Genomic DNA, 57406 nt, shown 5'->3' with positions numbered 1-57406 from the left:
CGTCGCGGGGCTCGACCCCCTCGAGGCGCTGCGCGAGATCGCGACCGCCACGTTCGACCATCACGTCGGCGACCCGGAGTTCATCCGGCTCGTGATGATCGAGAACGTGCACGGCGCGCACTTCCTGAAGCGCATCGACTCCCTCCGCGAACTCGGCCAGCCGGCCGTCGATCTGCTCGATGTGATCCTGCGCCGCGGGCGGGAGATGGGCGAGATCCGCGAGGGCTTCGACGCCCTGGACGTGCATATGCTCATCAGCGCATACTGCGTATTCCAGGTGGCGAATCAGCACACGTTCGGCCACCTGTTCGGCCGCGACCCGCTCGCGCCGGAATCGCTCGAGCGCACCCGTGCCATGCTCCCCGACATCGTCGAGGCCTGGGTCAGCGCGCGCTGAGGCCGCCCCAACCCTTCATTTCTGGCACATCTCCGGTGGCTGCCACCACAGGAGATGTGCCAGAAATGAAGAGTTACGGCGTGGGGGTCGCGAGCTGGCGCTGTGCGCTGAGGCGCACGGGCGCGTTGGGGGCGCCGTAGCCGTCGTAGTTGCCGCGGCGCTCGACGATCTCGAGGAACACCCCGCCGATCGTCGGGGTGTAGAAATGCACGAACTCGCCGTCGGCGTCGCGGTCGTAGAGCAGGTCGAGCTCGCGCAGCGTGCCGAGGGTGTCCGCGTCGAGAGAGAAGCGGGCGGCGACGTCGTCGTAGTAGTTCGCGGGCACGGGCAGGAAGCGCAGGCCCCGCGCCCTGGCCGCGCGGGCGACCGCGACGGCGTCGTCGACGCGCACCGCCGCATGCCGGTCGGGCACCGGAGCCGTCGGCGGCGCGAGGTTCATGGGCAGCCGGATGACGGCATCCGGCGTCGTCATCACCTGGCTGCGGACGAGGCCGCGTGGGCCGGGAACGTCGGCGGCCGACTCGGCCTCGAGGCCGACGACGCTCGACATGAACAGCACGGCCTCGTCGAACTCTTCCCATGGGTACGAGACGTTGACGTGATCGATCGCACCGGAGAGCGATGCCTCGTGCGCTCCCCCGATGAACTCGCGCACCCACGAGTCCTCCGCGGGCCGATCGTTCCAGTACACCTCAGTGCCGTCGGGCGACGCGACGGCGCGCAGCTCGACCTCGCCGCGGTACGTGCGGCGGTACACGGGGGCGGCGCCGAGCTGTGCGGCGCGCTCCGCGGCGGCTGCCGCGTCGCCGACCGCGACGCCGATGCCCGTCAGGCGCGGAGACTCGTGCCGCAGCTGTTCGTTGAGGATCACGCGGGCACTGCCCGCCGTCCACAGCCGCACGGGCTTGGACCGATGGCCGCCGCGGAACGCGAAGCCGAGCTGACCGAGCATCTGGTCGAACTCGTGCAGGTTGGCGCCGGCGATCTCGACGAAGTCGACCTCGCGCGCCGGCTGCGGCGCGATGATCCGATCGGCGTCCCAGCCGTTCTCCGCGGCGGTGCGGTCGGCCAGCCAGGTCAGGGAGCGCCGTGCGTGCGCCGCCGTGCGCACGACGTCGGTCTGCCGGAAGGTGTCGTTGAAGACCTCGAGCGAGAGCGGTCCCGCGTACCCGGCGCGCAGCACGTGGCCGAGGAACCCCGTCAGGTCGAAGTCCCCCTCGCCGGGGAACAGACGGTGGTGGCGGCTCCACTGCAGCACGTCCATCTCGAGCGCGGGGGCGTCGGCGAGCTGCAGGAAGAAGATCTTCTCGCCGGGGATGCGCTCGATCGCCTCCGGGTCGAAGCCGCGGCTGAGGATGTGGAAGCTGTCGAGGCAGACGCCGAGATTGTCGCGGTCGGCGAGCTCGACGAGCCTCCAGGCCTCGCGGTAGTCGTCGACGTACGCGCCCCACGCCAGCGCTTCGTACGCGATCCGGATGCCGCGCTCCGCCGCCAGGTCGGCGATCGCCCGCAGGTGGGCGACGAGGGTGTCGTCGTCGCCCGTCGTCGCGGTCGCCACGTTGCTGCACAGCAGCATGAGGTCGGTGCCGAGGCGCTCCATGACGTCGAACTTCGCCGCCGCGCGGCGGAGGTTGGCCGCGAGTGCGGCCTCGTCGACGCCCTCGAAGTCGCGGAACGGCTGGAACATGTCGATGCGCAGGCCGAGGCGGGCGCACAGCGCGCGGATCTCCTCGGGCGACTCGGGAGCGGCGACGAGGTCGGCGTCCATGATCTCCACGCCGTCGAAGCCGGCGGCGGCGCACGCGTGGAGCTTCTCGACCAGGCCGCCGGACAGACACACTGTCGCCACTGAAGTGCTCATGCGGTCAATGTACCAAAAGGTACATTACTTGCACACCCCACCACCCGCACGGCGGCCGCATAACGAATCGGACATCGTGAGCGTGGTCTGCGTGTTGCCTATGTGGCGGATGTGAAGCTGGACCCTGCGCACTCCCCGGCGCGCCGGCCCGGCGCGCTCACGGCAAGTCAAAGACGACAGAAAGGCACGATCATGGGCCCCGTCATCCTGATGCTCATCGGCCTCGCGATCTTCGCGTTCGGCTATCTGATCTACTCCAAGTACCTCGGCAAGCGCGTGCTCAAGCTGGACCCGGCGTTCGTGACGCCCGCGCACGAGAAGCACGACGGCGTCGACCACGTGCCGACCAACAAGTTCGTGCTCTGGGGTCACCACTTCACGTCCGTCGCCGGCGCCGCGCCCATCGTCGGGCCCGCCGTCGCCGTGATCTGGGGCTGGCTGCCCGCGTTCCTCTGGGTCACGATCGGCACCGTCTTCTTCGCCGGCATGCACGACCTCGGCGCGCTCTGGGCGTCCGAGCGCAACAAGGGCCGCTCGATCGGCGCGCTCGCGGCGCGCTATATCGGCCGCCGCGGCTCGTACGTCTTCCTGCTGGTGATCGGCCTGCTCCTGCTGATGGTGATCGCGGCCTTCGCCGTCGTCATCAAGGATCTGCTGATCGGGAGCCCGTCGGCCGTGATCCCGGCCTGGGGCGCGATCCCCGTGGCGATCCTCATCGGCCTCGCGGTGTACAAGCTGAAGTGGAACCTCACGGCGGTCACCATCGTCGGCGTCGTCGTGCTCTACGGGCTGATCTGGGTCGGCGACCAGTTCCCCGTCGTGCTCCCCGACCCGATTCTGGGCATGAGCCCGGCCACGTTCTGGATCATCGCGCTGTTCGTCTACGCCGGCATCGCCTCACTCCTGCCCGTGTGGCTGCTCCTGCAGCCGCGCGACTACATCAACGGCGTGCAGCTCTTCGTCGGCCTCGCGATCCTGTTCGTCGGCATGCTCGTCGCGGGCCTGTTCTTCGGCAAGGACTTCGTCGCACCGGCGATCAACACCGCCGTCCCCGACGGGACGCCGGCGATCTGGCCGCTGCTGTTCGTCACGATCGCGTGCGGCGCGATCAGCGGCTTCCACGGGGCGGTCGCCTCTGGCACGACGTCGAAGCAGCTCGACAAGGAGACGGACGCCCGCTTCGTCGGCTACTTCGGCGCCGTCGGCGAGGGCCTGCTCGCGCTGGGCGCGATCCTCGCAACCACGGCGGGCATCCAGACCGTCGCCCGGTGGGAGGAGGTCTACAGCGCCTTCAACCAGGGCGGCGTCAGCGCATTCGTCGAGGGCGGCGGCAACATCATCGAGATGGGCCTCGGCCTGCCGCAGTCCCTGTCGGCGACCGTGCTGGCGACCATGGCGGTTCTGTTCGCGGCCACCACGATGGACACCGGCGTGCGCCTGCTGCGCTTCGTGTTCCAGGAGGCCGCGGAGGTCGTCGGGTTCCGGATCCACAACGTGGTCGCCACGATCATCGTGCTCGTGGTCTGCATCGCGCTCGTGTTCAGCCAGGGCGTCGACGGCTCGGGCGGCCTGACGATCTGGCCGCTGTTCGGTACGACGAACCAGCTGCTCGCCTCGCTGACGCTGATCATCGTGGCGATCATGCTCATCCGGAAGCGCAGCAACCCCTACGTCGCGATCCTGCCGCTGCTGTTCGTGTTCGTCGCGGCGTTCTGGGCAGCGATCGTGCAGGTGGGGACGTTCTGGAACGGCGGCACCGACACCAACTGGCTGCTGCTCATCCTGGACCTCATCATCATCGTGGCGACCATCTGGGTCGGGGTCGAGGGCATCGCGGCCATGCGCCGCGCGGCCCGCGACGAGCCGGAGGGCCCGGATGCCGACCTGGTCGACCACGTCACCATCACCGTGAAGACGGTGAAGTAGCCGGATGACCTCGTCGCGCTGGGCCCGACTGCGGAGCCGGTGGCGGGCGTTCACGCGGGGGCTCGAGGAGTTCTACGCGGGCCCCTACCGGAAGACGTTCGCCGTGGCCCGGCGCGACGAGGACGACCACTTCATGCTCGTCGTGCTCGCCGAATCGCTCGGCGTGCCCGACCCCGCCGCCTACTACACGGCCGAGCTGCTGCCGGCGGTCTACGACGACTTCCACGAGTGGCACACCCGCGCCGGCATGGAGCGCTCACCCCTGGACCACATCTCGTGCTGCTGAGCCGTGCGGGGCGGGCGGCCCCGCGCGGCTCAGCGCGCGATGAACCCGTCGGCGCCGAACGGAGAACCGGATGCTGCTGAACGACATCGCAGGCCTGCGGGCCGTCTTCGTGGGCGGCAAGGGCGGCGTCGGCAAGACGTCGATCGCGTCATCGCTCGCCCTCGCGAGGGCGCGCGAGGGCGCCCGCGTGCTGGTCGTCTCGACGGACCCCGCCCACAACCTCGGCCACCTGTGGGAGGCGCCGGTGGGCGACGACCCCGTCGAGCTGTGGCGGGCGACGGGCGGCGCCGGCGGCCAGGAAGCGACCGGCCGCGTCGACGGCATCGAGATCGACCCCGCCGGAACCGTCGACGCGCACCTGCGCGCCGTGCGGGGCACGATGGAGCGGCTGCTCCCCGACCGACTGCACAGGGCCGCCCGCGAGCACCTCGAGTCGGCGCGCGAGGCGCCGGGCACGCACGAGTCGGCCGTGCTCGAGCGCGTCGCCGAGACACTCGAGACCGGGCTGGACCGCTACGACCTCGTCGTGTTCGACACCGCCCCATCCGGGCACACGCTGCACCTGTTGGCGATGCCGGAGCGGATGACCGGATGGACGGAGAAGCTGCTCGCGAACCGCGACCGCTCCGAGCGCTACTCGGCGGCGTACGGCGCGCTGGGCGGCACGAAGGACACCTCCGACCGCGATGCCGAGCTGCGCCGCGTGCTGCTGAAGCGCCGGGCGCGGTTCTCGCTCATGCGCGACGCGCTCGTCGACCCGGCGCGCGTCGGGTTCGTGCTCGTCACGGTCGCCGAGCCCATGCCGATCGCCGAGAGCCGCGAGGTCGCCGCCCAGCTCGAGCACCTCGGAGTCGGGCTCGTCGGCGTCGTCGCGAACCGCCTCTCCCCCGCCGACGCGCTCCCGGCGCGCCGCGAGAGGGAGGAAGCCGAGCTCGACGGGCTCGACCTCGGCGCCCCCGTTACCCGCATCCCGCAGGTCGACGCCCTCATCGGACTGCCAGCGCTCACGGAGCTCGCCGACGCGCTCACCGCGTCTCGCTGAGCGGGCCGCGTGGGCGGCCGACCGGCGGCGCCGACACAATGCAGGAGACGCTCGCGGGGCAGCGCCGGTGCCGCGGATTCCTGGGGGTGGCCGGAGGCGGGTGGGCGGGATCGACTGCGTAGTGTTCGGCGGCGCGGTGAATGTTCCGGGCCGGGCTTTGCTCCGAGAACACTGCCTGCTAAACTTGAGCTTGCTAGACTCAAGTTTGAATCCGGGTGGTGAGCATCCGGATCGTCGACACGGCCGCGGGAGGGGCAATGGCAGATCAGCAGGAGCAGAAGAGCGCGCTCGAGGAGTTCGGGATCAACCTGACCGAGCAGGCGCGCAGCGGCAGGCTCGACCCGGTGATCGGGCGCGACAGCGAGATCCGACGCGTCAGCCAGGTGCTCACCCGCCGCACGAAGAACAACCCCGTGCTGATCGGCGAGCCGGGCGTCGGCAAGACCGCCGTCGCCGAGGGGCTCGCGCAGCGCATCGTCGCGGGCGACGTCGCCGAGTCGCTGAAGGGGCGCGAGCTGATCGCGCTCGACATCTCGGCCCTCGTGGCCGGCGCGATGTATCGAGGCCAGTTCGAGGAGCGCCTGAAGAGCGTGCTCAAGGAGATCACCGACTCCGACGGGCGCATCATCACGTTCATCGACGAGCTGCACGTGCTCATGGGAGCGGGCGGCGGCGAGGGCTCCGTCGCGGCGGCGAACATGCTCAAGCCGATGCTCGCCAGGGGCGAGCTCCGGATGATCGGCGCGACGACGCTCAACGAGTACCGCGAGTTCATCGAGAAGGATGCGGCGCTCGAGCGCCGCTTCCAGCAGGTGTACGTCGGCGAGCCGAGCGTGGAGGACACGATCGCGATCCTGCGCGGCCTGAAGGAGCGCTACGAGGCGCACCACAAGGTCACGATCTCCGACGGCGCCCTCGTCGCCGCGGCATCGCTCTCGCACCGCTACATCCCGTCGCGCCAGCTGCCCGACAAGGCGATCGATCTGATCGACGAGGCGGCCTCCCGGCTCCGGATGGAGATCGATTCGGCCCCCGTCGAGATCGACGAGCTGCGCCGCCACGTCGACCGGCTGAAGCTCGAGGAGCTCGCGCTGAAGAAGGAGAAGGACGACGCCTCGAAGGCGCGCCTCGCCGATCTGCGGGCGACGCTCGCCGACCAGGAGGCCGAGCTCACGGCGCTGCAGGAGCGCTGGGAGGCCGAGCGCGGTTCGCTGAACCGCGTCGGCGACCTCAAGACGCGCCTCGACGCGACCCGCGTGGAGGCGGAGCGCGCCCAGCGCGAGGGAAAGCTCGAGCGCGCGTCGCGCCTGCTCTACGGCGAGATCCCCGACCTCGAGCGCCAGGTCGCCGAGGCGGAGAGGGCCGAGCAGTCGGATGAGCGAATGGTGGGCGACCAGGTCACGGACGAGGCCATCGCCGAGGTGATCGCGGCGTGGACGGGCATCCCCGTCGGCCGCCTCATGCAGGGCGAGACGGAGAAGCTCCTCAACCTCGAGACCGAGCTCGGCCGTCGGCTGATCGGCCAGAAGGAGGCGGTGACGGCCGTCAGCGACGCCGTGCGCCGCTCGCGGGCCGGCATCAGCGACCCCGACCGACCGACGGGCTCGTTCCTGTTCCTCGGACCGACGGGCGTCGGAAAGACCGAGCTCGCCAAGGCGCTCGCGGAGTTCCTCTTCGACGACGAACAGGCCATGATCCGGATCGACATGTCGGAGTACGGCGAGAAGCACTCCGTGTCGCGGCTCGTCGGCGCCCCTCCCGGCTACGTCGGCTACGACCAGGGCGGCCAGCTCACCGAGGCCGTGCGCCGGCGCCCGTACTCGGTCGTGCTGCTCGACGAGGTCGAGAAGGCGCATCCGGAGGTCTTCGACGTGCTGCTGCAGGTCATGGACGACGGCCGCCTGACCGACGGCCAGGGCCGCACGGTCGACTTCAAGAACGTCATCCTGATCCTGACGAGCAACATCGGCTCGCCCATCCTGATCGACCCCGCCATCGGGGAGGCCGACAAGCGCGAGCAGGTCATGCGGCTCGTGCAGGCGTCGTTCAAGCCGGAGTTCGTGAACCGGCTCGACGACATCGTGATGTTCCGGGCCCTCGGGACCGACGAGCTCGCCCAGATCGTCGAGCTGCAGGTCGACCAGCTGCAGCGCCGCCTCGCGGACCGCCGCCTGACGCTGGCCGTCACCCCGGATGCCAGGGCCTGGCTCGCCGACGCCGGCTACGACCCGGTGTACGGCGCGCGCCCGCTGCGGCGCCTCATCCAGAAGGAGGTGCAGGACCGCCTCGCGAAGGCGATCCTCGCGGGCGGCGTGCGCGACGGCGACACGGTGCGCGTCGACGTCGCGCCGAACGGCGAGGAGCTCTCGCTCGCGGCGGAGCGCGTCGCCTGACCCCGCTCGGCGGCGCAGAAATGCCGCTTACTGCTCCCCCGACCCGGGGTTTCGAGCAGTAAGCGGCATTTCTGCGTCGGAGTTACTTCTTCAGCGCCTCGCCGAGCTTCACGCGCGCGCCCATCTTGAGCAGCGAGTTCTCGTAGATGCGGGCGCCGAGGGCGATCACCGCGACGCAGGTGACGACCATGATCCCGAGCGATGCGAGCGGCTCCCACCACGCCGCCTCGTCGAAGAAGAGCCTGACGGGCATCGCGACGGGCGCCGAGAACGGCACGTACGACATGATCGTCATCACGAGCGGGTTGTCGCCGAGCACGATCACGAGGAAGTACGGCAGCATCACGAGGTACATCACCGGCATCACGGTCGGCGAGATGTCCTCCTGGCGCGAGACCATCGAGCCGGCCGCGGCGAACATCGCCGACAGGAGCAGGAACCCGAGCGCGAAGAAGAGCGCGAACCACGCGACCGGGGCGCCGAAGTCGGTGACGACGTCGCTCTGGCCCGTGAACGCCAGCGCCGCGATCGATGCCGCAGCGAGCACGAGGATCTGGCCCAGGGCGAGGATCAGGTTGCCGATGACCTTGCCGGCCAGCAGGGCGCGGGCCGAGACGGTCGAGATGAGGATCTCGACGACGCGGGTCTGCTTCTCCTCGACGACGGCCGTCGAGATCGGCATCGCGAACGTCAGCGTGATGCCCATGAACAGCACACCGAACACGATGCCGAGCATGTACCGGAGGAAGAACGGGACGGCGGCGTCGTCGAGGAGCGTGACCTGGGGCTGCACGGCGAGCATCGTGACCAGACCCTCCGGCGCCTCCTCGAGCGCGACGACCTCGACGCCCGTCGGAGAGTCGGCGCTGGGCAGAACGAGGGCGTCGACGTCGCCGTCGCGCACCAGCTGCTCCCCCGCCGCTCGGTCGGTGACCTCGGTGACCTCGAGCTCCTCGGTGTCCGGCAGCATCTGCGCGGATTCCGGTGTGGCGGCGACGGGCGTCGCCGAGGTCATGTTCCCCGCGATCCCCATCCAGATGATGCCGCCGACTGCGATCAGCACCAGGATGAGGGTCGAGATGAGGAAGGCCTTGCTGCGCAGGCGCGAGACGATGTCGCGCTCGGCGACGAGCCAGGCGGCTTGCGGCGTCGAGACGGAGCTCGGGGCGTTCATCGGATGACCTCCTTGAAGATCTGGGCGAGCGAGGGCTGCTGGGGGCTGAAGCTGGCGACGTCGCCCGCGGCGACGGCCCGCTGGAGGACGCGCTGGGCAGCCGCGTCGTCTGCGGCGTCGAAGAGCGCGTAGCCGCCGTCGAAGTCGACGACCTCGATGCCGGTCTCCGCCCGGAGCCAGCCGATGTCGGCGCCCGTGAGGATCTCGAAGCGGCGCGTCGAGTGCTGTTGGCGCAGCTGCTCGCGGGGGCCGGACGCCCGCACGGTGCCTCCCGCGATGATGACGAGGTCGTCGCACAGGCGCTCGACGACGTCGAGCTGATGGGAGGAGAAGAGCACCGATGCGCCCGCGGCGGCGCGGTCCTGGAGAACGCCGGCGACCACCTCGACCGCGAGCGGGTCGAGGCCGCTGAACGGCTCGTCGAGGATGAGGACATCCGGATCGTGCACGAGGGCCGCCGCGATCTGGGCGCGCTGCTGGTTGCCCAGCGAGAGCGCCTCGATGTTGTCGCGGAGCCTCTCGCCGAGGCCGAGCTGTTCGAGGATGGCGGTGGCGCGCTCCGTCGCGTCGGCGCGGGTGAAGCCGTGCAGCCGGGCGAGGTACACGATGTGGTCGAGCACCTTCATCTTCGGGTACAGCCCGCGCTCCTCCGGCATGTATCCGAAGCGGCGCCGGTCGGCGACGGTGACGGGCCGCCCGCCGAGCGTCACGCTGCCGCCCTCGTACTCGAGCAGGCCCAGCACGATGCGCATCGTCGTGGTCTTTCCGGCGCCGTTGCCGCCGACGAAGCCCGTCAGCCTCCCCGGCGCGACGTCGAAGCCCACGCCGTCGAGCACACGGCGCTCGCCGTAGTTCTTGGTGATTCCGCTCAGCGTCAGCATCGCGGCCCCCTTTCGCTGTGTCGTGCTCCCACGGTATTGAGGCGGGCGCCGGCGGGGCCTCCCCCGCCAGGCGGAGATCTGCGGCGTCCTCCGGAAGGGGGAGCCGTCGGGGCAAGGCATCGGGCCGCAGGCGCGGGTCATTCGGAGGAGCGCTGCCGGCGGCGCGCACAGTCCGTGATCATATGCACGGGAATAGGATCGTGTCCGCGGGTGCTCCACCTGCGCGTACCGCCGGCGACGCCCGGCCCCGGATCAGAAGGAGATCATCCGTGACCAAGATCGGCTACATCGTCGGCAGCATCTCGAGCACCTCGCTCAACCGCACCCTCGCGGAGGCCCTCGCGAAGCTCGCGCCGGAGGGCGTCGAGTTCGAGGAGATCGCGATCAAGGACCTGCCGTTCTACTCGGCCGACTACGACGCCGAGTTCCCGCAGGTCGGCACGGACTTCAAGAACCACATCGAGTCGGTCGACGGCATCGTGATCGTCACGCCCGAGTACAACCGCTCGATCCCCGGTGTGCTCAAGAACGCGATCGAGTGGGCGAGCCGCCCGTACGGCTCGTTCTCGTTCGGGGGCAAGCCCGTCGCCGTGCTCGGCGGCTCGCCCGGTGCGATCGGCACTGCGGCGGCGCAGCAGCACCTCAAGGCCGTGCTGAGCCACGTCAACGCGATCGTGATGGGCCAGCCGGAGGGCTTCGTGCAGGTCGCGCCCGGCCTCATCACCGATGACCGCGAGATCACCAACGAGGGCACGAAGGCGTTCCTGCAGTCGTACCTCGACGCGTTCCTGGGGCTCGTCGCCCGGGTCGAGAAGGCCAACGCGTAAGCGCATACCTCTAGCGGCATACGCCCGCCCCGCCGCGCGCGGGGCGGGCGTTCTGCGTCGTGCGGGGTTCCTCTGCACGGGGTCGACGTTCGGCGCTGGCAAGTCACGAACGGCTTCGACGCGGTGACAAACGACGCTCTATGAATCGCGTCTGCCGCGCGGAATCTGCGACGGCGCGAGTTGGGGGCGGCCGGTCCCTCTACGGTGGTCGATCTGCGCTGCGCGGCGCCGGGTATCTGAGTTGCGGAGCCGACGGTTCAACTGGGCCCAGGTCACGAGCGACTTCGCCGCGGTGACAAACGACGCTCCGTGAATCGCGTTTGCAGCGTGGAGTTTGCGACCGCGGCGAAGTGGAGGTGGTGCGTCAGCGTGGGCCGGGGCCGCTGAGAGCGCCGCGCGAGGGCGATCCGCGTCAGGCGAAACCGTTGCGGTGGGCCCAGACGACCGCGGCGACGCGGTCGCGGGCGCCGAGCTTCAGCAGCACGTTTGAGACGTGGGTCTTCACGGTCGCGTCGCCGATGAACAGCTCCGCAGCGATCTCGGCGTTGCTCATCGCGCGGGCGAGGAGGCGCAGGACCTCCGCCTCCCGCTCCGTGAACGAGATCGCGGCGTGTGCCGTCGCGTTCACGGGGTCCGCCATCGGCCGGCCGTCCGCTGGTGATCCGGCCCCGGGCGGGGCTCCCGTGGTAGGGGGCGCGCCGGTCGCGGGACCGGGCGCGGCGGGCCCGCTCCCGCGCCCCCGCGCAGCCGTGCCCGTCCCGCCGTGCTGCGTGCCGTCGTGCGCCCCGGTTCCGCCGGTCGCGAAGCGCTCGATCACGCGACGCGTGACCTCGGGAGCAAGCAGCGCGTCCCCGGATGCCGCGGAGCGCGCGGCCTGAACGAGCTCCTCTGGGCCCGCGTTCTTCAGCAGGAAACCGCTCGCGCCCGCCTCCAGCGCCGAGAACAGGTAGTCGTCGCGATCGAAGGTCGTCACGATCACGATGCTCGGCCCGTCGTCGCCGAGCTCCGCCCGGATGAGCCTGGTCGCCTCGATGCCGTCGAGGTCGGGCATCTGGACGTCCATGAAGACCACGTCCGGACGCATGCCGCGCACGGCATGCAGCGCCTCGCGACCCGTCGCCGCCTCGCCGGAGACCGCGATGCCGCTGGCCTCGAGGATCATCCGGAACCCCATCCGCATGGTGCTGTGGTCGTCGACGAGCAGCACGCTGATCGGCGCGGTCATCGCCGCCCCTCCCCCGTCGGCTGTCCGTTCTCCCCGAGCGGGACGCTGACACGGACGAGGTAGCCGGATCGCTCCACCGCGCCCTCCCCTGCCGGTTCCCTACGGCCGAAATGGAGGACGCCGCCCATCGCCGTCGCGCGCTCGCGCATGCCGAGCTGGCCGATGCCGGGGCGGGCGCCCGCCCGCACGCGGCCGGTGTTGGTGACCTCGAGCTCGACGGCGTCCGACGCCCAGCGCAGGCGCACATCGGCGGCGGCGTGGGGGCCGCCGTGGCGCCTGGCGTTCGTCAGCGCCTCCTGGGCGATCCGGTACAGGTTCGTTTCGATCAGCGGGGTGAGCGGCACGGTGTCGCCGATCACGGCGAACGTCGTGCGCATCCCGGCCGCGTTCGCCTGCCGCGCGAGCTCCGCGATATCGGCCACGTGGAGGGCCGACGGCGTCGCGCCGCCGGAGGAGGGGTCACGGAGGGTGTCGAGCAGGTGGTGCAGCTCATCGATCGCGGTGCGGGCGTTCGACTCGACGCCCTTGAGGACTTCCTCCGCGGCATCCGGATCCGTCGCCATCACGGTACGGGCCGCGCCCGCCTGCACGCCCATGGCCGACACGTGGTGGCCGACGACGTCGTGGAGCTCCCTGGCGATGCGCACGCGGTCGAGCGCGACGGCCTGCTCGGCGGCGAGCTCGCGCTCCTCCTCGAGTTCGCGCGTCAGGCGCTGCAGCGACTGCCTGTTCAGGGCGGCGCGGAAGGCGTGGTCCCCCATGAAGTACGCCCCGGCGAAGTACGCGCCGTTGATGAGCCAGTTCAGCAGCATGAAGGCGACGAGCGGCGACATCGCGCCGGCTACGACCTCGGCGTCGTCAGCCGCGTCGCCGATGGACATGTACGTCGAGACGAGCAGCCAGACGGCCATGCCGACGATGATGATCGCACGGGCGGCGGCAGCGCGGCGTCGGTCGTTCGTCCACGCCCCGACGGTGTAGATCGCGATGAACATCGCAATGTTGCCCGCGAACATCTCGGGGATGTAGAAGGAGACCCCGAGGAAGTACGACGCGCAGACCACGAATGCGACCGTGATCGGGTATTTCTTGCGAACGGCGAGCGGGAGGCAGGTGCCGACGCTGAGCGGGATGACCCAGACCAGATCGGCCGTCTGCTCACCGTACGCCTCGCTGATGGACGACAGCGCGCCGCTGACGAGCGCGGCGATGAACATCCCGGCGGCCAGGGCGTAGTCCTGGCGGAGCTCGCGGCTCGTCGGCGCGGAGCGGGCGGGGGAGGAGGGCGTCGGCTCGGTGCGGGCGCTGTCGCCTGCTGGGGCGTCGGCGACGCCCGTCGCGGCGGGCTCGTCGGCGCTGGCGGCCGGCGGCGGGGCCGCGGGTGATCCGGCGTCGGCGCGGTCGATCTGCGGTGCCATGAGTTCACCGTAGGCCGTGGCGGGGGTCGTGCGCCTCCCCCTGGCGGCGGATGAGCCGAGGCGGCGTCTGCGGACGGGCGGCTCGTCGGTGTCGGTGCTCACCCGAAGATCATCGGAACGTCGAGGTCGTCGTCCTCGCCGCCCAGATCGAGATCGACCACGACCGGCACGTGGTCGCTCGGCTGCTCGCCCTTGCGCTCGTCGCGCTCGATCGACGCACCCGTGACGGCTTCGGCGAAGGCGGGGGAGCCGAGCACGAAGTCGATCCGGATGCCCTGGTCCTTCGGGAACTTCACCCGCTGGTAGTCCCAGTAGGTGTAGCCCGTCGGGATCAGGGGCCGCACGGTGTCGGTCAGCCCCGCGTCGAGCAGCGCCTGGAACGACTGGCGCTCGGCGGGGGACACGTGCGTCGAGACGCCCTCGACGATGTCGGGGTCGCCGTTGTCGGCATCCGTGGGGATGATGTTGAAGTCGCCGACGAGCGCGAGCGGCAGGTCGGGCCGCGCCGCGAGGGCGTCGGCGGTGTGCTGCCGCAGGGCCTCGAGCCAGCGCAGCTTATAGGCGTAGTGCGGGTCCTCGAGCGAGCGGCCGTTGGGCACGTACAGGCTCCAGACCTTCACCCCGCCCACGGTTGCGCCGAGTGCGCGGGCCTCCAGGGGGGCGTCGTCGCCCTCATACCCCTTCTTGAACCCCGGCATGCCGGTGAAGGCATATTCGATGTCCTCGATCGGTTCGCGGCTCGCGATCGCGACGCCGTTCCACTGGTTCAGACCGTGGGCTTCGACCTGGTAGCCGGCGGCCTCGAACTGCTCGTACGGGAACTGCTCCGGCTTGCACTTGATCTCCTGCATCGCCAGGACGTCGATGTCGGCGCGCTCGGCGAAGCCGACGATCCGATCCACGCGCGCCCGAACGGAGTTCACATTCCACGTCGCCAACCGCATGCGTCCCAGCCTAAGCGCGCGAGGGTGCCGTTCGCCGAACGCCGGTCCGGATCCGAAGCCGTCGGAGCGGGGCTCCGGCGTTCATCCGGAACACCCGCGGTTTCAGGTGCCGTCACATGCGGGTGAAACGACCGGCCTCAGACTCGCAAACGGCCGCACCTGAGCGGCGAAGCTTCCGAGGGGGCGTTGCCCTACTTTCGGGGGTCCGAGCCCCACTTGAGATTGTCGAAGAGGTTCGCGACCTGGGCGCGGTCGTACGCCTCGGCGCGGGGCGCCGTCGGGAAGTCGAGGTTCAGCAGCAGATCGGCGAACTGACGGTTCGCTCGCAGGCGGTCGGCGATCTTGTCGAGCACGTCGTCGACGTCCGCGCGCCGATACCCGTCCTTGAACATCCCGGGCTTCTTCAACGGGTGCGACGCGAGCCATTCCTCGAGGGGCTTGTCTGCCATGGCCCCAGCCTATGGGCGGAAGCTATGCGCGTGCGCCCGCGGTCTGCGTGCGTTCGTCTGCGGTGCGCCCCTACTGGCACGGGTGCGGGGTCATGGCCGCCTTGAGCGTGGCAGGGGAGGGGCGGGCTCTCGTAAGCTGGTGCGCATGGCCACCGCATCCACGCCGGCGCTCGAAGCCGACCGCCAGAACCTCATCGAGCTGATCAGGGCCGAGGCGGTGTTCCACGGCGACTTCACCCTTTCGAGCGGCAAGAAGGCGACGTACTACGTCGACATGCGCAAGCTCACCCTCGACCACCGCGCGGCTCCGGCGATCGGCCGCATCATGGGCGACCTGATCGCCGACATCGACGGCGTCGTGGCCGTCGGCGGCCTGACGCTCGGCGCCGACCCGATCGCGAACGCCGTCATGCACGCCTCCGCGGGCGGGGACCGTCCTCTCGACGCCTTCGTCGTGCGCAAGGAGCCGAAGGATCACGGCCGCGGCCGCCAGGTCGAGGGCGCCGAGGTCGCCGGTAAGCGCGTCGTCGTGCTCGAGGACACCTCGACGACGGGCCAGTCGGCGCTCAAGGCCGTCGAAGCCCTGCGCCGCGAGGGCGCGGAGATCGTCGCGGTCGCCGTGATCGTCGACCGGAAGACGGGTGCGCAGGCCGCCGTCGAGGCCGAGGGCCTCGAGTGGCGCGCCGCGATCGACCTCGACGACCTCGGCCTCGCGCCCCAGTAAGCCGTGGCACACGAAACGGTCGATGGCGGTCGCCCTGCGGCCGCGATGTTCTGCGACGCGGGCACGTCAAGGTGTGCGCCGTGACCGCATACGCACTCGCCCTCGACCTGGGCGGAACCAAGCTCGAGGGCGCCCTGGTCGACGCTGGGGGAGCGGCCCTCGCGACCAGCCGCAACCGCGTCGCGACCGGCCCCGATTCCACGCCGGAGTCGCTGACGGAGGCGTTCGAGGCCGTCGTGCGTCGCGCGATGGAGCACCTTCCGGATGGCGCCGACTTCGTCGGCACGGGCATCGGGAGCGCAGGCCCTGTCGATCTCGGTGCCGGCACGATCCATCCGGTCAATATGGTCCGAGCGCGCGGGTTCGACATCGTCTCGGCCGCGCGCGTGGCAGTGGGCGGCCAGGCCGATGTGCGCCTGCGCCTCGACGGCACGTGCTTCGCCCTCGCCGAGGCCCGCTGGGGCGCGGCGCAGCGCGCGCGCTCATCGATGGGCGTCGTCGTCTCGACGGGCGTCGGCGGCGGCATCGTGCTCGACGGACGCGCCGTCACCGGCGGCTCCGGCAACGCCGGCCACATCGGGCAGACGCACGTCGACCTGCGCGACCTGCCGGGCGGCCCGGCCGAACCCGCGACGGTCGAGACCCTCGCATCCGGCCCCAACATCGTGCGCTGGGCGCGCTCGCAGGGTTGGGTCGGTGAGACGGGGGAGGACCTCGCCCGCACGGCCGCGGCGGGGAACGCCGTGGCCAGGACCGCGATCGAGCGGTCGGCAGCCGTCGTCGGGCGAGCCTTCGCCGACGCAGCGATTCTCCTCGACCTCGAGACGATCGTCATCGGCGGCGGCTTCTCACACGTGTCACCCGACTACGTCGAGCTCGTGGGGGAGGCGCTGCGTGCCAGCGCCCCGCTCGACTACGCCCGCCGCGCCGCGGTCGTGCCCAGCGCCCTCGGCGGCGACGGCCCCCTGCTCGGCGCCGCGGCCCTGGTGCTGTAGCGGCCGCGTTCCGCTGGGTGCGGTCGCGGCCGTCCGATGCTCGCGGCGCATCGCGCCACCACCCACCGACCTGACCCAAACCTTCATCTCTGGCACATCTCCGGTGCGAACTGCGCCCGGAGATGTGCCAGAGATGAAGAGTTACCGGTCGCGGTCGCGCCCCATCCACCAGTGCCGGATGAACAGCACGAGCGACGTCGTGATGCTCAGGATCGCGATCGCGAAGATCCAGTCGCGCGGCTCCATCCGCTGCTCCTATTCCGCTGACTCGTCGTCGAGCAGCTCGGCGACCGACGGGAGGATCTCGTTCGGGCGGAACGGGAAGGGCACGATCGACTCCTCGTCGGAGATGCCCGTCAGCACCAGGACCGTGTGCAGGCCGGCCTCGATTCCCGCGACGATGTCGGTGTCCATCCGGTCGCCGATCATGCCCGTGACCTCGCTGTGCGCCCCGATGCGGTTCAGCGCCGAACGGAACATCATCGGGTTGGGCTTGCCGACGACGTAGGGCTCCTTGCCCGTGGCCTTCGTGATGAGCGCGTTGATGGCGCCCGTCGCGGGCAGGACGCCGTGCGTGCTCGGGCCCGTGGCGTCGGGATTGGTCGAGATGAATCGCGCGCCGTCGTTGATCAGCCGCACGGCCTTCGTGAGCGCCTCGAACGAGTAGTTGCGCGTCTCGCCGACGACAACGAACTCGGGGTCGTTCTCGGTCAGGATGAACCCGGCCTCGTGCAGCGCCGTGAGGATGCCGGCCTCGCCGATGACGAACGCCGTGCCGCCGGGGCTCTGCTGCTGCAGGAACGCTGCGGTCGCCATCGCCGACGTCCAGATGTTCTCCTCGGGGACCTCGATCCCGGATGTCCTGAGCCGAGCCGACAGGTCGCGCGGCGTGAAGATCGAGTTGTTCGTGAGCACGAGGTACGGCGTTCCGGTGGCGCGCCACTGCTCGAGCAGTTCGGCCGCGCCGGGGATCGCGGTCTCCTCATGGACGAGCACCCCGTCCATGTCGGTCAACCAGCACTCGATCTCGTCGCGTCGCCTCATGCGCCCAGCCTATGGGGAGTAGGTGTCGCGGGGGAGGCGCGGGTGTTTCGGGGGAGTGCGCGTTGTCGAAGCCCGGGGCATCCGGATTTGTGCCGTTGTCAACGTTCCACGCGTGACACCTCGACGACGGCACAAATCCATCGCGGTACGAGCACCCCGAACATCCGGTTTCGCCGGGTGCGCCGAGCCTGCGGGATGCCGGTCGCCCGCGGGGCTATGGTCGAGCCGTGAACCCCCGCCCGCGACAGCCGTGGGACCCGTCGAGCCTTCCCGATCTGACGGGCCGCACGTATCTCGTGACGGGTGCGAACGCCGGCCTCGGCTACTTCGCGAGCGAGCAGCTCGCCAGGGCGGGCGCGCACGTCGTGCTGAGCGGCCGCCACCCCAACCGCCTGCACGCCGCGCACGACGCGATCGAGGCGCGTGTACCGGGCGCGTCGGTCGAGACCCTGATCATCGACGTGGCGAACCCCGGGTCGGTTCGGTCGGCCGCCGCATCGCTCAAGGGCGGCCCGTTCTCGCGCAACCGGCTCGACGGGGTGCTGCTGAACGCCGGCATCGTGCACACGCCCAAGCATCGCCGCACGACGCGCGACGGGCGTGAGCTGGTGCTCGCGACGAACGCGCTCGGCCACTTCGTGCTGGCGGGCGAGCTCCTGACGACGCTCGCGAAGGGAGCTTCGCATCATCGACGGGGGCGCATGGTGTGGCTCGGCAGCATGTCGACCCGGATGGGCGCGCACGAACCCAAGGACATCCAGCTCGAGAAGAACTACGGCGCGTGGCGCGCCTACGTGCAGTCGAAGGTCGTCGTGCAGGCGCTCGCGCTCGAGGCCGATGCGCGGCTGCGCGACGCCGACGTGCCCGTCGACAGCGTCCTCGCGCACCCCGGATACTCGATCGGCGGCCGCACGCCGGAGGTCGCGGGCGTGAACCAGCCCAGCGCATGGAAGAGGTTCCGCGACGGGCTCCAGTCGCCCGTCGCCCAGGGCAAGCAGCACGGCGCGTGGGCTCCCGTGCGGGCGCTCGTCGACCCGGATGTCACCGGCGGCGACTACATCGGCCCGCGGTTCCTGACGCGCGGCGCCCCCGTCGTCGTGACGCCGTCGTCTACGTCCCGCGACCCCGAGGTGCGCGAGAAGGTGTGGGCCCGCTGCGAGGAGCTCACGGGCGTGCGCTGGCCGTTCGCGAAAGCCGCGCGGCGCTGAGCGGAGCCGGCCCGGGCAAGGCGATCGCCGTCGCCGGGCGCGTCGTCGAGTCGTCGGACGCGCGGAACGGCCGCCGCGGTCGCAGATGTCGTGCAGCGTGAGGGATCGATGCCGCGGACGTTGTCACGGCGGCGGTCGGGCACGTGTCGCGGGCGGGCGGCCGCGAGGGTGCGACACCGTCGTGCGGGGCGTGCAGATGCGCGTGTGCCGCGGCGACCCGGAGGTCACCGCGGCACACGCGCATCTGCGGAGCGGATCAGCGCAGGCCGACCACCGCATCCGGGGCGTTCAGCACCACGATCGGCGTGACGGTCGGGTGACCGGCGGCGCGCACCTTGGCGAGGTCCACGCGCACGAGGGGCGTGCCCTCGTCGACGACGTCGCCGGCGGAGACGAGGGCCTCGAAGCCGTCGCCGCCCATCTCGACCGTGTCGAGGCCGATGTGGATGAGCACCTCGGTGCCGTCGTCGAGCACGAGCCCCACGGCGTGGCCCGTCGGGAAGATCGTCTCGACCCTGCCGGCGCCCGGCGCCACGACGGTGTCGCCCGTCGGCTCGACGGCGACGCCAGGGCCGAGCGTCGCCTGGGCGAACGCCTCATCCGGAACCTCGCTCAGCGGCACGATCGTGCCGGCGATCGGCTGGCGCAGCACGACGGCGCGCGGCGGGGCGGCCACGGCGACCGCGCCACCGGCCGGAGCGGCGGGGGCCGCCGGGGCGGTGGTCGGCACCTCGGCGCCGGCCATGACCTGTTCCATGGCGTCCTTGACGAACTGCACGTTCAGGCCGTAGACGACCTGCACCGATTGGCCGCCGGCCTTCATCGTGCCCGTCGCGCCGGCGCGCTTGAGCGCCTGCTCGTCGACCTTCGTGGTGTCGCCGATCTCCATGCGCAGCCGGGTCGCGCAGTTGTCGAGCTCGAGGATGTTCTCCTTGCCGCCGAGCGCCTCGATGAACGCGGCGCCCGTGGCGAGGTAGCCGGCGTCGGAGGTGTCGACGGCCTCGTCCTGGACGTCCTCGTCGTCTTCGCGACCGGGCGTCTTGAGCCGGAACCGCAGGATGAGCCAGCGGAAGACGAGGAAGTAGATCACGAACCAGATGGCGCCCAGGACGAAGATCATCCAGGGGTTCTCGGCCATCGGGTTCACCCAGCCGAGCACGAGGTCGATGAAGCCGCCCGAGAACCCGAAGCCCATCCGGACGGGCAGGATCGTCGCGATGGCCATCGAGATGCCGGTGAACAGCGCGTGGACGACGTAGAGCCACGGAGCGAGGAACATGAACGAGAACTCGAGCGGCTCGGTCACGCCGACGAAGAACGACGACACCGCCGCCGAGAGCAGGATGCCCGCCGCGATCTTCTTGCGCTTGGTCTTCGCCGTCACGTACATCGCGAGCGCCGCGCCGGGCAGGCCGAGCATCATGATCGGGAAGAAGCCCGTCATGTACTGGCCCGTGACGCCGTAGGTGCCCTCGCCCGCCAGGAAGTTGTTCAGGTCGTTGATGCCGGCGACGTCGAACCAGAACACCGAGTTCAGCGCGTGGTGCAGGCCGAACGGGATGAGAAGGCGGTTCAGGAAGCCGTAGATGCCGGTGCCGAATGCGCCGAGCGTGACGATCCACTCGCCGAAGCCGACGAGCCCGCCGTAGACGAACGGCCACACGAAGTAGAGAACGAGGGCCAGGATGAGCGAGGCGGCGGCGGTGACGATCGCGACCGAGCGCTTGCCCGAGAAGAACGACAGCCAGTCGGGCAGCTTCACGTCCTTGAAGCGGTTGTAGCACGCGGCGCCGATGAGGCCCGCGATGATGCCCGTGAAGGCGTTCTCGATGTTGGCGAACGCCGGGTTGACGTCGTCGACCTCGATGCCCTGGAACACGGCGACGGCGTCGGGGTTGAGCATCGTCGTGATGACGAGCCATGACACGAGGCCCGCGAGCGCCGATGTGCCGTCGGTCTTGCGCGCCATGCCGATCGAGACACCGATCGCGAACAGGAGGGCGAGGTTGTCGAGCAGGGCGCCGCCCGCCGTGCTGAAGATCGCCGAGACGAGGTTCGCCTCGCCGACCGCGTTCTCGATCCAGTAGCCGATGCCCGAGAGGATCGCGGCGACCGGGAGGACCGCGACCGGCAGCATCAGCGACCTGCCGAGGCGTTGGAAGAACTTCATAGTGAACATCTCCGTCGATGGGGAAGAGGGCCGAGCAGGAGTGTACGCGGAAAAGTCGCTCTGGTCTAGACCGGACATGCGCGACGGTATCGAGGGTGCGGTTTATGCCCGGTCAGGAGATAGTTCCGGATGCGTGGCCAGATGTGCTCCCGATGCAGGGGCCGCGTGCGGATGCACCGCGCGGTGTGCGTGCGGGCGACATCGGGTCGGCGCCGTGAGCGGCGCGAAGCCGGCTTCCGCTCGGGTGGCACCGGGCCCGTGTCCCCGTGTCGACGCCACCGGCGAGCGGTTCGCCGGCCAGTGGTCGATCGTGGCGGGTCGGCGTCGGATGGCGACCTCGGGCCGCGGTCAGGCCGCCGTGACCTCCGTGAGCCGAAAGGAGAGCTCGTACTGGTCGGCGGGGAACGTCACGGTGGCGTACTCGAGCGGCTGCCCCTGCGCGAACGCCGATCGCGTGAGGCGGAGCACGGGCATCGCGGGCGACAGCGCCAGCGCCTCGATCTCATCGTCGTCGGGGAGCGCGGCGGTGACGAGCTCGAGCCCGTCCGTCGGCGCGAGGCCGAGCCCCGCATACAGCTGATAAAGGCTGCCCGCCGCCTGCTCCTCGTCGAGGTCGGGCAGCAGCGTGGGCGAGAGCCACGTCTCCTCGAGCGCCAGCGGCCGCCCGTCGCCCAGGCGGATGCGGCGGAGGTGCGTGACCGGCACGTCGTCGTCGACGCCGAGGTGCGCACCCGCCTCCGGCGGCCTGTCGGTGTCGCGGGCGAGGTGCAGCATCCGGGAGGTCGGTGCCATGCCGTGCTCGCGCACCGTCTCGGCGAAGGAGCGGAGCCCGACGCGAAGCCCGACGGCGGATGGCAGCCGTTCGGTGCCGACGCCGGGGCGCGTGCGGAGGAGGCCCTCGCGAGTGAGCGCGTCGATCGCGCTGCGCACCGTCATCCGGGCGACGCCGAGCTGCTCGGCCAGGGCGCGCTCCGGGGGGAGCAGGTCGCCGGGTGCGACCCGCATCGCGATCTGCCTGAGCCGCTCGGTCGTCGACCCTCGTCGCTGCTTCGTCATCGGCTACGAGTCTACGGAGCCGCGCGCGGCGCTCCGCGGGAACACTCCGCACCGCAGCCCCGCGGTCTAGACCGAAGGCAGGCCGGCTCGCCCCCGGTCCGACCCCGCGTATGACCTGCGGCGGCGGCCCGACAGGAGCACCGCCCCGGTCGCAGATGACGCGCTCCGAGGGCGACCCGAAGCGCGGATGTTGTCACTTCGGCGGAGGTGCGCGGCGGGCGACGGGCCCTGCGTGCGGCCGCGGGCGCGGCGGCGGCGCGGTTCAGCCCGCGAGGCCGGCCTCGTACGCCAGGATCACGAGGTGCACGCGGTCGCGCGCGCCGAGCTTGTGCAGCAGGCGGCCGATGTGGGTCTTCACGGTCGACGGCGAGAGGAAGAAGCGCTCGGCGAGCTCATCGTTCGACAGGCCCTCCGCTACGGCGGCGAGGATCTCGCGCTCGCGCGGCGTGAGCGCGTCGAGGGCGTGGCCGGCCCCCGATGCGTTCGCCGCAGGGCCCGGTGCGGCCGCGGTTCCGCCGCGGTCGGCGGGCGCCGCGCCGGGAGAAACCGAACTGCGGGCTTCGCCCTGCACGCCCCCGCCCGGCGCCGCGGCGAACTGCTGCATCAGCTTGCGCGTCACGCTCGGGGCGAGCACGGCGTCGCCGGAGTGCACGGCACGGATGGCCGCGAGCAGGTCGTCGGGCCGGGCGTCCTTGAGCAGGAATCCGCTGGCCCCCGCGCGTATGGCCGCGAAGGCATACTCGTCGAGGTCGAAGGTCGTCAGGACGAGCACCCGGGGCGCGCCGCCCGCCGCGACGATCCGCTCGGTCGCCGCGATCCCGTCGAGCTCGGGCATGCGGACGTCCATCAGCACGACGTCGATAGCACCGGGGTCGAGCTCGGTCGCCTCACGGCCGTTCGTCGCCTCGGCCACGACCTCGATGTCGGGCTGGACCTCGAGCACCATGCGCAGGCCCATTCGGATGAGCTCCTGGTCGTCGGCGATCGCGACCCGGATGGGCGGTGCGGTCTCGGTCATATCGTCTCCTGTTCGGCGCGCGCGTGGTCTGAAGTATGTGCGGAGAAGCCGGGTGTCGGCGAGATGCTCAGATCGGCGTGAAAGCGGACGTGCTCCCGACCGCTCATCGTTCTCCCTTCGGGAGCACGGCGTGCAGCCGCCAGCCCCCGGTCGGCGTCGGTCCCGCGTCGGCCGAGCCGCCATGGAGGCCGGCGCGCTCGCGCACGCCGATCAGGCCCCGCCCCGCGCCCACGATGCGCTCCCGCGCCCCCGTCGGCGGCTGCGGTGACGAGGCCGGTCCGCTCCGCGGGGGCGTGGTCGGCGCTGTCGGCCCCGCCTCGCGGCTCTCGGGGCCGCCCGCGGCGCGCCCGTTCTCGATCGTGATCGTCACGGCATCCGGGGCGTTGTCGAGCTCGACCTCGACGCGCGAGGCACCCGGGGCGTGCCGGAGGACGTTGGTGAGGCCCTCCTGGATGATCCGGTATGCCGTGAGCGGAATGTCTGCGCGCATATCGTCGGCCCCGTCGAGCGGAGGGCCGGAGTGCGTCCATCGCACGGGCACCCCGGCCTCGCGGAACCCCTCGACGAGCGCGTCGAGGTCGGCGGCGGATGGCTGGGGAGCCAGCTCGGCGGGGGCGTCCGGGTCGCGGAGCAGGCCCAACAGGCGGCGCATGTCGGCGAGGGCGTCGCGGCCGGCCGATGCGACGGTGCGCATCGCGTCGGGTGCGCCGGGTGCACCCGATTCTGCGCGCGCTGCCGCGCCCTCGGAGAGCGTGATCATGACGGTGAGGCCGTGCGAAACGATGTCGTGCATCTCGCGCGCGACGCGGGCCCGCTCCTCCGTCACGGCGAGCCGTGCGCGCTGGTCGCGCTCGCGGGCGAGGTCCTCGGCCCTCGCGATGATCGCGGCGATGTAGCGCCTCCGGTTGCCGACCGAGAGGCCGATCAGCGTGGGCACCAGATAGAAGATCACGATCGGCGTGCCTATCGCCGCGGGCAGCGCGTCGTCGCCGTCGACCGCGGCGCTGAGGAAGGCCGCGGCGACCGAGGCGACGGCCACGAAGCCGAAGCCCAGCCACATCCGGCGCGTGGTCGTGTGCACGCCGAGTGAGTAGAGCAGCACGAAGGTGTCGGCCCAGCCGCCCGTGACCATGTCCGTGGGGAGGAACGCCGCTGCGATCGGCAGCAGGCCGACCGCGATCGCGCCCGCGAGCGGGAAGCGGCGGCGCAGGATGAGGGCGACGAAGCCCACGACGCAGACGACGAGGACCCAGACCACGTCGATCGGCCCCGCCGTGCCCGTGGCCGGGAGCACGAGCCCGATCACGAGCAGCGGTGCCTGGCAGAGGACAGCGAGCGTCCAGTCGACGGTCTTCGGGTGGCGTTCGAGCCAGCGCTGGAGGGCGCCGGGCGGGCGCGGCAGCGCGAGATCGGCCGCAGGGCCGTCCGCTGCCGGTGTGCGCTTCGCCATGGTGTTGACCTTACGGGTTCGGGGGTGGCGGGCGCGGCTGGATCACAGCGCAGTCGAATCCGGGTGCTTCGGCCGTGGCACCCGCGTTGTTCTGCTGCTCGCGGTGGACGCGCAGCGGATTCTGACTGCGTTCTGCCCGCAGACCGGCGGCCCCGCCGGGGAAGGCGGGGCCGCCGGTGGCCCGTACGGGGCGGATGCCCCGAGCGGCAGGATTACGCGTCGCGGGAGCGCTCGACGGCCATGGCGATGCCGAGTGTCGCGGCGGGCCAGGCGATCGTGAGACCGATGTCGGTCCAGAGCTCGCCGTTCAGGCCGGTGAAGGGCACCACGAGCTGCTCGCCCGAGGTGGACAGCAGGTAGTCCGCCACCGTCGGGGCCCAGTCGAACGGCAGCATCATCAGCACCGTCGGCAGCATCAGCAGGTACACGAGCGCGATCAGGATCGCCCAGGTCTCGCTGCGCAGCAGCACGCCGATGCCCAGGGCGAAGACGGCGCACGCCGCGACGTAGAAGGAGGCGCCGATCGCCGGCAGCACGACGTCCGTTGCGAACGACTCGATGCCGAGGGGGTTGCCGAAGATGCCGAGCACGATCGCGACGCCCGTCGCCGACAGCGCCATCGCGATGAGGGCCGCGGCGAACGACGCGGCGCCGATGACGACGGCCTTCGCACCGATCTGGCCGACGCGGCGGGGCGCCGCGGCGAGCAGCGTGCGGTGGGCGCCCGTGGAGCGCTCCTTCGCATAGAACGACACGGCGGTCAGAACCGCGACGATCATCGCGATCGAGTAGGTGTTGACGCTGAGCGACGTGTAGTCGGGGAGCATGGTCTGCCCGCCCGAGCCCTCGTAGCTGATCGAGATCATCAGGGCGAACAGGGTCGACAGGCCGGCCGTCGCGAGAACGCCCAGCACGAGCGCGACGATGTTGCCGCGCAGCGTGGACAGGGTGATCCACTGCGAACGGACCAGTCGCCCGAAGGTGAGGCGCGCGCCGTCGTGCGTCGCGCGGCGGGCGGGGGCGGGTGCAGTTGTTGCGGTAGTCATTGTTCTCTCCGTAGCGGGGCGGCCGTCAGGCGGCGATCGCGGCTTCGTTGCTGTGGTACTCGGTGGCGTCGCCCGTGAGAGCGAGGTAGGCGTCTTCGAGCGACACCGTGAGCGGCGTGAGCTCGTGCAGCTCGAGCCCCGCGGCGATCGCCGAGTGGGCGATGCGGGCCGCGGGCACGCCCGTGACCTCGACGACATCCGGTGCCGTGGTCGTCACCGTGACGCCCTCGGAGGACAGCAGCGGGGCGAGGCGGCCCGCGTCGGAGACTCGGACGCGGGTGCGCTCGGCCCCGCCGCCGATGAAGTCGCCGACGGGGGCATCCGCGAGCACGCGGCCCTTGCCGAGCACGATGATGTGGTCGGCCGTCTGCGCCATCTCGCTCATCAGATGCGACGACAGGAACACGGTGCGGCCCTCGGCGGCGAGCGACCGGACGAAGCGGCGCACCCAGTGCACGCCCTCGGGGTCGAGGCCGTTGACCGGCTCGTCGAAGATCAGGGTGTGCGGGTCGCCCAGCATGGTCGCGGCGATGCCGAGGCGCTGGTGCATGCCGAGTGAGAAGCCGCCCACGCGCTTCCCCGCGACGTCGGCCATGCCCGTCATGTCGAGGACCTCGCGCACGCGCTTCGCATCGATGCCGTGCGTCGCCGCGAGCATCCTGAGGTGGCTCTCGGCCGTGCGGCCGGGGTGGAGCGCCTTCGCGTCGAGGAGCGCCCCGACCTCGGTCAGGGGTGCGGGGGACTGGACGAACGGGCGGCCGGCGACCGTGACGCTGCCCGAGTCCGGGGTGTCGAGCCCGACCACCATGCGCATTGTCGTCGACTTGCCGGCGCCGTTCGGGCCGAGGAAGCCGGTGACCTGGCCGGGGCGGGCGGTGAACGTTGCGCCGTCGACGGCGGTCTTGCTGCCGAAGCGCTTGGTGAGGTTCTCTGCTGTGATCATGTCTTCGACGCTACGGAGCGCCGGAGACGAGCACATCAGCCCCCGCTCCGATCTTGGCGGCAGGCGGTGTCATCCCGGGGTACTACTCCGGATGGGCGATGCGACTGGGCGGCGCGGGTGGGACTCGATGCCATTCGACGCCCGGCGGCGCTTTCCACGGACGGAGGCGTCGCCGGCAGACGCACCGAAGTCTCACGGACGGCCCGCGTGATCGCGCCGCGAAGGGGCCGAAGTTGCGACTGCGACACTCACGGGCGCGTCGAGGTGGCAAGTGCGGCCCCCAACGCGCCCACGAGGGGCGACGACTGCGACCGCGACGTGAGCGTGGGGCTATGCGGACAGCCAGATCGCGTGCTCCGCGCCGGGCGGTACGGGGTCGCCGGCGCGGTGCGTCGCGCCGACCGCGAGCCCCGCGGCCTCGATCGCCCGGAGCAATTCGGGGTCGCGGTCGCTCACCCGCAGAACGCGGCCCGCGTGGCCCTCGGTGGCCTCGGCGAGCAGGACGAAGGGCTCGCGCGCGACGTGCCCCGCGGCATCCGGGATCGCGTCGCCGTGCGGGTCGAACCGCGGTCGGCCCAGGCGGTCGTCGATCTTCTCGAGCAGCCGGTCACTGATCGCGTGCTCGAGGATCTCGGCCTCGTCGTGCACCTCGTCCCACGCGTAGTCGAACTCGCGCACGAGCCAGGTCTCGATGAGTCGGTGGCGGCGCGTCATCTCGAGCGCGCGCTTCTCGCCCGCCTCGCTCAGCCGCACGGCCCGGTACGGCTCGTGCACCACCAGGCCCTGCTTCGCGAGCTTCTTCACCATCTCGGTCACGCTCGACGGGGCGACGCCGAGGCTCGCCGCGAGCACCGAAGGCGTGATCGGGTCATCCTGCCACTCGGTGTGCGCGTAGATCGTCTTCAGATAGTCGTCGATCGCAGGCGAGGCCACCCGACCAGGCTACGCGGTCGGTGTTCGGGGTTTCCGGATGGCGCGGCTCGCGCCGAGCGCCGGCGCCATGTGCTCCGGATCCGACCGGGGCATCCGCGCGTCGGAGCCCGGATCCCGGTGGCGGGCTTCGGGATGCGACGGCCTTCGCCGCGTGCGCCGGGCGCAACGACAGCGCCTCCGCAGTGCCCACCGCGCCCGGTGCGACAGTCATTCGGGATGCGAGCGGCGGGAGCGCTCGTGCCGCGCGGTTCCGTCAGAGAGCGATCGCGACCGCGAGGCCGAGCATCATGACGGCGACGCCGGCGTCGAGGATGCGCCAGGAACGAGGGGAGCGCAGCCAGCGGGCGGCGAAGCGGGCCGCGAAGGTGATGAACGCGAACCACACGGCGCTGCCGAGGATCGCGCCGATCGCGAACGGCGCGGCCGCGTACGAGGTCGAGATCGAACCGAGCATCAGCACGGTGTCGAGGTAGGTGTGCGGGTTCAGCCAGGTGATCGCGAGGCACGTCAGCACGGCGGGGAGGAGCAGGCCCGCCCGGCGGGGGCGCTCGAGCGTGGCGGTCGCCGCCGTTCCCGGGTGCGCGGGGGCGGTTCCGGGCACCGCGGTGCCCGTGGCGTGCGAGCCATCGGCCTCGAGTGCGAGTTCCTCATCGCGGGCGTCGCCCGGCGCCCGGCCGCCCCGGGCATCCGGAGCATCCGCGGTGCCCGTCGCATCGATCGCCTCTCCCGTGCCGCGGATCGCGCGCCACGCGGCGAACAGGCCGTAGCCCGCGAGGAAGACCACGCCCGCCCAACGGGCGGCGTCGAACAGCCAGGGCACGGCCTCGACCGCGGCGCCGAAGCCCGCGACGCCCGCGGAGATGAGTACGACGTCGCTCGCCAGGCACACGAGCGCCAGCACGATCGCGTGGCGGCGGCCGCCGGAGGCGTGCCGGATGCCCTCGCGCAGGAGGAACACGTTCTGCGCCCCCGGCGCGGCGATGAGCGAAAGCGAGAGGCCGAGGCCGGCGAGAGGAGAGGTGAGCACCCGACCATGCTTCGCCCGTTCGTGCCAGAATCAAAAGCAGATGCGGATCATCGAAAGCCTGTGAAGGAGTGCTTCATGTGGATCGCGCCCGAGCTCGCCGCGACCGTGGCGGCGATCGTCGACGAGCGCTCGTTCGAGGCCGCCGCGCGGCGGCTGCGGATCTCACCATCGGCGGTCAGCCAGCGGCTGCGCGCGCTGGAGTCGCAGCTCGGGACGGTGCTGATCATCCGGTCGCGCCCGGTGCGGGCCACGACTGCCGGTGCGACGATCGTGCGGCTGGCGCGGCAGTACGCGGTGATCGCGCACGAGGCGACGGTCGAGCTCGGGCTCGAGAGGCGCGATCGGATGCACGTGCCCATCGCCGTGAACGCCGACTCGCTGTCGCTGTGGCTGCTGCCGGCGCTCGAGGCGGTCACGCACGAGCACGATGTCACGTTCGAGCTGCTCCGCGAAGACGAGAGCCATACGGCTGCCCTGCTGGAGTCGGGCGCCGCGCTCGCCGCGATCACGTCGCAGGAGCGACCGATCGCCGGATGCGACGTGACGCCCCTCGGGGCGACGGAGTACGTCGCGGTCGCGACGCCGGGGTTCGTCGCGCGCTGGTTCTCGGGTGGGGTCGCGGCGGACGCGCTCGCCGCGGCGCCGGTGATCGAGTTCGACCGCTCCGACGACATCCAGTCGGAGTGGCTCCGCGCGAACGGTGTCGACCCGGATGCGCCCCCGCGGCACTACGTGCCGGCGTCTGAGGACTACGCGGCCGCGGTGCGTCTCGGCATGGGCTGGGGCATGCTCCCGCCCGCACACGCCGAGGATGCGCTGACCCGCGGCGCGCTCGTCGCGATCGGCCCGCCCGACCTCGCCGAACCCTTGTTCTGGCAGCAGTGGAACCTGTCGTCGCCGGCGCTGGAGGCCATCCGGGGCTCGGTGGTGCGGCACGCGCGGGCGGCGCTGGCGCAGGGGTGACGGTAGCGCGGACCCGGACGTCGACGCCCCGGTGCTGCGCACAATGCAGTCGATCTGGGCGGTTAGCACCCGCGTCGCGGTGAACCGCGACCTGTTGCTGCGAATCGACTGCGTTGTGCGCCGGGCTGAGTCGTCGCGTGCGGCGTCAGCGGAAGGCGACGGTCGAGCCCCGGATGACGGTGCTGACGGGGAGGCGGTGCACGCCGGGGGCCGCATCGCGGTCGTCGAGCGCGTCGAAGATGAACTGCGCCGCGGCGCGGCCGAGGGTCTGCAGGCCCGCATCGACGCTGCTGAGCTCGGGCCTGGCGTTCTCCGCGAGCAGCGACCAGTTGTCGTAGCCCATCACCGCGACGTCCTCCGGCACCCGGCGCCCGACGTCGCGGGCGGTGTCGAGCACGCCCCGCGCGACCTGGTCGGAGCCGCAGAAGACGGCGTCGACTTCCGGATGGCGCTCGAACAGGAGGGCGGCGGCCGAGCGGCCCCAGCGCTCGCTCCATTCCGAGAGCATGGGCGGCGCCACGAGCTCGAGGCCGGCGGCCGCGAGGGCCTGCTCGGCGCCGACGATGCGATCGCGCGTCGCGGCGTAGCTCGGGTCGCCGCCGATGTGCGCGATGCGGGTCCGGCCGCACGCGAGGAGATGCTCGATCGCCTGCCGCCCTCCCGCGACGTTGTCGGGGGTGAGCGAGAGGTCGCGGGCGTCGTCGGACGGCGCGTACGCGTAGACGACGGGCACGGGAAGCTCGTGGCCGAGGCTCGTGCGCGGATTCGTCGTGTCGCCGACGACGATGATGCCGTCGACCCGGCGGCTGAGCAGCGCGCGCAGGTGGTGTTGCTCCCGCACGCTGTCGCCGCGCGCGTCGCAGAGGAACACGTCGATCTTGCCGGCGCCGAGGGCGTCCTCCGCGCCCATCAGGATCGGGATCATGAAGCGGCCGTCGAGGTCGCTCGTGAGCAGCCCGACGGTGCCCGTCCGGCCCGCTGTCAGGCCTCGCGCCACGGCGTTGGGCGTGAAGCCGACCTCCTCGGCCGCCTGGAGCACGCGCTCCCTCGTGCGGGCCGCGACGTCGCTGCGGCCGTTGAGCGCCTTCGAGGCTGTCGCCAGCGAGACCCCGGCCCGCTCCGACACGTCGCTGAGCGTCGCCGCCCGTTTCGAAGATTTCGCCGTCATGACTCCAGGGTGCCATGGCAACGATTCGAAAACGGTATCTGGCGCCGATTGATTCGAAGACTTGACGCCCTGATGTATCAGCTCTAGCCTGATCGAAAGGCATTTCGAAAACGTCCCCGCCTTTGTGAGCAGCACAGCAACCAGGCGCTGGGCTGTCGACTCGATGAGGAGCCAGCACATGAAGACCACACCTGCCCGATCGGCGCTCCGCAGAGCCGCCGCCATCACAGCCGTCGGCGCCGTCGCGCTCGGCCTCGCCGCCTGCTCGGGCGGCGGGGCCGGCGGCGCCGTCGACGCCGAGGAGATCCCCGTCGAGGGGGTCGACGACGGCTCGACGCTGACGCTGTGGACCCGCGCGCCCATCGAGGCACAGGCCCACCTGCTCGTCGATGCGTACAACGAGACCCACGAGAACCAGGTCGAGCTCACGGTCGTCCCCAACGACGACTACGTCGCGAAGGTCGGGGCAGCGGCGGGTTCGGGGGAGCTGCCCGACCTGTTCGCGGCCGACGTCGTCTATGTGCCGAACTGGGCCGACCAGGGACTGTTCGCCGACATGGCACCGCTGATAGACGGCCTCGACTACGCCGACCAGATCAACGAGGGACACATGCGGGCCGGAACGATCGACGACGCTGAGTACACGCTGCCGTTCGTGCTCGACCTCTCGGTGATGATGTGGAACAAGGACCTCGTCGAGCAGGCCGGTTTCGACCCAGAGCAGGCCCCGGAGACCCTCGCCGACTTCGCCGAGATCGCACGGGCCGTCGACGGGCTCGGGCTCGACGGCGTCTCCGGCACGGCGACGGGGCTGAACTGCGGCGGATGCCTCGTCTTCACCTGGTTCCCGTCCGTCTGGGCATCCGGTGAAGAGGTGCTCAGCGAGGACGGCACGGAGTCGCTGCTCGACGCCGAGGTCCCCGCCGAGATCTACGACACCTGGCGCGGTCTCGCGGAGGACGGCGTCCTCGCCCCCGGTTCGGAGGACGAGACGGGCGCGACCTGGGTCGCCGCGTTCCAGGAGGGCAAGGTCGGCATCATGCCGTACCCGGCCACGCTCCTGCCGGCGCTCGAGTTCGACGCCGGCGTCGCGGGGATCCCCGGCGTCGACGGCGGGGCGTCGACCTTCGTCGGCGGCGACAGCATCGGCATCTCGAAGGACTCCGAGCTCGCCCCGCAGGCATGGAACTTCCTGTCGTGGCTGATGTCGGAGGACGCACAGGTCGACGTGCTCGCGGCCGGTGGGAACGCCGTCTCCCGCGCCGACCTGACCGACAACGAATACGCGTCGGAGGACCCGCGCCTCGTCGCGATCAATGAGGTCGCGACGCAGGGCTCGACGCCCGTCGCCCGCAATTTCCAGCAGGCTTTCAACGCCGTCGGGAGCCCGTGGGTGACGCTCGTCCGCAACGCCGTGCTCGGCGATGGCGGCACGCTCGAGGACGACAACGCCCTCATCGACGAGATCCTCGCCCAGTAGTTCCGACCAGGGTGCCCCGGCGGCCCGCGGCCGCCGGGGCACCCCCATCCTCCCCGCGCAAAGGACACCTATGACCACCGATGCCCCGTCGCCGCGGATCCGCAGGATCCGGCGCAGAGAGGCGCTCCAGGGCTGGCTGTACGCCGCCCCCACGGCGCTCTTCGTCGGCGTCCTGTTCGTCATCCCCCTCATCCTCGTCGCCGTGATGTCGTTCGCCGACTGGCCGCTGTTCGCCGGTTTCCGCGGCTGGAACGTGCCCGAGAACTACGTCACGGCGGTGAACAACCGCCTGTTCTGGCAGGCCGTCCGGTTCACGATCCTCTACACCGTCGTCGCGACGGTGCTGCTCATCGGTCTCGGCCTGGGGCTGGCGCTCCTCGTGCAGGAGTCGTCGCGCTGGCGTTCGTTCCTGCGCACGGCGTTCCTCATCCCGAGCGCCCTGGGGCTCGCATCGGCGTCGCTGCTGTTCTACGTGCTGTATTCGCCGCTGGCCGGCCCGTTCGCCGACTGGATGCAGGCGGCCGACTTCACGATCCTCGGCACCCCGGCAAGCGCGCTGTGGGCGACCGTGTTCCTCATCGTGTGGCGCTTCACCGGCTTCTACATGCTGCTCCTCCTCGTCGGGCTGCAAGCCATCCCCGGCGACGTGTACGAGGCGGCCCGGATCGACGGTTCCAGCCGCTGGCAGACCTTCATCCACATCACGGTCCCTCTGCTTCGCTCGACGTTCGCGCTGACGATCGTGATGTGCGTGACCGGTTCGCTGCTCGCGTTCGAGCAGTTCTACATCCTGACCAAGGGCGGCCCCGACAACAGCACGATGACGGTCGTGCAGTTGATGTACTCGATGGCCTTCCAAGGGCAGAACGACCTCGGCGTCTCCGGCGCCCTGTCCGTGATCGTGCTCCTCGCGCTGGTCGCGATCAACATCTTCCAGCTGCGGGTGCTCCGCGGCCGAGAGGGGAGCTGAGCCATGTCGACGACCACCCGATTCACCACGACCCGCGTCATCACGACGGGCGGCAGCGGCGGTCGCGAGCGGTTCAGCTGGCCGCGCGCCCTGCGCGCCCTGCCGTTCGTGATCGTCACGGCGGCGCTCGCCGCGGTCTTCCTGTACCCGATCATCTGGGCGGTCGTCTCGTCGTTCGCCCCACGCGCCGGGACGAGCCAGACCGACGGCTGGGGCGTCGGTAACTACGCCACGCTTGCCGAGTTCCAGGCGGGCATCTGGGTCTACCTGTGGAACTCGTTCGTCGTCTCCGGCCTGACCGTCGTGCTCACGCTGCTGATCTCGTTCCTCGGCGGCTACGCGTTCGCCCGATTCCGGTTCCCCGGCAAGAACGCGCTGTTCCTGACGACGCTCGCCGTGCTGATGGTGCCGTACGCGACGATCCTCATCCCGCTGTACGTCATCCTGAACGAGATCGGGCTCGGCAACACCACGGTCGGGGTCGCGCTGGTTCTGACGATGTTCCAACTGCCGTTCTCGACATTCATGATGCGCATCTCGTTCGAGTCGATCCCGCGCGAGCTCGACGAAGCAGCCCTCGTCGACGGCTGCACGAAGTTCACCGCCCTGTGGCGGGTGCTCATCCACGCCACGAAGCCGGGCCTGATCACGGTCGGCCTGTTCGCGTTCCTCACGGCGTGGAACGACTTCATCGCCCCGCTCATCCTGATCAGCGACACCGACCGGATGACCCTGCCGCTCGCGGTCGCGAACCTGCGCGCGCAGACGATGGGCGTCATCGACTACGGCGCGACGCTCGCGGGCGTGACGGTGCTCGCGGTGCCCTGCGTGCTGCTGTTCCTCCTCCTCCAACGCCACTACGTGCAGGGCTTCATGTCCGGCGCATTCAAGGGATGACCATGACCGACGCATCGACGCACCCCATCTCCGCTCCCACCGTCCCGTCCGCCGGTCGTCTCCGGCCCCTCGGGATCGACGAGGTCGCCATCACGGGCGGGTTCTGGCACGAGCGTCAGCGCGCGAATCGGGGCGCGACCCTCGCACACGTCGAGCGCTGGCTCGAACGGGAGGGGTGGATCCGGAACTTCGACCTCGCGGCCTCGGGCGGCATCGTCGAGCAGCGCAGGGGAAGGGAGTTCGCCGACTCCGAGGTGTACAAGTACCTCGAGGCGGTCGCCTGGGAGCTGGGGCGCGCACCGGATGACGAGCTCGAGGCGCGCCTGCGCCGGATCGTGGCGCGGGTGGCCGCGGCACAGGAGCCCGACGGGTACCTGAACACGAACTTCGGTCGGGCGGGCCAGGCGCCCCGGTGGAGCGACCTCGCGTGGGGTCACGAGCTGTACTGCCTCGGCCACCTGTTCCAGGCGGCCGCCGCCCGGCACCGCACGGCCCCCGACGCCGACGACGGCCTCGTCGGCGTCGCGGCGCGGGCGGCCGACCTGGTCTGCGAGGTGTTCGGCGAGGGCGGAATCGCGTCGGTCTGCGGGCACGCCGAGATCGAGACGGCCCTGGTCGAGCTCGGCCGCGCGCTCGGCGAGCCGCGCTACGTCGAGCAGGCTCGCCTGTTCGTCGAGAGGCGGGGCACGGGCACGCTCCCTGCGATCGAGTTCGGACCGGCGTACTTCCAGGACGACGTGCCCGTGCGCGAGTCGACGGTGATGCGCGGGCATGCGGTGCGGGCGAACTACCTCGCATCCGGGGCAGCCGACGTCGCCGTCGAGACAGGAGATGCCCCGCTGCTCGACGCGCTCGTGACCCAGTGGCGCACGACGGTCGCTCGCCGCACGTACATCACGGGCGGTCAGGGCGCGCACCATCAGGACGAGGCGTTCGGCGCCGACTTCGAGCTGCCGAGCGACAGGGCGTACTCCGAGACCTGCGCCGGCATCGCGTCGGTGCAGTTCAGCTGGCGTCTGCTGCTCGCCCGCGGTGGCGCCGAATACGCCGACCTGATCGAACGGACGCTCTACAACGTCGTGGCGACATCGCCCTCCGACGAAGGCACGGTGTTCTACTACGCCAACACGCTGCACCAGCGCACACCTGGTGCACCGGCGGACCCGGATGCGGCGGTGCCGCGCGCCGAGTCGTCGCTGCGGGCGCCCTGGTTCTCGGTCGCCTGCTGCCCGCCGAACGTCGCCAGAACGCTCGCGAGCCTCGCGGCGTACGTCGCAACGGCCGACGACGACGGCGTGCAGCTGCACCAGTTCGCGCCGTCGACGGTGCGCACGAGCCTCGGCGGCGGGCGTTCGGTGGCGCTCGCGGTCGATACCGAATACCCGCGCGCCGGCGAGGTCTCCGTGACGATCGGGGAGTCGCCGGGGGGCGAGTGGGCGCTGTCGCTGCGCGTTCCCGCCTGGGCGGAGGGCGCGAGGTGCGTCGTCGAGGCGGCGGACGGCTCGCGCGAGGAGGTCCCGGCGACGCCGGGGTACGCCGTCGTGCGGCGGGAGTTCGCGTCGGGCGACCGCGTCGTGCTGAGCCTGCCGATGGCCCCGCGGGTGACGCGCCCCGACCCCCGCATCGACGCCGTACGCGGAACCATCGCGGTCGAGCGCGGTCCCGAGGTGTACGCGCTCGAGTCGGTGGACCTTCCCGGAGGCGCCGACGTCGCGGACGCGGAGCTCGTCGCCGATGAGCCTCCTCGGGAGGCCGACGGCCGCGTGGTCGCGATGCTGCGGCTGCGGGAGCATCCGGATGCCGCGTGGCCGTTCGGAACGGCCCAGGCGCCGGCATCTGGTGCGCCCGTCGAGGTGCCGCTCGTTCCGTATCACTCCTGGGCCCAGCGCGGCCCGTCGACCATGCGGGTCTGGATCCCCGAGGCGGGGTGACGGCTCGCGTGTGTCGGTCGACGCGCGCACAACGCAGTCAGGTCCCCGGCGCCCAGTGCGGCGTGCTGCAAGATTCCGCGGACGGAGGGTGGGCGAGGTCGCGGATTGACTGCGTTGTGCGCCGTCGAGTTCGGCGGCCGGACCGTGGGACTACGCCGCGAGGGTGTCCGCCGCATCCGCCAGGGCGCGCGCGACGGGGGAGAGACTGCTGTCGAGCCCACGCGGCAGGGAGAACCGGATCGCGGTGCGCGCCGTGTCGGCGTCGAAGCCCGCCGCGAGCAGCACGTGCGAGGGCTCCGTGCTGCCGGCGCGACAGGCCGAGCCGCTCGACGCGAGCACCCCGCTGCGCGCGAGCTCGATCAGCACCGACTCGCCGTTGACGCCCGGCAGGACGAAGCTGGCGATCGACGGGAGGCGGTCATCCGGATGCCCCGTGAGCCAGGCGTTCGGGGCGCGGTTGAGCACTTCGTCGACGAAAGCGTCGCGGATGCGCGCGACGCGCGCGGCGGCCTCCGCGCGCTCGCGCTCGGCGAGCTCGAGCGCGACGCCGAGTGCGACCGCGCCCGCGACGTTCTCTGTGCCCGAGCGGGCGCCTCGTTCCTGGCCGCCGCCGTGCAGGATCGGCTCGAGCGGGATGCGGCGGCGGACGGCGAGGGCGCCGGTGCCCTGCAAGCCGCCGAGCTTGTGGCCGGAGACCGCGATGGAATCCGCGCCGAGGTCACCGAGCGGCAGCCACCCGGCGGCCTGCACCGCGTCGACGTGCAGGGGGACGCCGCTCTCGCGACAGGCCGCGGCGATCTCGGCGACCGGCTGCACCGTGCCGATCTCGTTGTTCGCGGCGCCGACCGCGACGAGGGCGGTGTCGGGGCGGAGGACGCGGGCGATGCCGGCCGGGTCGACCCTGCCGTACCGGTCGACGGGGACCTCGGTGACCTCGAACCCGTGCACGCGGGCGAGGAAGCGCGCGGGCTCCAGCAGCGAGGAGTGCTCGATCGGCGTCGTCACGATGTGCCGGGCGCCGCGGCCGAGCGCGGCGGCGAAGCCGATGCCCTGCACCGCGAGGTTGTTCGCCTCGGTGCCGCCCGACGTGAACACCACGTCGCCGGGCCGCGCGCCCAGTGCCGCGGCGACCCTGTGGCGCGCGCCGTCGAGGGCCTCGCGGGCGCGCTCACCGGCCGAATGGGCGCTCGACGGGTTGCCGAACTCGGTCGTCAGGTGGGGCGTGATCGCCTCGAGCACCTCGCGCCTGACAGGCGTCGTCGCGGCATGGTCGAGGTAGAGCATCCGGTCACACCGTCTCGATATCGAGCCCGAGGTCGATCGCACGGGCCGAGTGCGTCAGCGCGCCGACCGAGATGACGTCGACGCCCGTGCGGGCGATGGCGCCGACCGTCTCGAGCGAGACGCCGCCGGAGGCCTCGACCGTCGCGCGGCCCGCGATCTGCTCGACGCCGATGCGCAGGTCGTCGAGCGAGAAGTTGTCGAGCATGATCGTGCCGACACCCGCGGCCAGCACCTCGTCGATCTGGTCGAGGCGGTCGACCTCCACCTCGACGTGCATCGTGTGGGGAAGCGTCGCGATCGCCCTGCGCAGCGCCTCGGCCGTCGTCAGGCCGGTTCTGGCCCGGATGACCGCGAGGTGGTTGTCCTTGGCCATCACGGCGTCCGAGAGCGAGAAGCGGTGGTTGTGCCCGCCGCCTGCCCGCACGGCGCTCCGCTCGAGCCCCCGCAGGCCGGGGGTCGTCTTGCGGGTGTCGGCGATGCGCGCGCCCGTGCCCGCGACCTCCGCGACGTAGCGCGACGTGAGCGTCGTGACGCCGCACATGCGCTGCGTCAGGTTGAGGGCGACCCGCTCGGCCGTCAGCACGCCGCGGGCGGGGCCCGTGACGCGCGCGAGTTCGGCACCTGTGCCGAACTCGTCGCCGTCGGTGGCGGCGAACTCGACGCGGATGCTCGGATCGGTCATCCGGAACGCCGCCGCGAATACGTCGCCCCCGCTGAGGACGCCCGCCTCGCGCGCGACGAGCCGCGCGTCGGCCGTCGCGTCGGCGGGGATGAGCGCCTCGCTCGTTACGTCACCCCACGGGGCGTCCTCGTCGAGAGCGGCTGAGATGACCCGCTCGATCATGGTGTTCGTCAGCATGCGGCCTCCAGGGCGGGGTCAGCGGATGCGTCATATGCGGGTTGGGGTATGTGATGCGCACGGGTGGAGGCGAGCTCCGGGACGCGAGCGGCATCCGGGCGCTCGGAGCGGCGGGGTGCGCGGGCGCGGGGCGCCGGTTGGGCGGGTCGAGAGTGTTCCGGCCCGCGGTCGGTGGGCGCATCGGAGCGCCAGTGGGCGCCGAGCGAAGAGACGCGCGCCGCCGCGGCCGCGATGATCTCGGCGGCGACGTCGAGCAGGTTGCGGTCCTCATGCTCGTAGGGCGTGTGCGGCGCGGGCAGGTGCGCGCGCCAGGCGGCGATCGTCTCGGCCGCGGCTGTGAGGCCGTCGCCGTCGCGCTCGAGGCCCGCGCGGCGGCGCATCAGCCGCTGCAGCGCCGCGCGGGAGAAGGCGGCCGCGGGCGGGGTCGGGGCCTGGTGTGGGGAGGCGGCGGGTGCGGCGCCGGTGAGGGGCGTCGTGCTCGTCGACGTGATGCCGAGCTGCGCTGTCGTATCGGGTCGCTGCACCGGCTCGGATGCGGCATTGGGCTCGACAGCACCGGATACGGGATCGCCCGCGAACCGTGCGTCGAACGGCGATGCGGCGCGCACGTGGGTGCTCGTGCTCTGCGGCGGGTGGCCCGTGGGGAAGGCGGCACCGCCGGCTGGGGCTTCCTCCCGCGCGGAGACGTATGCGCCATCGGGAATGCGTGCGGCGCGCCCCGCCCTGGCGCCGAAGACCGCACCTTCGAGCAGCGAGTTCGAGGCGAGGCGGTTCGCGCCGTGCACGCCCGTGCGGGCTGTCTCGCCCGCCGCGAAGAGGCCGGGAACGCTCGTGCGGCCGTCGAGTTCGGTGGCGACGCCGCCCATCGCGTAGTGCGCGGCGGGGGCGACCGGAATCGGCTCGCGCGACCAATCGAGGCCGCGCTCGCGCACCGCCCGGTCGATCGTGGGGAAGCGGCGGGCGAGGAAGTCGGCGCCGAGCGCCGTCGCGTCGAGCTGCACGGGGCGGCCGCCCTGTTCCGCCATCGCTCGGGAGATCGCGCGGGCGACCACGTCGCGGGGCGCGAGTTCGCCGTCCGGATGCGCGTCGAGAGCGAAGCGGCGCCCGTGCTCGTCGCGGAGCACGGCGCCCTCGCCCCGCACGGCCTCCGAGATCAGGAACGGCTCGCCCGCGGCGAGGACCGTCGGGTGGAACTGCACGAACTCCATGTCGCGCACCTCGGCACCGGCGCGCAGTGCGAGCGCGACGCCGTCGCCCGTCGCGACATCCGGGTTCGTCGTCGTGCCGTACACCTGGCCGAGCCCTCCCGTGGCGAGGATGACGGCGTCGGCCCGAACGAGTTCGTCCGCGCACGCGGTGTCGGGTTCGGGCGCGCGCCGATGGCCGCCGGCACGTTCCGCGCCACCGCTCCGGTCGATGCGCGCGCTGCCCATTCCGTCCGAATGCGCTGCGGGCGTTCGGCGACGGCTGCTCTCGCGCCGAATGCTGAGTTGAGCCGCTGCCTCGCATCGCCAACGGCTGCTTGCGTTCTGGTGATCGGCGTACGGCGCGTCGCGCCCGCCGAGTACGCGCACTCCGGCGACCTGCCCGGCCTCGACGACTATGTCGGTGACGAAGGCCCCCTCCCGCACCGCGATGCCGCGCGCGGCGCATTCGGCGAGCAGCGCCCGCTGGATCTCCGCACCCGTCGCGTCGCCGCCCGCGTGCAGGATGCGCGCGAGCGAGTGCGCACCCTCCCGCCCGAGCAGTGGCTCACCGTCGGCGTCGCGGTCGAACGCGACACCGCGCGCCTCGAGCGCGACGATCGCGGCGATGCCCTCGGTGACCAGCGCACGCACGGCATCCGGGTCCGCGTGCCCGCCGCCCGCGATCAGGGTGTCTTCGATGTGCGAGGCGACGGAGTCATCCGGCGTCGTGACCGCTGCGATGCCGCCCTGTGCGAAGCGCGTGCTCGACGCGTCGGCCGCGGCCTTGGTGAGCACCGTGACGCACGCACCCGCGGCGTGGGCTTCGAGAGCCGCGGTCAGGCCCGCGATGCCGCTGCCGACCACGACGACGCGGCAGGCACCGCCCGCCCCGCTCACTTCGGGACCGCCGCCAGCATCCGGTCGAGAGCGACCCGCGCGGGCTCGGCGACGTCGCCCGTCACGCGAATGCGGTTCACGGTCTCGCCCGCGACGAGGCGCTCGAGCACCCACGCGAGGTAGCCGGGGTGGATGCGGTACATCGTCGAGCACGGGCACACGACGGGGTCGAGGCAGAAGATCGTGTGCTGCGGGTGCTGCGCCTGCAGGCGGCGCACAAGGTTGATCTCGGTGCCGATCGCGAACGTCGAAGGTTCGCTCGTCGACGCGATCGCGCGCCGGATGAGGTCGGTCGAACCCGACTCATCGGCCGCCTCGACGACCGGCAGCGGGCACTCGGGGTGCACGATCACGCGCACACCCGGATGCTCGACGCGCGCCTTCTCGATCTGGTCGACCGTGAAGCGGCGGTGCACCGAGCAGAAGCCGTGCCACAGGATGACGCGGGAGCCCGCGAGCTCGGCCTCGGTCGAGCCGCCGAGCACGCGGTTCGGGTTCCACATCGGCATCTCGTCGAGCGGAACGCCCATGGCGCGGGCGGTGTTGCGCCCCAGGTGCTGGTCGGGGAAGAACAGCACGCGGCGCCCGCGCGCGAACGCCCACTCGAGCACGGTGCGGGCATTCGACGAGGTGCAGACGATGCCGCCGTGCCGCCCGACGAAGCCCTTGATCGCCGCCGACGAGTTCATGTACGTCACGGGCACCACGGGAACGAGGCCGTTCTCATCCGGTTCGTCCAGCGGGCCGAGCACGCCCTCCAACTGCTCCCAGCAGTCCTCGACCTCGTCGATGTCGGCCATGTCGGCCATGGAACAGCCCGCCGCGAGGTTCGGCAGCACGACGTGCTGGTCGTCGCGCGAGAGCAGGTCCGCCGTCTCTGCCATGAAGTGCACGCCGCAGAACACGATCGCCTCGGCCTCGGGGTGCTGCGTCGCGGCCTTCGCGAGTTGGAACGAATCGCCCACGTAGTCGGCGTGCTCGACGATCTCGTGGCGCTGGTAGAAGTGGCCGAGGATCACGACGCGGTCGCCGAGCTCCGCCTTCGCGGCCCGGATGCGCTCGTGCAGCTCGGCCTCGCCCGCCTCGCGGTATTCGCGCGGCAGCTCACCCTGGCGGGGAGCATCGGTCGGGATGACGTCGCCCATCGACGAGCCCGGCCCGTAGCCGGGCACAGCGTCGAACGACCAGGGCGCGTCGGCGAGGTCGGTCGAGCAGACCGATCCGGATGCGCCTCCCGCCGCGATCAGCTCGATCTCGCGGGCGACGGAGGCCTGCGGCGGGGCGATGTCGACGCGGACGGCGGCCATGGGATCCTCCCGGGTCGGCGAAAAGGTCAGGGTGACACGAAGTGTGGGAACAGCTTAGAGTCGATTCGACCTTTACGCCAGTTGCCCGGTGAGCGACGCCGGTCGCGTGCCGCGTTCGACGGGATGCGCTCGCGAGATGTGCGCTCGGTCGTACCCGCGCCCTACGCCCCGGAGAACGTCAGCACGAGCAGCACGACGTTCAGTGCGATCAGGAAGGCGCTCGAGGCCCAGCCGAGGGCCGTCGTCCACCAGCGGTTCGCGTGCGTTCCGAGCGTGCGCCGCTGCGCCGTCAGCACGATGAGCGGCACGAGTGCGAACGGAATGCCGAACGACAGTGCCACCTGGCTGAGCACGAGGGCCTGCGTCGGGTCGAACCCGGCGGCCAGGATCGCGATCGCGGGGGCGAGGGTGATCAGACGGCGGGCGAGCAGGGGCATCTGGATGCGCAGCAGCCCCTGCATGATCTCCGCGCCCGCGTACGCGCCGACCGACGTCGACGCGAGCCCGCTCGCGAGCAGCGCCACGGCGAAGAGCGTCGCGATCGCGGGGCCGAGGCCGTCGCGCAGTGCGGCGTACGCGCCCTCGAGCGAGTCGGTGCCCGGCACCCCGGGGAGGTTCGCGGCGCCCAGCAGCAGGATCGCGAGGTTGACGGTGCCGGCGATCACGAGCGCGATCGTGACGTCGACGCGCGTGGCCCGCAGAATGCGCCGGATGCCCGTTCCGCGCGCGGCGTCGCGCGCCACCCGCGGCGGCGCCGGTGCGGTCGGCCGGGCGTGCGCCGCGCGGGGGGCGGCCCGGTGGCCCGGCGCGCCGGGCGCGCCCGCCGTCGGCGCCGGTGCGGTCGCGAGGCGGAGGTCGTCGCGCCCCGGCCCGTGCCCCGCGTCGCTGCCGAGCGGCGGGGCGGGCGCGAGCCCGCCCCGCGAGCCCGCGAGCATGCCGCTGAAGCGGTCGCGGGCGAGGGCGCTGTGGGCGTAGATCGCGTGCGGCATGACGGTCGCGCCGAGGATCGAGGCGGCGAGCAGCACCGACTGCGTTCCCTCGAAGCGCGGCACGAGCCCCGCGGCGGTCGCTGCCGGGTCGGGCGGGCCGATGAACAGCCCGACCGTGAACCCGACGGAGATGATCGCGAGCAGGCCGATGATCACGCCCTCGAACGGGCGCGCGCCGCCGCGCGATTTCAGTGCGAGCAGCACCATCGATACGGCGCCCGTGACGAGCCCCCCGGCCAGCAGGGGCAGGTCGAACAGCAGCCAGAGCGCCACGGCCCCGCCGATGATCTCGGCGATGTCGGTCGCCATCGCGACCAGCTCGGCCTGCAACCAGTACGCGCGCCGCGCCCACGGGTTCCGGATGCGCCTGCCCAGCGTCTGCGCGAGGCTCAGGCCGGTGACGACGCCGAGCTTGGCGGAGAGGTACTGGATCAGCCACGCCATCGCGTTCGCCAGCACGACGACCCAGACGAGCAGGTAGCCGAACTGCGCGCCGGCCGACATATTCACGGCGACGTTGCCGGGGTCGAGGTAGGCCACTCCCGCCACGAGTGCCGGCCCCAGCAGCGCGACGAGCCGCGCCTGCCCGCCGGTTGCCGCATTGCGTCGGTCGCTCATGCGGACATCCTGCCAGATTTTTAGGCATACCGAAATCTGTCCATCCGGAGCGGCGTTCATATGACGTGAGTGACCATTCCGGGCGCTCAGAACGGTAAGCCGCGTCATACGGGTGCGCGCGCGGCGCCGACTACGCTCGTGGGGTGAGCAATGCCGATGAGACCGGGGCGCCGACGCACGGCGTCGGGCCGTGGGCAGGCGAATGGCCGGACGGCGAGCAGTACGACCCCGAGCTGCTGCGCGACGGTGACACCCGCAACGTGATCGACCGCTACCGGTACTGGCGCATGGACAAGATCATCGCCGACCTCGACACCCGACGGCACGGCTTCCACGTCGCGATCGAGAACTGGCAGCACGACATGAACATCGGCTCGATCGTGCGCAGCGCCAACGCGTTCCTCGCCGACACCGTGCACATCGTGGGCCGCCGCCGCTGGAACCGCCGCGGCGCGATGGTGACCGACCGCTACCAGCACGTCGTGCATCATCCGGATGTCGCATCGTTCCGGGCGTGGTGCGACGCCGAGGGCGTTCCGATCATCGCCGTCGACAACGTCGGCGACGCCGTGCCCGTCGACCGTGCCGAACTGCCGGAGCGCTGCGTGTTCCTGTTCGGCCAGGAGGGGCCGGGCCTCAGCGAGGAGGCGCTCGCCGCCGCGTCCAGCCACATCGAGATCACGCAGTACGGCTCGACCCGGTCGATCAATGCTTCCGCCGCAGGGGCCGTCGTCATGTACGAATGGTGCCGCCGCTGGGCCTGAGCGCACGCCCGCCTTCGTTGTCGTCGCTTGCAGTACGCAGTACAGCTGCGCTCCTCCGCCTCGGCGGGCGCACGCTCAGGCGCAGCGGTGCCCGGTGGGTCTGAGCCCGCGTCCGTCTGCGTTGTCGTGTCTTGCAGTACGCAGTACAGCTGCGCTCCTCCGCCTCGGCGGGCGCACGCTCAGGCGCAGCGGTGCCCGGTGGGCCTGAGCCCGCGTCCGTCTGCGTTGTCGTGTCTTGCAGTACGCAGTACAGCTGCGCTCCTCCGCCTCGGCGGGCGCACGCTCTCGCGCGCCGGTGCCCGCTGGGCCTGAGCGCTACGCGGCCTGCTCCAGCCAGGCGCGGCCGCGGATGCGGCGGGCCATCGTGACGAAGCGCATGCCCATCAGGATGACGTAGAAGCCGACCGCCAGCGCGGCCAGGCCCCACGATCCGGATGGCTGCAGCCAGACGAGCAGCGCGAGGTACGGGACGAAGGGGATGAGGTTGACCGCTCCGACGATCGCGAGGTACTTCGCGTCGTTCGCGCCCATGAGCACGCCGTCGAGCACGTAGACGGCGCCCGCGAGAGGCTGCGTAATGCCCATCAGGACGAGCGCGGGGACGATGAGATCCGCGATCTCCGGGTCGCCCGTGAACACCAGGCCGATGACGCCGGAGCACGCGGCGATCACGGCGCCGCAGATCAGCCCGAACCACGCTCCCCACGCGAGCGTGCGCGCCAGTACGCGGCGCACGGCGCGCTCGTCCCCCTCGCCGAGTGCCTTGCCGATGAGCGCCTGAGCCGCGATCGCGAGCGCGTCGAGCGCGAACGCCGAGGTCGAGGCGATCGTGAACACGATCTGCCACCCGGCGAGCTCCTCGGTGCCGAGCGCCGTCGCGACTCCGACCGTCAGCAGCAGGCTCACGCGCAGGCTGACGGTGCGCAGGAACAGCCACCCGCCCGAGCGCGCCGTGCTGCGCACGTGCGCGCGCTGCGGCATCAGCTCGGCGCCGTGCGAGCGGGCGAGCCGCGCCGTCATCGCGGCGTAAACCGCGACCATGCCCCACTGCGCGACCACGGTGCCGACGGCGGAGCCCGCGATGCCCCAGCCGAGCCCGTACATGAACACCCAGTTCAGGCCCGCGTTCGCCGCGAAGCCGGCAACGGCGACCCACAGCGGCGTGACAGTGTCCTGCATACCGCGCAACAGGCCCGTCGCGGCGAACACGATGAGCATCGCCGGCAGGCCCCACATCGAGATGCCGAGGTAGATCTCGGCCTCGGCGGCCACGGCATCCGGCGCGCCGAACGCCGCCACGAGGAGAGGAGTCGCGAGGTAGCCGGCGACCGCCAGGATCGCGCCCAGCGCGAGTGCCAGCCACATGCCGCTGACGCCGGCCGAGACGGCCCCCCGCGCGTCGCCCGAGCCGACGCGGCGCGCGACCGCCGGGGTCGTCGAGTAGGCGAGGAACACCATGAGGCCGACGATCGTCTGCAGTACGGCCCCACCGATGCCCAGGCCGGCCAGCGGCACCACGCCGAGGTGGCCGACCATGGCCGAATCGACGATCAGGAAGATCGGCTCGGCGATCAGCGAGCCGAGCGCCGGCACGGCGAGCGCCAGGATGGCGCGGTTCAGCGTGCGGGGCGAATCGGTCACTCGTCGAGAGTATTCCGGATGTCGGACATCGGCGCACGTCGGCCCGGGCGGACGCGCGCGGCCGGGGCCCACCGGATCGAGGGAGCCCGTTCGGGTTCGCCTTCCTGCGGGTCCGCGCCGCTCACACACGCAGGGAGGCGCACCTGAGCGGCGGCGCCGGCCCTTCGTGCGCGGCTACTCGCTGCGGCAGGCGCCGGTCGAGACGGGCGCCGTGCCCGCCTGGTCGAGCGCGGGGAGGAGCTCGTCCGTCGTCATCGCGTAGCCGACGCGATCGTCGCCCTCGTCGCGGGCGAAGACGACGCCAGTCACGTCGCCGTCGGTCGTCAGCAGGGGGCCGCCCGAATTGCCCGGCAGCACCTCGGTCGCGAGCGTGTACACGTCGCGGGGGTTCTCGCCCTGCTCGTACACGTCGTCGACGAGCATCTCGCCGACCGTCATCACCGTCGCGGGAACCGCCGTGAACTGCCCACCGTACGGGTAGCCCTGCACGGCGGCGGGGTCGTCGGGCGCGAGCTCGCCGACGATGTCGAGCGGGGCTGCGGCGACGTCGGCCGAGATCACCGCGAGGTCGTCGATCGGGTCGAAGTGCACGACCGTGCCGTCGACGGCGGGCTCGCCCGGCAGTTCGATCATCACGCTGTCGGCGCCCGCGACGACGTGCGCGTTGGTCACGATGAGGTCGTCGGCGGCGACGAACCCGGTGCCGGTCGCGCCCATGCCGCACGTGTACGCGACGCCCGAGATGCGGGCCACGGAGGCCGAGGCCTCGTCGAGCGCGGGTGTTCCCGTGTCGGCCTGGGGCTCGGGAACCGTCGTGCTCTCCGCGATCGCCCCGCCGAGCGCGGGCAGCGCGTCGTCGACGACGACCGAGCGGAGGCGGGCGACGGCCTCCGCGAAGGGGGCGGGCGTGTAGCGCTCGATCGTGCGCAGCGTCGTCGAGGATGCGACGGCCGATGAGACCACGGGAATGCCCGCCGAGGCGACGGTGCTTCCGACGGCGGCGAGCACGAGGGCGGCGGCCGCCGCGCCGACGAGGCCGCCGGCCAGGCGCTCGAAGAAACGCAGCTTGATGGCGTCGGCGCCGCGGCGGAAGATCGACCCGATCGCCGCGCCGATGGCGGCGCCGATGGCGAGCAGCACCACGACCGTCGCGACGACGGCGACGCCGTGCCACCCGGGAGACGTCACCAAGCCGGAGACGACGGGCACGACCCACGGGGACGCGATCGCGCCGGCGGCGAGCCCCGCCCACCAGCCGATGCTCGCGAACAGCCCGACCTTCAGGCCCGTGATCAGCGCACAGACGACGAACACGACGATCAGGATGTCGACGACGATCATGCGGCCTCCTCTTCCGGGCATCAGGCTACGGGCGCTTCCTACGCGCGAGCGGGGAGACGGCTCCGGAAGTGCCGAGGCGGAGCTGTGCGCCGGGGCCGACGAGCGCCGCCGGGCTCCGGATGCTCCCGAGCGTCTCGCCGTCAGTCTGCTCCGGGTCGGCGACGTCGCCCGAGGGCCCCGGCGTCCGCGGCTGTCATTACGCTGGTGGCATGGCTCTTCCCTCAGGCATCGCCGTCGATGAACTCAGCAGCAGCGTCCGCGCGCAGGACGACCTCTTCCGCCACGTGAACGGCGACTGGATCGACCGCACCGAGATCCCCTCCGACAAGGCCCGCTGGGGCGCGTTCCACACGCTGGCCGAGAAGGCCGAGCGCGACGTGCGCGCCATCATCGAGGAGGCGCAGTCGGCAGAGCCCGGTTCCGAGGCCCGCAAGGTCGGCGACCTGTTCTCGAGCTTCATGGATACGGGCCGCATCGCCGAGCTGGGCACCGCGCCGCTCGAGCCGCGCCTCGCGGCGGTCGATGCGGTCGCCGACGTCCCTTCGTTCCTCCGCCTCGTCGGCGAGTTCGATCGCCAGGGCATCGCGAGCGTCTTCGGCCTCGCCGCCGAGCCCGACCCGGGCAACCCCGAGCGCGTGCTGCCGTTCCTCGTGCAGTCGGGCCTGTCGCTTCCGGATGAGCAGTACTACCGCGAGGAGCAGTTCGCCGACGTGCGCACGGAGTTCCGCGCGCACGTCGAGCGCCTCCTCGACCTCGCGGGTCTCGCCGACGCGGCGGGCCAGGCCGACCGCATCTCGGCGCTCGAGGGCGAGATCGCCGGCCACCACTGGGACAACGTGCGCAGCCGTGACGCCGTCGCAACGTACAACCTCAAGACGTGGGCCGAGGTGACCGAGCTCGCGGGCCTGCCGCTCGAACCGTGGCGCGATGCCGTCTCGGGCGACCCGTCGGCCTTCGCCGAGATCGTCGTCCAGCAGCCCTCCTTCGTCCAGGGCCTCGGCACGCTGCTCACGCAGGAGCGGCTCGACGACTGGAAGGCGTGGCTGCGCTACCGGGCCGTCCGCGCGGCCGCCCCGATGCTCACCGACGACTTCGTGAACGAGAACTTCGGCTTCTACGGCACGACGCTGTCGGGTGTGCCGCAGATCCGCGAGCGCTGGAAGCGCGGCGTCAGCTTCGTCGAGGGTGCGATGGGCGAAGCGGTCGGCAAGATCTATGTCGACCGGCACTTCCCGCCGCACGCCAAGGCCGAGATGGACAAGCTCGTCGACAACCTGCTCGAGGCGTACCGCCGCAGCATCGCCGAGCTCGAGTGGATGACGCCGGCCACGCGCGAGCGCGCGCTCGAGAAGCTCGGCACCTTCACGCCGAAGATCGGGCATCCGGATGTCTGGCGCGACTACTCCGCGCTGGTCGTCGACGCCGGCGACCTGCTGGGCAGCGCGACGGCGGCGAGCGTGTTCGAGCACGATCGCCAGCTCGCCAAGATCGGCAAGCCGGTCGACCGCAACGAGTGGGAGATGACGCCGCAGACGGTCAACGCGTACTACCACCCGCTGCTCAATGAGATCGCGTTCCCCGCGGCCATCCTGCAGTTCCCGTTCTTCGATGCCGAGCGCGACCCCGCCGCGAACTACGGCGGCATCGGCGCCGTGATCGGCCACGAGATCGGGCACGGCTTCGATGACCAGGGCTCGCAGTACGACGGCACCGGCGCGCTGAAGAACTGGTGGAGCGACGCCGACCGCGAGGCGTTCGAGAAGCGCACGGCCGCGCTCATCGCGCAGTACGACGCCCTCACACCCGCGGGCCTCGACGCCGAGAAGCACCATGTCAACGGCGCGCTCACGATCGGCGAGAACATCGGCGACCTCGGCGGCCTCGGCATCGCCCTGAAGGCCTACGCGATCGCTGTCGAGGCGGGCGAGGCCGGCGAGCCGGGCGCGATCGACGGCTTCACGGGCCTCCAGCGCGTGTTCCTGTCGTGGGCGCAGGCCTGGCGCGAGAAGTCCCGCGAGGCCGAGGCCGTGCGCCTCCTCGCGATCGACCCGCACTCGCCGGCGGAGTTCCGGTGCAACCAGATCGTGCGCAACATCGACGCCTTCTACGACGCGTTCGGCGTCGCAGACGGCGACGAGCTGTGGATTCCGGAGGGCGACCGCGTCACGATCTGGTGAGACCCCGTCGCCCCGGGGCGATTCCGGGCGGACGCGGGCGCCGCGGCGGAATCGAGGGGCAACGGCAGCATCGAGGACGATCCGGCGGAATTCCTCCTCGATGCTGCTGATCCTCCGCGGCAGCGCGCACCCGTCGAGAGGCGGCAGCGTGCCCGCGGAAGGTACCCGGGCAGGGGAGAACGCATAGGTCCCTCGGCGTAGTCTTTACGTCTGTGTGATGGCGCGTCTCGCGCCCATCAGCGTGTGGCGGGGAAGTCACGAACTCCCCGGGGAGGGGCCAGCGCGGCACGGCCGTCTTCGAATGCCCCGGAGTTGATGTGGTCCCCGCCGAACCCCAGAACGCGCTCGTCTCATCGAGACGGGAACGGCGCGGCCTGCGCGCCCGGGGAGCGCCCCACCGGCGCCCCGGCTTCCCGCAGACGATGCGCGCGCTCGAGGGCCTCGCCCTCGCCGGGGCGCAGGTGTCGGTCCACGTGGCCGACCTCGATCGGGGCTCCACGGTTCTCACGGGCGACGATTTCGTCACGCTCCCCGTCGGAGGCCTGGCCGTCGTACCGCTCCTCGTCGACGTCGCCGCCCGATTCGACGCGGGCACGCTCGACCCGGCGACGATCGTGCGCCGAGCCGACCTCGAGCCCGTGTCGGTCTCCGGCATCTGGCGCCACCTCGCCGTTCCGGCACTGCCGCTCGGCGACCTCGCGATCCTCGCCGCCGCCCAGGGTGATGCCTACGCGACCAACGCGCTGCTGGAGGTGACGGGGATCGACCGCATCACCCGGCGCATGGTCGAGCTCGGCATGCGCCGTTCGGCCGTGCTCGATCGGGTGCGGGATGTGAGGGGCCCGGATGATGCACCGCACGTCTCGCTCGGCACGACCCGCGAGTACGCGACCCTGATGAGCGATATCGTCGGCGGGCGCGCCGTCAGCCCCGCCGTCAGCGCGCAGGTCGCGGAATGGCTCACGGCCGGCCAGGACTTCGGCCTCGTCGGGGGCGCGACCAACCTGCGCGCCTTCGGCCACGAGGACGACACGCACGGCCTGCTGTTCCTCAATCGCACGGCGTACGACGACAGCGGCGTGCGCGCCGAGGCCGGCGTGATCGCGGGCCCCCGCGCCGGCCTCGCCTACGCCCTCACGGTCTGCTTCGCCGACGAATCGCCGCTGCACCGCGACCGCGCCCACCACGCCTTCCGCACCCTCGGCACCGAGCTGATGGAAGCGGTCAACTGACCCGGGCGGGCTCCGCGCCCGGCGCCGCCCGACGATCGGGCTGCGCTCAGGCGAGCTCGACGTCGCCCCACGCCGCCGGCCCGGGAAGCGCCGCGCCGCGCACGTCCGTGCCGCTCCGGCCGACCGTCGCGGCGCACACGAGCAGGGACAGCGTCGGGTAGCCGTGGGCGCGGTTGTCCCGGATGATCGCGTCGTCGTCATCGGGGCCGAGCTCGGCGCTGCGGGCCAGCACCTCGAGCCACGGCGCGTACCAGCGGGCGCCGTCGCCGGGAGGCGCCGCACGGAAGTCGTCGAGCCACCGGACGATGCGTGCAGTCGCGGGGTCGTCGACGCCGTCGTGCGCGATCATGTGCGTCCCGGGCCCGAGGGCGGTCGTCGACAGCCGTTCGCCGTCCCACGACGCGACGCGCGCCCATCCGGAGCCGCCCCCGGCGCCCGCTTCCAGCAGGTTGAAACCGCGCATCGGGGGCTCGGCCGGCAGGCCCTCGCCCGCGACCGATGCGAGCGGCAGGGTTCCGCGTGAGACGACGGCGTCATCCGGCAGCCTCTCGCCGCCCTTCCGGTTCAGCACGACGGCGACGCGGCCGGCATCCGGGGAGGCCGCCAGCCACGCGCCGCCGGCTCGGACGTCCTGCACGCCGACGACGCCCGGCCAGTGCTCGCCGGGCCCGCGCCACGGCCGGGCGGGGTCCTCGTCGCGAACCGCCAGCAGCCGCACGGGCCCTTCGCCTGTCGGTACGTGGATGATCGCCGTGCACATCTCGTTCGCCGCTCCTCACGGATCGCGTGCGAGACTTGAGCCGTGTTCGTGGTGGTGGGGGTTTCCGGCGGCATCGCCGCCTACAAGACAGTACATCTCGTCAGGCGGCTCATCGCCGACGGCCACGAGGTGCACGTCGTCCCGACCGACGACGCCCTGCGCTTCGTCGGGCTGACGACCTGGGAAGCGATCAGCCGCAGTCCTGTGACGACGTCGGTGCACGACGACGTCGCGACCGTGCGGCACGTGTCGCTCGGCCAGCGCGCCGACCTCGTCATCGTCGCTCCGGCGACAGCCAACACCCTCGCGAAGATGGCCGCGGGCCTCGCCGGCGACCTGCTCGGCACGACGCTGCTCGCGACTACGGCGCCCGTCGTCGTCGCGCCCGCGATGCACACCGAGATGTGGCGGCACCCGGCCACCGCCGCGAACGTCGCGACGCTGCGCGAGCGCGGCGTGGCGGTCGTCGGGCCGGATGACGGGCCCCTGACGGGAGGCGACAGCGGCCCCGGCCGGATGAGCGAACCGGATGCGATCGCCGACGCCGCGTACGCAGCGGCCGCGGGGGAGCCGACGGGCGACCTCGCCGGCCTCCGCGTCGTGGTCACGGCCGGCGGCACGCGCGAGCCGATCGACCCCGTGCGCTACCTCGGCAACCGGTCGAGCGGCAGGCAGGGAGCGGCGCTCGCCGCGGCCGCGGCCGACCGCGGCGCCGATGTGACGCTCATCGCGTGCAACATCGATGCGTCGGTGCTCGCCGAGATGCCCAGGGGCGTCTCCGTCGCGCGCGCCGGCACCGCCCTCGAGCTGCGCGACGCGACGCGGGCCGCGGCATCCGGGGCCGACGTCGTCGTGATGGCCGCCGCCGTCGCCGACTACCGCCCCGCGGAGGTCGCCGAGGGCAAGGTCACGAAGGAGGAGGCGGGCGACCGCCTCACGCTCGTTCTCGTCGAGAACCCCGACATCGTCGCCGGGCTCGCGGCCGACCGAGCCGAGGGGCAGATGATCGTCGCCTTCGCGGCCGAGACCGCTTCCGGTGACGACCTGCTCGCCCGCGCCCGCCGCAAGCGCGAGCGGAAGGGCGTCGACCTGCTCGTCGTCAACCGCGTCGGCTGGGAGCGGGGCTTCGACGTGCCCGACAACCGCGTGACGGTCATCGATCGCACGGGCGAGCCCGTCGCCGAGGCGGAGGGCCCCAAGCGCACCGTTGCCGACGCGATCTGGAGAGCGGTGCGCGACGCCCGCGCCTGAGCCCCGGGCCGGCAGCGCGGCGGCAGCGTCCGGGAGCACGCGCGCTCTCGGTCGTCCGACATCCGGAGCTGCCCGCCCCGCGTCGTCCGGAGCCCCGCGGCCTCACGCCGTCAGGAGAACACGATCGTGTGGTTGCCCTGCCGGATGACGCGGTCCTCGGCGTGCCACTGCACCGCGCGCGACAGCACGGCGCGTTCGACGTCGGCGCCGCGCGCCTGCATGTCGCCGGCCGTCATCGAGTGGTCGACCCGCGCGACGTCCTGCTCGATGATCGGCCCCTCGTCGAGCTCCTCCGTGACGTAGTGGGCGGTCGCGCCGATGAGCTTGACGCCGCGCTCCTTGGCCTTGCGGTACGGGCCGGCGCCGATGAAGGCGGGCAGGAACGAGTGGTGGATGTTGATGACGGGCACGCCGAGCTTCTCGAGGAAGTCGTTCGAGATCACCTGCATGTAGCGGGCGAGGACGACGAAGTCGACGTTGCCCGTGAGCAGCTTCAGGATCTCGGCCTCCGACTGCGACTTGTCCGGCCCGGCCTGGGAGGGCACGTGGTGGAACGGGATGCCGAACGTGCGCACGTCGGCGGCGACGTCGGTGTGGTTCGAGATCACCATCGGGATCGACACGGGCAGCTCGCCGCGGCGGTGCCGCCACAGCAGGTCGAGCAGGCAGTGGTCGCTCTTGGAGGCGAGCACCGCCATGCGCTTCCGGATGAACATGTCGCGCAGGTCCCAGCGCATGCCCATCGGCGCGAGCGTCGCCTCGATGTCGGCCGCGATTTCGGGCTGCGCCGCGACGAAGTCGGGCCGGTGGAACACGACGCGCTGGAAGAAGTGCCCGCCCTCCGGGTCGGTCGAGTACTGGTCGAGCGAGATGATGTTGCCGCGGTTGCGGCCGATCAGGGCGGAGATCGTCTCGACGATGCCCTTCTGGTCGGGCCCGTCCACGACGAGGCATGCGTGATCGGCGAACTCAGGGAGGCTGGCACTCATACCGTCATTCTCACGCATCGCCGCGGCATCGGCGCACGGCCGGCGCGCGGGCATCCGGATGAGGCGCACAAGTCGGGGGTGTACCGTCGCGCGGAATGAACATTCGAACCGGCAGTTCCGCCAAGCTCTCCCGTGCCCTCCTGGCCGGCTCCGTCGTCGCGATGCTCGCGCTCGCGGGGTGCAGCGCCGAGCACCGCACGGAGGATTCGGCGGCGAAGGAATCCACAGAGACGGCCGCGCCGGAGGCGGGCCTCGAAGGCCTGCCCGACGTCGTCGCGGTCGTGAACGGCGAGGAGATCGGCCTCGACGAGTACACCGAGGCGTACGAGTCGCAGATGAGCCAGGCCGAGGCGATGCAGCAGCAGTCGGGCCAGGAGGTCGATCAGGATCTGGTCAAGCAGCAGGCCGCCGAGCTCCTCGTGAACAATGTCCTGCTCACCCAGGCGGCCGCGGACGCCGGGATCGAGGCGACGGACGAGGGCACTGACAAGGTGCTGGAGGAGCTCGCCGCCCAGGCGGGCCTCGGGTCGGTCGATGAGGTCATCGCCGCCTTCGACGAGCATGGTGTGTCGGAGAAGGAGGTCAGGGAGGACGCTGCGGGGCAGTTCGTCATCGACGAGTACGTCGAGGAGAAGACGGACGTCGCCGAGCCGACCGATGCCGAGCTGAAGCAGCAGTACGAGCAGCTCGTCGAGCAGTCGAAGGCCGCTGGTGGCGAGGCCGAGGTGCCGGCGTTCGACGATGTCAAGGCCCAGCTGAAGGAGCAGACGGTCTCGCAGGACCGCAACGCTCAGATCCAGAAGGTCATCGACGGCCTGCGCGAGTCCGGCGACGTCGAGATCAAGATCTGACGCACCGCGCTGCGAACGGCGATGGCCCCCGATCCAGCGGATCGGGGGCCATCGCCGTTCAGGCGCGTGCGGTTACTTCACCCACGACGGGGCGAGGAGGAACGTCGCGTACTCACCGCGCTGCACCTGGCCGGGCGTCTTCGCGGCGTTGATGATCGCGATCACGAACGAGCCGATCGTCACCACGAAGTACAGCAGGACGCCGAGGTACGGGATCAGGAGCAGGATCGCGGCCGCCATGATCGCGATCGTGCGGATCAGCTGGAAGTTCAGGTTGTCGGCCGCCGCTTTGCGCGCGACGGGCGTGACGGTGTCCTTCTCGACCAGGTAGAAGATCAGGGCCGGGATCCACGAGAAGAACACGCTCAGCCACACGTTCGCCGTGATGTTGCCCGGCTGCGTGCCGGGGTAGGGCTGGCCGTAGGCTGGCTGCCCGTACTGCGGCGGCTGCTGGCCCGCATAGGGCGGCTGCTGACCGTACTGCGGGGGCTGCTGGTAGCCGCCCGGCTGCTGCGGCGCGCCGTACTGGGGCGGCTGGCCGGGCTGAGCGGGCGGGGCCTGCGGCGGTGCCGGGGGCGGGGGTGCCTGCTGGCCATCCGGCTGCGGCGGCTGGGGAGCGCCCCCGGGCACGTTCTGGGGGTCCGTGGGGTCGTTCGTCACGGCGAGACCTGCTTTCGATTCGGAGTCATGGGCGAGGTCCGCCGACCGCAGGCCGGGCCCCCACCACGGTCAACCTTGCCACTTCCGCGGGCCGCGCGCGAGGGCTCGCGGACGGAAACGGCGGGGGAGAACTGCCCGTCCCCTGCGAACCGGCGGCGCCGGAGAGCCGCCGAGGAGCGCGCAGCGGGCGGGCCGACGGCGGGCCCGGACGCCGGCGGCGGAGAGGGGGTGATTATGCGCCCGAAAGCCCGGAAGAAGCGCCTTGCGCGCCCTCGGCGTGTCGCGCATGAGCATACGGATCGCGGGGGTGCTGCCCGGGCAGGGGATAGCCCGGGCGCGCTAACGTGTTGTGGCATATGGCGAGCAACGAAGCAGTACCCGCCCACCTGTCCGACCACACTGTGAATATTCGACGCACCTCCCTCGCGGACGGTGCCGCCATGTGGACCCTGGCCCGCGAATGCGGGCTCGACCTGAATTCCTCGTACGCCTACCTGATGTACGCGTCCGACTTCGCGCAGACCTGCCGGCTGGCCGTCCTCGACGGTGAGCCGGTCGGCTACGTGCTCGGCTACCGGCCGCCGGAGCGGTCGAGCCACCTGTTCATCTGGCAGGTCGGCGTCTCCGACCGCGCGCGCGGTCGCGGCGTCGCCGGCCGGATGCTGCACGACCTGCTCGACACCCTCACCGACGTCGACGTGCTCGAGGCGACGGTCGAGGAGACCAACGCCGCCTCGCGCGCGCTGTTCGCCAGGGTCGCCCGCGAGCGCGGCGGCGACCTGGCGTGGACCCGCGGCGTGACTGCCGCGGACTTCCCGGATGACCACCCCGGTGAGCCGCTCCTCGAAATCACCGGGTTCCGCGCGCGCTAGCTGCGCCGCGCGACCCCTCGCTCTTCGCAGAAGAAGGCTGTTCCCAGCCGCAATCAGGAGAAAATCCCATGAGTCTGACCATCGATACCACCCAGCTCGAGTCTGACGTTCGGAGCTACTCCCGCTCTTGGCCCGTGGAGTTCGACCGCGCCGTCGGCGCGACGATGTACGCCGCTGACGGCAGCGAATACCTCGACTTCTTCGCCGGTGCCGGCACCCTGAACTACGGGCACAACAACCCCGTGCTCAAGAAGGTGCTGCTCGACTACCTCGCCGGCGACCACGTCGTGCACTCGCTCGACATGTTCACGACGGCGCGCACCGAGTTCCTGACGACGTTCAAGGAGAACATCCTCGAACCGCGCGGGCTCGACCACAAGATCATGTTCCCCGGGCCCGGTGGTGCGAACGCCGTCGAGGCCGGCCTGAAGCTGGCCCGCAAGATCACCGGTCGCGAGGCGATCGTCAACTTCACGAACGCCTTCCACGGCATGACGCTCGGCGCGCTCAGCGTCACGGGCAACTCGATGAAGCGCGGCGGCGCCGGCATCCCGCTGGTGCACGCGACGCCGATGCCGTACGACGACTACTTCAACCAGGACGTTCCCGACTTCCTGTACCTCGAGCGCATGCTCGAGGACGAGGGGTCCGGCCTGAACAAGCCGGCGGCGGTGATCGTCGAGACGCTGCAGGGCGAGGGCGGCATCAACAGTGCCCGCGCCGAATGGCTGCGCGCGCTCGCCGATCTCTGCAAGCGCCACGGCATCCTGCTCATCGTCGACGACATCCAGATGGGCTGCGGCCGCACCGGTTCGTTCTTCAGCTTCGAGGAGGCGGGCATCGTGCCCGACATCATCACGCTGTCGAAGTCGATCTCCGGCTACGGCCTGCCGCTCGCGCTGACGCTCGTGCGCCCCGAGTTCGACGTGTTCGAGCCGGGCGAGCACAACGGCACCTTCCGCGGCTTCGCGCCGGCGTTCGTCACGGGCTCCGCCGCCATCCGGGAGTTCTGGAGCGACGAGTCGCTTCAGCGCTCGACGATCGAGAAGGGCCTCGTGATCGAGAGCGCCTTCAACGCCCTCGCGGCGAAGCACCCCGAGGCGGGCCTCGTGCCCAAGGGCCGCGGCCTCGCGCGCGGCCTGCAGTTCGGCGAGGCGGACAAAGCCGGTGAGGTGGCGCGCGAGTGCTTCGAGCGCGGCCTGCTCGTCGAGACGTCGGGACCCGTCGACGAGGTCGTCAAGCTGCTGCCGCCGCTGACGGTCACCGACGAAGAGCTCACCCGCGGCCTCGGCATCATCGCCGACTCGGTCGCCGCCGTCCTGGCCCGCTGACCGGCGCCATCCCGCTTCACCCTGGGGCCGCACCCCGCGGGGGCGGCCCCACCTGATGCGGACTGCGGGATCTCGGCTCCGAAACCGCAGCCCGCGTCAGGCGAACACCCGATAGGAGACAGACATGATCGTTCGGACCCTCGACGAGATCGAAGACACCGACGCCGACATCAAGAGCGAGAACTGGCGCTCCAAGCGCATCATCCTCGCGAAGGAGGGCGTCGGGTTCTCGGTGCATGAGACGACGCTCTACGCCGGCACCGAGAGCTACTTCTGGTACGCGAACCACATCGAGGCCGTGTTCATCACGCAGGGCGAGGGCGAGATCGAAGACCTCGCCACCGGTGAGGTGCACCAGCTGAAGCCCGGCAGCCTCTACCTGCTGAACGACCACGACAAGCACAAGGTGCGCCCCCGCACCGAGATCAAGTGCGTGTGCGTATTCAACCCGCCGGTCACCGGCCGCGAGGTGCACGACGAGAACGGCGTCTACCCGCTCGTCGTCGAAGAGCCGGCCGCGTAAACAGCCTCTCGCACAGCGGTGCCGCCG

General features: G+C 71.6%; 49 protein-coding genes (1 of these 49 cut by a window edge). 22 read left to right on the top strand and 27 right to left on the bottom strand.

All coding sequences use genetic code 11. From position 1 onward, the window contains the following. Nucleotides 1-397, top strand: partial view of a TetR/AcrR family transcriptional regulator gene (locus C0010_RS08630; protein ID WP_105566676.1) — the 3' portion only. The gene continues 245 nt to the left of window position 1, outside the view; only the last 397 of its 642 coding nucleotides appear in the window; the start codon falls outside the window, past its left edge; it ends in the stop codon at nt 395-397. Between the two features lie 73 nt (nt 398-470). On the opposite strand, the gene C0010_RS08625 is transcribed toward C0010_RS08630, so the two are convergent. Continuing rightward, the gene (locus C0010_RS08625) at nt 471-2258 is read right to left on the bottom strand and encodes a sugar phosphate isomerase/epimerase and 4-hydroxyphenylpyruvate domain-containing protein (protein WP_105566675.1); all 1788 of its coding nucleotides are present in this window, start codon (nt 2256-2258) and stop codon (nt 471-473) included. 192 nt (nt 2259-2450) lie between these two features. Here C0010_RS08625 and C0010_RS08620 point away from each other — a divergent pair, with 192 nt between their 5' ends. From C0010_RS08620 to C0010_RS08605, 4 genes are all read left to right on the top strand, one after another. Further along, complete coding sequence (locus C0010_RS08620) at nt 2451-4184, top strand: carbon starvation CstA family protein (RefSeq protein WP_105566674.1); 1734 nt, start codon at nt 2451-2453, stop codon at nt 4182-4184. 4 nt (nt 4185-4188) lie between these two features. After that, the gene (locus C0010_RS08615) at nt 4189-4470 is read left to right on the top strand and encodes a cory-CC-star protein (RefSeq protein ID WP_105566673.1); all 282 of its coding nucleotides are present in this window, start codon (nt 4189-4191) and stop codon (nt 4468-4470) included. 70 nt (nt 4471-4540) lie between these two features. Then, the gene (locus C0010_RS08610; protein ID WP_105566672.1) at nt 4541-5512 is read left to right on the top strand and encodes an ArsA family ATPase; all 972 of its coding nucleotides are present in this window, start codon (nt 4541-4543) and stop codon (nt 5510-5512) included. A 257-nt stretch (nt 5513-5769) separates the two neighbouring features. Further along, a complete protein-coding gene (locus tag C0010_RS08605) occupies nt 5770-7905 on the top strand; it encodes an ATP-dependent Clp protease ATP-binding subunit (protein WP_105566671.1) in 2136 nt (711 codons plus the stop codon). Nucleotides 7906-7987: 82 nt separating this feature from the next. Here C0010_RS08605 and C0010_RS08600 read toward each other — a convergent pair whose 3' ends face one another. Further along, a complete protein-coding gene (locus C0010_RS08600; protein ID WP_105566670.1) occupies nt 7988-9079 on the bottom strand; it encodes an ABC transporter permease in 1092 nt (363 codons plus the stop codon). Continuing rightward, on the bottom strand, nt 9076-9960 hold the full coding sequence (locus tag C0010_RS08595; protein WP_105566669.1) for an ABC transporter ATP-binding protein: 885 nt from the start codon (nt 9958-9960) through the stop codon (nt 9076-9078). The genes C0010_RS08600 and C0010_RS08595 overlap by 4 nt, the downstream gene beginning before the upstream one ends. Before the next feature lie 269 nt (nt 9961-10229). Here C0010_RS08595 and C0010_RS08590 point away from each other — a divergent pair, with 269 nt between their 5' ends. Beyond that, a complete protein-coding gene (locus C0010_RS08590; RefSeq protein ID WP_232531868.1) occupies nt 10230-10787 on the top strand; it encodes an NADPH-dependent FMN reductase in 558 nt (185 codons plus the stop codon). A gap of 412 nt (nt 10788-11199) precedes the next feature. On the opposite strand, the gene C0010_RS08585 is transcribed toward C0010_RS08590, so the two are convergent. From C0010_RS08585 to C0010_RS08570, 4 genes are all read right to left on the bottom strand, one after another. Continuing rightward, nucleotides 11200-12012 (bottom strand): response regulator, encoded by an 813-nt coding sequence (locus C0010_RS08585; RefSeq protein ID WP_105566667.1) that lies wholly within the window; start codon nt 12010-12012, stop codon nt 11200-11202. Next, nucleotides 12009-13532: a sensor histidine kinase gene (locus tag C0010_RS08580; protein WP_232531866.1), complete on the bottom strand. Its 1524-nt coding sequence runs from the start codon at nt 13530-13532 to the stop codon at nt 12009-12011. The genes C0010_RS08585 and C0010_RS08580 overlap by 4 nt, the downstream gene beginning before the upstream one ends. Next, nucleotides 13529-14374, bottom strand: a complete 846-nt coding sequence (locus C0010_RS08575) for an exodeoxyribonuclease III (protein WP_105566666.1) — start codon at nt 14372-14374, stop codon at nt 13529-13531. The genes C0010_RS08580 and C0010_RS08575 overlap by 4 nt, the downstream gene beginning before the upstream one ends. A gap of 191 nt (nt 14375-14565) precedes the next feature. Further along, nucleotides 14566-14823 (bottom strand): hypothetical protein, encoded by a 258-nt coding sequence (locus tag C0010_RS08570; RefSeq protein WP_105566665.1) that lies wholly within the window; start codon nt 14821-14823, stop codon nt 14566-14568. A gap of 145 nt (nt 14824-14968) precedes the next feature. Here C0010_RS08570 and pyrE point away from each other — a divergent pair, with 145 nt between their 5' ends. Together pyrE and C0010_RS08560 are read left to right on the top strand one after the other, a co-directional pair. Beyond that, a complete protein-coding gene (gene pyrE / locus C0010_RS08565) occupies nt 14969-15547 on the top strand; it encodes an orotate phosphoribosyltransferase (protein ID WP_105566664.1) in 579 nt (192 codons plus the stop codon). An 80-nt stretch (nt 15548-15627) separates the two neighbouring features. Continuing rightward, entirely contained in the window at nt 15628-16542 is a 915-nt protein-coding gene (locus C0010_RS08560) for an ROK family protein (RefSeq protein ID WP_105566663.1), read from the top strand. A 255-nt stretch (nt 16543-16797) separates the two neighbouring features. Here C0010_RS08560 and C0010_RS08555 read toward each other — a convergent pair whose 3' ends face one another. Further along, entirely contained in the window at nt 16798-17586 is a 789-nt protein-coding gene (locus tag C0010_RS08555; RefSeq protein ID WP_105566662.1) for an HAD-IIA family hydrolase, read from the bottom strand. 227 nt (nt 17587-17813) lie between these two features. Between C0010_RS08555 and C0010_RS08550 the strand changes: the two genes are divergently transcribed. Continuing rightward, complete coding sequence (locus C0010_RS08550) at nt 17814-18794, top strand: SDR family NAD(P)-dependent oxidoreductase (RefSeq protein ID WP_105566661.1); 981 nt, start codon at nt 17814-17816, stop codon at nt 18792-18794. Between the two features lie 256 nt (nt 18795-19050). Here C0010_RS08550 and nagE read toward each other — a convergent pair whose 3' ends face one another. From nagE to C0010_RS08510, 8 genes are all read right to left on the bottom strand, one after another. Next, on the bottom strand, nt 19051-20964 hold the full coding sequence (gene nagE, locus C0010_RS08545; RefSeq protein WP_105566660.1) for an N-acetylglucosamine-specific PTS transporter subunit IIBC: 1914 nt from the start codon (nt 20962-20964) through the stop codon (nt 19051-19053). Nucleotides 20965-21312: 348 nt separating this feature from the next. Further along, entirely contained in the window at nt 21313-22020 is a 708-nt protein-coding gene (locus tag C0010_RS08540; protein WP_105566659.1) for a GntR family transcriptional regulator, read from the bottom strand. Nucleotides 22021-22282: 262 nt separating this feature from the next. Further along, nucleotides 22283-23038, bottom strand: a complete 756-nt coding sequence (locus C0010_RS08535; RefSeq protein WP_105566658.1) for a response regulator transcription factor — start codon at nt 23036-23038, stop codon at nt 22283-22285. Between the two features lie 103 nt (nt 23039-23141). Next, the gene (locus C0010_RS08530; RefSeq protein WP_105566657.1) at nt 23142-24488 is read right to left on the bottom strand and encodes a sensor histidine kinase; all 1347 of its coding nucleotides are present in this window, start codon (nt 24486-24488) and stop codon (nt 23142-23144) included. Nucleotides 24489-24700: 212 nt separating this feature from the next. After that, a complete protein-coding gene (locus tag C0010_RS08525) occupies nt 24701-25534 on the bottom strand; it encodes a hypothetical protein (RefSeq protein WP_105566656.1) in 834 nt (277 codons plus the stop codon). Nucleotides 25535-25559: 25 nt separating this feature from the next. Beyond that, nucleotides 25560-26477 carry an ABC transporter ATP-binding protein gene (locus C0010_RS08520; protein ID WP_105566655.1) on the bottom strand — a complete coding sequence of 306 codons (918 nt, stop codon included), beginning with the start codon at nt 26475-26477 and terminating at the stop codon, nt 25560-25562. A gap of 330 nt (nt 26478-26807) precedes the next feature. Next, nucleotides 26808-27410 (bottom strand): metal-dependent transcriptional regulator, encoded by a 603-nt coding sequence (locus tag C0010_RS08515; RefSeq protein ID WP_105566654.1) that lies wholly within the window; start codon nt 27408-27410, stop codon nt 26808-26810. A gap of 253 nt (nt 27411-27663) precedes the next feature. After that, entirely contained in the window at nt 27664-28437 is a 774-nt protein-coding gene (locus C0010_RS08510) for a LysE/ArgO family amino acid transporter (RefSeq protein ID WP_105566653.1), read from the bottom strand. Nucleotides 28438-28512: 75 nt separating this feature from the next. Here C0010_RS08510 and C0010_RS08505 point away from each other — a divergent pair, with 75 nt between their 5' ends. Further along, nucleotides 28513-29400, top strand: coding sequence for a LysR family transcriptional regulator ArgP (locus tag C0010_RS08505; protein WP_105566652.1), 888 nt, complete (start codon nt 28513-28515; stop codon nt 29398-29400). 145 nt (nt 29401-29545) lie between these two features. Here the strand turns inward: C0010_RS08505 and C0010_RS08500 are convergent, their stop codons facing one another. Further along, on the bottom strand, nt 29546-30568 hold the full coding sequence (locus C0010_RS08500) for a LacI family DNA-binding transcriptional regulator (protein ID WP_105566651.1): 1023 nt from the start codon (nt 30566-30568) through the stop codon (nt 29546-29548). Between the two features lie 178 nt (nt 30569-30746). Here C0010_RS08500 and C0010_RS08495 point away from each other — a divergent pair, with 178 nt between their 5' ends. The 4 genes from C0010_RS08495 to C0010_RS08480 all read left to right on the top strand — a co-directional run bounded on the left by C0010_RS08495 (nt 30747) and on the right by C0010_RS08480 (nt 35846). Further along, nucleotides 30747-32048, top strand: a complete 1302-nt coding sequence (locus tag C0010_RS08495) for an ABC transporter substrate-binding protein (protein WP_105566650.1) — start codon at nt 30747-30749, stop codon at nt 32046-32048. Between the two features lie 70 nt (nt 32049-32118). Then, on the top strand, nt 32119-33018 hold the full coding sequence (locus C0010_RS08490; RefSeq protein WP_105566649.1) for a carbohydrate ABC transporter permease: 900 nt from the start codon (nt 32119-32121) through the stop codon (nt 33016-33018). Nucleotides 33019-33021: 3 nt separating this feature from the next. Next, nucleotides 33022-33915: a carbohydrate ABC transporter permease gene (locus C0010_RS08485; RefSeq protein WP_105566648.1), complete on the top strand. Its 894-nt coding sequence runs from the start codon at nt 33022-33024 to the stop codon at nt 33913-33915. Between the two features lie 2 nt (nt 33916-33917). Continuing rightward, complete coding sequence (locus C0010_RS08480; RefSeq protein WP_198410825.1) at nt 33918-35846, top strand: glycoside hydrolase family 127 protein; 1929 nt, start codon at nt 33918-33920, stop codon at nt 35844-35846. A gap of 150 nt (nt 35847-35996) precedes the next feature. Here C0010_RS08480 and C0010_RS08475 read toward each other — a convergent pair whose 3' ends face one another. The 5 genes from C0010_RS08475 to C0010_RS08445 form a co-directional block, all read right to left on the bottom strand. Next, entirely contained in the window at nt 35997-37130 is a 1134-nt protein-coding gene (locus tag C0010_RS08475) for a cysteine desulfurase family protein (protein ID WP_105566646.1), read from the bottom strand. Between the two features lie 4 nt (nt 37131-37134). Beyond that, complete coding sequence (gene nadC / locus C0010_RS08470) at nt 37135-37989, bottom strand: carboxylating nicotinate-nucleotide diphosphorylase (RefSeq protein ID WP_105566645.1); 855 nt, start codon at nt 37987-37989, stop codon at nt 37135-37137. After that, nucleotides 37983-40073 (bottom strand): L-aspartate oxidase, encoded by a 2091-nt coding sequence (locus tag C0010_RS15255; protein WP_232531863.1) that lies wholly within the window; start codon nt 40071-40073, stop codon nt 37983-37985. Before C0010_RS15255 ends, nadC begins: the two co-directional genes overlap by 7 nt. Further along, nucleotides 40070-41380 carry a quinolinate synthase NadA gene (gene nadA / locus C0010_RS08450; RefSeq protein ID WP_105566644.1) on the bottom strand — a complete coding sequence of 437 codons (1311 nt, stop codon included), beginning with the start codon at nt 41378-41380 and terminating at the stop codon, nt 40070-40072. Before nadA ends, C0010_RS15255 begins: the two co-directional genes overlap by 4 nt. A gap of 161 nt (nt 41381-41541) precedes the next feature. Then, nucleotides 41542-42987 carry an Nramp family divalent metal transporter gene (locus C0010_RS08445; RefSeq protein ID WP_105566643.1) on the bottom strand — a complete coding sequence of 482 codons (1446 nt, stop codon included), beginning with the start codon at nt 42985-42987 and terminating at the stop codon, nt 41542-41544. A gap of 143 nt (nt 42988-43130) precedes the next feature. Between C0010_RS08445 and C0010_RS08440 the strand changes: the two genes are divergently transcribed. After that, complete coding sequence (locus C0010_RS08440) at nt 43131-43751, top strand: TrmH family RNA methyltransferase (protein WP_105566642.1); 621 nt, start codon at nt 43131-43133, stop codon at nt 43749-43751. Nucleotides 43752-44066: 315 nt separating this feature from the next. Here C0010_RS08440 and C0010_RS08435 read toward each other — a convergent pair whose 3' ends face one another. Both C0010_RS08435 and C0010_RS08430 read right to left on the bottom strand, forming a co-directional pair. Then, complete coding sequence (locus C0010_RS08435) at nt 44067-45392, bottom strand: MATE family efflux transporter (protein WP_105566641.1); 1326 nt, start codon at nt 45390-45392, stop codon at nt 44067-44069. 174 nt (nt 45393-45566) lie between these two features. Beyond that, the gene (locus C0010_RS08430) at nt 45567-46733 is read right to left on the bottom strand and encodes a MarP family serine protease (RefSeq protein WP_105566640.1); all 1167 of its coding nucleotides are present in this window, start codon (nt 46731-46733) and stop codon (nt 45567-45569) included. 209 nt (nt 46734-46942) lie between these two features. Here C0010_RS08430 and C0010_RS08425 point away from each other — a divergent pair, with 209 nt between their 5' ends. Together C0010_RS08425 and C0010_RS08420 are read left to right on the top strand one after the other, a co-directional pair. After that, the gene (locus C0010_RS08425; protein ID WP_105566639.1) at nt 46943-48910 is read left to right on the top strand and encodes a M13 family metallopeptidase; all 1968 of its coding nucleotides are present in this window, start codon (nt 46943-46945) and stop codon (nt 48908-48910) included. Between the two features lie 422 nt (nt 48911-49332). Beyond that, the gene (locus C0010_RS08420; RefSeq protein ID WP_105566638.1) at nt 49333-50142 is read left to right on the top strand and encodes a serine hydrolase; all 810 of its coding nucleotides are present in this window, start codon (nt 49333-49335) and stop codon (nt 50140-50142) included. Between the two features lie 46 nt (nt 50143-50188). Here the strand turns inward: C0010_RS08420 and C0010_RS08415 are convergent, their stop codons facing one another. Further along, nucleotides 50189-50902, bottom strand: coding sequence for an NRDE family protein (locus C0010_RS08415; RefSeq protein ID WP_105566637.1), 714 nt, complete (start codon nt 50900-50902; stop codon nt 50189-50191). 42 nt (nt 50903-50944) lie between these two features. On the opposite strand from C0010_RS08415, the gene coaBC reads away from it, so the two are divergent. After that, nucleotides 50945-52153, top strand: coding sequence for a bifunctional phosphopantothenoylcysteine decarboxylase/phosphopantothenate--cysteine ligase CoaBC (coaBC, locus tag C0010_RS08410; protein ID WP_105566636.1), 1209 nt, complete (start codon nt 50945-50947; stop codon nt 52151-52153). Nucleotides 52154-52263: 110 nt separating this feature from the next. On the opposite strand, the gene purU is transcribed toward coaBC, so the two are convergent. After that, nucleotides 52264-53142 carry a formyltetrahydrofolate deformylase gene (purU, locus tag C0010_RS08405; RefSeq protein ID WP_105566811.1) on the bottom strand — a complete coding sequence of 293 codons (879 nt, stop codon included), beginning with the start codon at nt 53140-53142 and terminating at the stop codon, nt 52264-52266. A 95-nt stretch (nt 53143-53237) separates the two neighbouring features. Here purU and C0010_RS08400 point away from each other — a divergent pair, with 95 nt between their 5' ends. Continuing rightward, nucleotides 53238-53993, top strand: a complete 756-nt coding sequence (locus C0010_RS08400) for a SurA N-terminal domain-containing protein (RefSeq protein ID WP_232531861.1) — start codon at nt 53238-53240, stop codon at nt 53991-53993. A 72-nt stretch (nt 53994-54065) separates the two neighbouring features. Here the strand turns inward: C0010_RS08400 and C0010_RS08395 are convergent, their stop codons facing one another. Continuing rightward, a complete protein-coding gene (locus C0010_RS08395; protein ID WP_158685396.1) occupies nt 54066-54653 on the bottom strand; it encodes a DUF4870 domain-containing protein in 588 nt (195 codons plus the stop codon). Between the two features lie 440 nt (nt 54654-55093). Here C0010_RS08395 and ectA point away from each other — a divergent pair, with 440 nt between their 5' ends. The 3 genes from ectA to C0010_RS08380 all read left to right on the top strand — a co-directional run bounded on the left by ectA (nt 55094) and on the right by C0010_RS08380 (nt 57379). Then, on the top strand, nt 55094-55525 hold the full coding sequence (ectA, locus tag C0010_RS08390) for a diaminobutyrate acetyltransferase (protein ID WP_158685394.1): 432 nt from the start codon (nt 55094-55096) through the stop codon (nt 55523-55525). 68 nt (nt 55526-55593) lie between these two features. Further along, nucleotides 55594-56856, top strand: coding sequence for a diaminobutyrate--2-oxoglutarate transaminase (ectB, locus tag C0010_RS08385; RefSeq protein WP_105566633.1), 1263 nt, complete (start codon nt 55594-55596; stop codon nt 56854-56856). Nucleotides 56857-56980: 124 nt separating this feature from the next. Then, a complete protein-coding gene (locus tag C0010_RS08380) occupies nt 56981-57379 on the top strand; it encodes an ectoine synthase (protein WP_105566632.1) in 399 nt (132 codons plus the stop codon). Nucleotides 57380-57406: the final 27 nt, after the last annotated feature.

The organism is Microbacterium halophytorum, from assembly GCF_002970975.1.
Taxonomy (GTDB): Bacteria; Actinomycetota; Actinomycetes; order Actinomycetales; family Microbacteriaceae; genus Microbacterium; species Microbacterium halophytorum.
This window is presented reverse-complemented; position numbering and strand designations above follow the sequence as displayed.

What these genes read in the sequence shown, in the direction of transcription:
- C0010_RS08625 (WP_105566675.1), bottom strand. Translation starts at nt 2,258, where the DNA reads ATGAGCACTTCAGTGGCGACAGTGTGTCTGTCCGGCGGCCTGGTCGAG.
- C0010_RS08620 (WP_105566674.1), top strand. Translation starts at nt 2,451, where the DNA reads ATGGGCCCCGTCATCCTGATGCTCATCGGCCTCGCGATCTTCGCGTTC.
- C0010_RS08615 (WP_105566673.1), top strand. Translation starts at nt 4,189, where the DNA reads ATGACCTCGTCGCGCTGGGCCCGACTGCGGAGCCGGTGGCGGGCGTTC.
- C0010_RS08610 (WP_105566672.1), top strand. Translation starts at nt 4,541, where the DNA reads ATGCTGCTGAACGACATCGCAGGCCTGCGGGCCGTCTTCGTGGGCGGC.
- C0010_RS08605 (WP_105566671.1), top strand. Translation starts at nt 5,770, where the DNA reads ATGGCAGATCAGCAGGAGCAGAAGAGCGCGCTCGAGGAGTTCGGGATC.
- C0010_RS08600 (WP_105566670.1), bottom strand. Translation starts at nt 9,079, where the DNA reads ATGAACGCCCCGAGCTCCGTCTCGACGCCGCAAGCCGCCTGGCTCGTC.
- C0010_RS08595 (WP_105566669.1), bottom strand. Translation starts at nt 9,960, where the DNA reads ATGCTGACGCTGAGCGGAATCACCAAGAACTACGGCGAGCGCCGTGTG.
- C0010_RS08585 (WP_105566667.1), bottom strand. Translation starts at nt 12,012, where the DNA reads ATGACCGCGCCGATCAGCGTGCTGCTCGTCGACGACCACAGCACCATG.
- C0010_RS08575 (WP_105566666.1), bottom strand. Translation starts at nt 14,374, where the DNA reads ATGCGGTTGGCGACGTGGAATGTGAACTCCGTTCGGGCGCGCGTGGAT.
- C0010_RS08570 (WP_105566665.1), bottom strand. Translation starts at nt 14,823, where the DNA reads ATGGCAGACAAGCCCCTCGAGGAATGGCTCGCGTCGCACCCGTTGAAG.
- pyrE (WP_105566664.1), top strand. Translation starts at nt 14,969, where the DNA reads ATGGCCACCGCATCCACGCCGGCGCTCGAAGCCGACCGCCAGAACCTC.
- C0010_RS08555 (WP_105566662.1), bottom strand. Translation starts at nt 17,586, where the DNA reads ATGAGGCGACGCGACGAGATCGAGTGCTGGTTGACCGACATGGACGGG.
- nagE (WP_105566660.1), bottom strand. Translation starts at nt 20,964, where the DNA reads ATGAAGTTCTTCCAACGCCTCGGCAGGTCGCTGATGCTGCCGGTCGCG.
- C0010_RS08540 (WP_105566659.1), bottom strand. Translation starts at nt 22,020, where the DNA reads ATGACGAAGCAGCGACGAGGGTCGACGACCGAGCGGCTCAGGCAGATC.
- C0010_RS08535 (WP_105566658.1), bottom strand. Translation starts at nt 23,038, where the DNA reads ATGACCGAGACCGCACCGCCCATCCGGGTCGCGATCGCCGACGACCAG.
- C0010_RS08530 (WP_105566657.1), bottom strand. Translation starts at nt 24,488, where the DNA reads ATGGCGAAGCGCACACCGGCAGCGGACGGCCCTGCGGCCGATCTCGCG.
- C0010_RS08525 (WP_105566656.1), bottom strand. Translation starts at nt 25,534, where the DNA reads ATGACTACCGCAACAACTGCACCCGCCCCCGCCCGCCGCGCGACGCAC.
- C0010_RS08520 (WP_105566655.1), bottom strand. Translation starts at nt 26,477, where the DNA reads ATGATCACAGCAGAGAACCTCACCAAGCGCTTCGGCAGCAAGACCGCC.
- C0010_RS08505 (WP_105566652.1), top strand. Translation starts at nt 28,513, where the DNA reads ATGTGGATCGCGCCCGAGCTCGCCGCGACCGTGGCGGCGATCGTCGAC.
- C0010_RS08500 (WP_105566651.1), bottom strand. Translation starts at nt 30,568, where the DNA reads ATGACGGCGAAATCTTCGAAACGGGCGGCGACGCTCAGCGACGTGTCG.
- C0010_RS08495 (WP_105566650.1), top strand. Translation starts at nt 30,747, where the DNA reads ATGAAGACCACACCTGCCCGATCGGCGCTCCGCAGAGCCGCCGCCATC.
- C0010_RS08490 (WP_105566649.1), top strand. Translation starts at nt 32,119, where the DNA reads ATGACCACCGATGCCCCGTCGCCGCGGATCCGCAGGATCCGGCGCAGA.
- C0010_RS08485 (WP_105566648.1), top strand. Translation starts at nt 33,022, where the DNA reads ATGTCGACGACCACCCGATTCACCACGACCCGCGTCATCACGACGGGC.
- C0010_RS08480 (WP_198410825.1), top strand. Translation starts at nt 33,918, where the DNA reads ATGACCGACGCATCGACGCACCCCATCTCCGCTCCCACCGTCCCGTCC.
- C0010_RS08475 (WP_105566646.1), bottom strand. Translation starts at nt 37,130, where the DNA reads ATGCTCTACCTCGACCATGCCGCGACGACGCCTGTCAGGCGCGAGGTG.
- nadC (WP_105566645.1), bottom strand. Translation starts at nt 37,989, where the DNA reads ATGCTGACGAACACCATGATCGAGCGGGTCATCTCAGCCGCTCTCGAC.
- nadA (WP_105566644.1), bottom strand. Translation starts at nt 41,380, where the DNA reads ATGGCCGCCGTCCGCGTCGACATCGCCCCGCCGCAGGCCTCCGTCGCC.
- C0010_RS08445 (WP_105566643.1), bottom strand. Translation starts at nt 42,987, where the DNA reads ATGAGCGACCGACGCAATGCGGCAACCGGCGGGCAGGCGCGGCTCGTC.
- C0010_RS08430 (WP_105566640.1), bottom strand. Translation starts at nt 46,733, where the DNA reads ATGATCGTCGTCGACATCCTGATCGTCGTGTTCGTCGTCTGTGCGCTG.
- C0010_RS08425 (WP_105566639.1), top strand. Translation starts at nt 46,943, where the DNA reads ATGGCTCTTCCCTCAGGCATCGCCGTCGATGAACTCAGCAGCAGCGTC.
- C0010_RS08420 (WP_105566638.1), top strand. Translation starts at nt 49,333, where the DNA reads ATGCGCGCGCTCGAGGGCCTCGCCCTCGCCGGGGCGCAGGTGTCGGTC.
- C0010_RS08415 (WP_105566637.1), bottom strand. Translation starts at nt 50,902, where the DNA reads ATGTGCACGGCGATCATCCACGTACCGACAGGCGAAGGGCCCGTGCGG.
- purU (WP_105566811.1), bottom strand. Translation starts at nt 53,142, where the DNA reads ATGAGTGCCAGCCTCCCTGAGTTCGCCGATCACGCATGCCTCGTCGTG.
- C0010_RS08400 (WP_232531861.1), top strand. Translation starts at nt 53,238, where the DNA reads ATGAACATTCGAACCGGCAGTTCCGCCAAGCTCTCCCGTGCCCTCCTG.
- ectA (WP_158685394.1), top strand. Translation starts at nt 55,094, where the DNA reads ATGTGGACCCTGGCCCGCGAATGCGGGCTCGACCTGAATTCCTCGTAC.
- ectB (WP_105566633.1), top strand. Translation starts at nt 55,594, where the DNA reads ATGAGTCTGACCATCGATACCACCCAGCTCGAGTCTGACGTTCGGAGC.
- C0010_RS08380 (WP_105566632.1), top strand. Translation starts at nt 56,981, where the DNA reads ATGATCGTTCGGACCCTCGACGAGATCGAAGACACCGACGCCGACATC.